Origin of the sequence: Kitasatospora sp. MAP5-34, assembly GCF_029894335.1 — a bacterium.
Taxonomy (GTDB): domain Bacteria; phylum Actinomycetota; class Actinomycetes; order Streptomycetales; family Streptomycetaceae; genus Kitasatospora.
In genome coordinates, this window is sequence record NZ_JARXZC010000003.1 from 114553 (window position 1) to 171500 (window position 56948).

General features: G+C 71.4%; 50 protein-coding genes (1 of these 50 running past the window's edge). 23 read left to right on the forward strand and 27 right to left on the reverse strand.

Annotated features, from left to right (window positions below):
• Positions 1-47: 47 nt before the first annotated feature.
• Both P3T29_RS04150 and P3T29_RS04155 read left to right on the forward strand, forming a co-directional pair.
• Positions 48-1007, forward strand: coding sequence for a chlorophyllase (locus P3T29_RS04150; RefSeq protein WP_280714873.1), 960 nt, complete (start codon positions 48-50; stop codon positions 1005-1007).
• Positions 1008-1286: 279 nt separating this feature from the next.
• Entirely contained in the window at positions 1287-1880 is a 594-nt protein-coding gene (locus tag P3T29_RS04155) for a DinB family protein (protein WP_280714874.1), read from the forward strand.
• Between the two features lie 141 nt (positions 1881-2021).
• Here P3T29_RS04155 and P3T29_RS04160 read toward each other — a convergent pair whose 3' ends face one another.
• The 6 genes from P3T29_RS04160 to P3T29_RS04185 form a co-directional block, all read right to left on the reverse strand.
• Complete coding sequence (locus tag P3T29_RS04160) at positions 2022-3482, reverse strand: catalase (RefSeq protein WP_280714875.1); 1461 nt, start codon at positions 3480-3482, stop codon at positions 2022-2024.
• A gap of 226 nt (positions 3483-3708) precedes the next feature.
• The gene (alc, locus tag P3T29_RS04165) at positions 3709-4974 is read right to left on the reverse strand and encodes an allantoicase (RefSeq protein WP_280714876.1); all 1266 of its coding nucleotides are present in this window, start codon (positions 4972-4974) and stop codon (positions 3709-3711) included.
• 16 nt (positions 4975-4990) lie between these two features.
• Positions 4991-6358: an allantoinase AllB gene (allB, locus tag P3T29_RS04170; protein ID WP_280714877.1), complete on the reverse strand. Its 1368-nt coding sequence runs from the start codon at positions 6356-6358 to the stop codon at positions 4991-4993.
• 172 nt (positions 6359-6530) lie between these two features.
• Complete coding sequence (locus P3T29_RS04175) at positions 6531-7673, reverse strand: glycerate kinase (protein ID WP_280714878.1); 1143 nt, start codon at positions 7671-7673, stop codon at positions 6531-6533.
• Positions 7674-8079: 406 nt separating this feature from the next.
• A complete protein-coding gene (locus tag P3T29_RS04180) occupies positions 8080-8976 on the reverse strand; it encodes a 2-hydroxy-3-oxopropionate reductase (RefSeq protein WP_280714879.1) in 897 nt (298 codons plus the stop codon).
• A 59-nt stretch (positions 8977-9035) separates the two neighbouring features.
• On the reverse strand, positions 9036-9881 hold the full coding sequence (locus P3T29_RS04185; RefSeq protein ID WP_280714880.1) for a TIM barrel protein: 846 nt from the start codon (positions 9879-9881) through the stop codon (positions 9036-9038).
• A gap of 179 nt (positions 9882-10060) precedes the next feature.
• Here P3T29_RS04185 and P3T29_RS04190 point away from each other — a divergent pair, with 179 nt between their 5' ends.
• From P3T29_RS04190 to P3T29_RS04225, 8 genes are all read left to right on the forward strand, one after another.
• Positions 10061-10342, forward strand: coding sequence for a thiamine-binding protein (locus tag P3T29_RS04190; protein ID WP_280714881.1), 282 nt, complete (start codon positions 10061-10063; stop codon positions 10340-10342).
• A complete protein-coding gene (locus P3T29_RS04195) occupies positions 10339-10719 on the forward strand; it encodes a helix-turn-helix domain-containing protein (RefSeq protein WP_280714882.1) in 381 nt (126 codons plus the stop codon). The genes P3T29_RS04190 and P3T29_RS04195 overlap by 4 nt, the downstream gene beginning before the upstream one ends.
• Before the next feature lie 237 nt (positions 10720-10956).
• Positions 10957-11481 carry a 2-oxo-4-hydroxy-4-carboxy-5-ureidoimidazoline decarboxylase gene (gene uraD / locus P3T29_RS04200; protein ID WP_280714883.1) on the forward strand — a complete coding sequence of 175 codons (525 nt, stop codon included), beginning with the start codon at positions 10957-10959 and terminating at the stop codon, positions 11479-11481.
• Between the two features lie 87 nt (positions 11482-11568).
• Positions 11569-11904 (forward strand): hydroxyisourate hydrolase, encoded by a 336-nt coding sequence (gene uraH / locus P3T29_RS04205; protein WP_280714884.1) that lies wholly within the window; start codon positions 11569-11571, stop codon positions 11902-11904.
• A 35-nt stretch (positions 11905-11939) separates the two neighbouring features.
• Positions 11940-12854 carry a factor-independent urate hydroxylase gene (pucL, locus tag P3T29_RS04210; protein WP_280714885.1) on the forward strand — a complete coding sequence of 305 codons (915 nt, stop codon included), beginning with the start codon at positions 11940-11942 and terminating at the stop codon, positions 12852-12854.
• 282 nt (positions 12855-13136) lie between these two features.
• Positions 13137-14621 carry a nucleobase:cation symporter-2 family protein gene (locus P3T29_RS04215; RefSeq protein WP_280714886.1) on the forward strand — a complete coding sequence of 495 codons (1485 nt, stop codon included), beginning with the start codon at positions 13137-13139 and terminating at the stop codon, positions 14619-14621.
• Positions 14622-14685: 64 nt separating this feature from the next.
• Positions 14686-16068: an 8-oxoguanine deaminase gene (locus P3T29_RS04220; protein ID WP_280714887.1), complete on the forward strand. Its 1383-nt coding sequence runs from the start codon at positions 14686-14688 to the stop codon at positions 16066-16068.
• Between the two features lie 240 nt (positions 16069-16308).
• Entirely contained in the window at positions 16309-17727 is a 1419-nt protein-coding gene (locus P3T29_RS04225; RefSeq protein ID WP_280714888.1) for an amino acid permease, read from the forward strand.
• A 121-nt stretch (positions 17728-17848) separates the two neighbouring features.
• Here the strand turns inward: P3T29_RS04225 and P3T29_RS04230 are convergent, their stop codons facing one another.
• The gene (locus P3T29_RS04230) at positions 17849-18235 is read right to left on the reverse strand and encodes a gamma-glutamylcyclotransferase (protein ID WP_280714889.1); all 387 of its coding nucleotides are present in this window, start codon (positions 18233-18235) and stop codon (positions 17849-17851) included.
• A gap of 136 nt (positions 18236-18371) precedes the next feature.
• Entirely contained in the window at positions 18372-20024 is a 1653-nt protein-coding gene (gene aceB / locus P3T29_RS04235; RefSeq protein ID WP_280714890.1) for a malate synthase A, read from the reverse strand.
• Positions 20025-20215: 191 nt separating this feature from the next.
• Between aceB and P3T29_RS04240 the strand changes: the two genes are divergently transcribed.
• Positions 20216-21010 (forward strand): IclR family transcriptional regulator, encoded by a 795-nt coding sequence (locus P3T29_RS04240; protein WP_280714891.1) that lies wholly within the window; start codon positions 20216-20218, stop codon positions 21008-21010.
• Positions 21011-21131: 121 nt separating this feature from the next.
• Here the strand turns inward: P3T29_RS04240 and P3T29_RS04245 are convergent, their stop codons facing one another.
• Positions 21132-21443, reverse strand: coding sequence for an antibiotic biosynthesis monooxygenase (locus P3T29_RS04245; RefSeq protein WP_280714892.1), 312 nt, complete (start codon positions 21441-21443; stop codon positions 21132-21134).
• An 87-nt stretch (positions 21444-21530) separates the two neighbouring features.
• Here P3T29_RS04245 and P3T29_RS04250 point away from each other — a divergent pair, with 87 nt between their 5' ends.
• Positions 21531-21983, forward strand: coding sequence for a hypothetical protein (locus tag P3T29_RS04250; RefSeq protein ID WP_280714893.1), 453 nt, complete (start codon positions 21531-21533; stop codon positions 21981-21983).
• A 16-nt stretch (positions 21984-21999) separates the two neighbouring features.
• Here P3T29_RS04250 and P3T29_RS04255 read toward each other — a convergent pair whose 3' ends face one another.
• Positions 22000-23229 (reverse strand): glycoside hydrolase family 16 protein, encoded by a 1230-nt coding sequence (locus P3T29_RS04255; RefSeq protein ID WP_280714894.1) that lies wholly within the window; start codon positions 23227-23229, stop codon positions 22000-22002.
• A gap of 643 nt (positions 23230-23872) precedes the next feature.
• Between P3T29_RS04255 and P3T29_RS04260 the strand changes: the two genes are divergently transcribed.
• Entirely contained in the window at positions 23873-24268 is a 396-nt protein-coding gene (locus tag P3T29_RS04260; protein WP_280714895.1) for a ribonuclease, read from the forward strand.
• A gap of 267 nt (positions 24269-24535) precedes the next feature.
• On the forward strand, positions 24536-24865 hold the full coding sequence (locus P3T29_RS04265) for a hypothetical protein (RefSeq protein WP_280714896.1): 330 nt from the start codon (positions 24536-24538) through the stop codon (positions 24863-24865).
• 31 nt (positions 24866-24896) lie between these two features.
• Here the strand turns inward: P3T29_RS04265 and P3T29_RS04270 are convergent, their stop codons facing one another.
• Both P3T29_RS04270 and P3T29_RS04275 read right to left on the reverse strand, forming a co-directional pair.
• Positions 24897-26078, reverse strand: coding sequence for an alpha/beta hydrolase-fold protein (locus P3T29_RS04270; RefSeq protein WP_280714897.1), 1182 nt, complete (start codon positions 26076-26078; stop codon positions 24897-24899).
• A 160-nt stretch (positions 26079-26238) separates the two neighbouring features.
• The gene (locus tag P3T29_RS04275) at positions 26239-26904 is read right to left on the reverse strand and encodes a Pr6Pr family membrane protein (RefSeq protein ID WP_280714898.1); all 666 of its coding nucleotides are present in this window, start codon (positions 26902-26904) and stop codon (positions 26239-26241) included.
• Positions 26905-27345: 441 nt separating this feature from the next.
• Here P3T29_RS04275 and P3T29_RS04280 point away from each other — a divergent pair, with 441 nt between their 5' ends.
• Complete coding sequence (locus P3T29_RS04280) at positions 27346-28086, forward strand: class I SAM-dependent methyltransferase (RefSeq protein WP_280714899.1); 741 nt, start codon at positions 27346-27348, stop codon at positions 28084-28086.
• A 111-nt stretch (positions 28087-28197) separates the two neighbouring features.
• On the opposite strand, the gene P3T29_RS04285 is transcribed toward P3T29_RS04280, so the two are convergent.
• Positions 28198-29061 carry a universal stress protein gene (locus tag P3T29_RS04285; protein WP_280714900.1) on the reverse strand — a complete coding sequence of 288 codons (864 nt, stop codon included), beginning with the start codon at positions 29059-29061 and terminating at the stop codon, positions 28198-28200.
• 307 nt (positions 29062-29368) lie between these two features.
• Here P3T29_RS04285 and P3T29_RS04290 point away from each other — a divergent pair, with 307 nt between their 5' ends.
• The gene (locus P3T29_RS04290; RefSeq protein ID WP_280714901.1) at positions 29369-29659 is read left to right on the forward strand and encodes a hypothetical protein; all 291 of its coding nucleotides are present in this window, start codon (positions 29369-29371) and stop codon (positions 29657-29659) included.
• A 54-nt stretch (positions 29660-29713) separates the two neighbouring features.
• On the opposite strand, the gene P3T29_RS04295 is transcribed toward P3T29_RS04290, so the two are convergent.
• Entirely contained in the window at positions 29714-30286 is a 573-nt protein-coding gene (locus P3T29_RS04295; protein ID WP_280714902.1) for a TetR/AcrR family transcriptional regulator, read from the reverse strand.
• A 135-nt stretch (positions 30287-30421) separates the two neighbouring features.
• On the opposite strand from P3T29_RS04295, the gene P3T29_RS04300 reads away from it, so the two are divergent.
• Positions 30422-31414 carry an aldo/keto reductase gene (locus tag P3T29_RS04300; protein WP_280714903.1) on the forward strand — a complete coding sequence of 331 codons (993 nt, stop codon included), beginning with the start codon at positions 30422-30424 and terminating at the stop codon, positions 31412-31414.
• Between the two features lie 57 nt (positions 31415-31471).
• On the opposite strand, the gene P3T29_RS04305 is transcribed toward P3T29_RS04300, so the two are convergent.
• The 5 genes from P3T29_RS04305 to P3T29_RS04325 form a co-directional block, all read right to left on the reverse strand.
• On the reverse strand, positions 31472-32236 hold the full coding sequence (locus P3T29_RS04305; RefSeq protein ID WP_280714904.1) for a winged helix-turn-helix domain-containing protein: 765 nt from the start codon (positions 32234-32236) through the stop codon (positions 31472-31474).
• A 271-nt stretch (positions 32237-32507) separates the two neighbouring features.
• Positions 32508-33113, reverse strand: a complete 606-nt coding sequence (locus P3T29_RS04310) for an ATP/GTP-binding protein (RefSeq protein ID WP_280714905.1) — start codon at positions 33111-33113, stop codon at positions 32508-32510.
• Entirely contained in the window at positions 33094-33597 is a 504-nt protein-coding gene (locus tag P3T29_RS04315; protein ID WP_280714906.1) for a DUF742 domain-containing protein, read from the reverse strand. Before P3T29_RS04315 ends, P3T29_RS04310 begins: the two co-directional genes overlap by 20 nt.
• A gap of 8 nt (positions 33598-33605) precedes the next feature.
• The gene (locus P3T29_RS04320; protein ID WP_280714907.1) at positions 33606-34028 is read right to left on the reverse strand and encodes a roadblock/LC7 domain-containing protein; all 423 of its coding nucleotides are present in this window, start codon (positions 34026-34028) and stop codon (positions 33606-33608) included.
• Entirely contained in the window at positions 34025-36721 is a 2697-nt protein-coding gene (locus P3T29_RS04325; RefSeq protein WP_280714908.1) for a nitrate- and nitrite sensing domain-containing protein, read from the reverse strand. The genes P3T29_RS04320 and P3T29_RS04325 overlap by 4 nt, the downstream gene beginning before the upstream one ends.
• Positions 36722-37110: 389 nt before the next feature.
• Between P3T29_RS04325 and P3T29_RS04330 the strand changes: the two genes are divergently transcribed.
• A complete protein-coding gene (locus tag P3T29_RS04330) occupies positions 37111-38931 on the forward strand; it encodes a long-chain fatty acid--CoA ligase (protein ID WP_280714909.1) in 1821 nt (606 codons plus the stop codon).
• A gap of 156 nt (positions 38932-39087) precedes the next feature.
• Positions 39088-40377, forward strand: coding sequence for a carbohydrate-binding protein (locus P3T29_RS04335; protein WP_280714910.1), 1290 nt, complete (start codon positions 39088-39090; stop codon positions 40375-40377).
• Between the two features lie 77 nt (positions 40378-40454).
• Here P3T29_RS04335 and P3T29_RS04340 read toward each other — a convergent pair whose 3' ends face one another.
• The 3 genes from P3T29_RS04340 to P3T29_RS04350 all read right to left on the reverse strand — a co-directional run bounded on the left by P3T29_RS04340 (position 40455) and on the right by P3T29_RS04350 (position 43256).
• A complete protein-coding gene (locus P3T29_RS04340; RefSeq protein ID WP_280715084.1) occupies positions 40455-41258 on the reverse strand; it encodes an SGNH/GDSL hydrolase family protein in 804 nt (267 codons plus the stop codon).
• 166 nt (positions 41259-41424) lie between these two features.
• Positions 41425-42024 carry a hypothetical protein gene (locus P3T29_RS04345; RefSeq protein ID WP_280714911.1) on the reverse strand — a complete coding sequence of 200 codons (600 nt, stop codon included), beginning with the start codon at positions 42022-42024 and terminating at the stop codon, positions 41425-41427.
• Between the two features lie 308 nt (positions 42025-42332).
• Positions 42333-43256, reverse strand: coding sequence for a hypothetical protein (locus tag P3T29_RS04350; RefSeq protein WP_280714912.1), 924 nt, complete (start codon positions 43254-43256; stop codon positions 42333-42335).
• Between the two features lie 156 nt (positions 43257-43412).
• On the opposite strand from P3T29_RS04350, the gene P3T29_RS04355 reads away from it, so the two are divergent.
• Both P3T29_RS04355 and P3T29_RS04360 read left to right on the forward strand, forming a co-directional pair.
• Positions 43413-44627: an exonuclease SbcCD subunit D gene (locus P3T29_RS04355; protein ID WP_280714913.1), complete on the forward strand. Its 1215-nt coding sequence runs from the start codon at positions 43413-43415 to the stop codon at positions 44625-44627.
• A complete protein-coding gene (locus P3T29_RS04360; RefSeq protein ID WP_280714914.1) occupies positions 44624-47641 on the forward strand; it encodes an SMC family ATPase in 3018 nt (1005 codons plus the stop codon). The genes P3T29_RS04355 and P3T29_RS04360 overlap by 4 nt, the downstream gene beginning before the upstream one ends.
• Positions 47642-47810: 169 nt before the next feature.
• Here the strand turns inward: P3T29_RS04360 and P3T29_RS04365 are convergent, their stop codons facing one another.
• Both P3T29_RS04365 and P3T29_RS04370 read right to left on the reverse strand, forming a co-directional pair.
• Positions 47811-48233 (reverse strand): YjbQ family protein, encoded by a 423-nt coding sequence (locus P3T29_RS04365; protein WP_280714915.1) that lies wholly within the window; start codon positions 48231-48233, stop codon positions 47811-47813.
• Positions 48234-48427: 194 nt separating this feature from the next.
• Positions 48428-48694: a hypothetical protein gene (locus P3T29_RS04370; RefSeq protein ID WP_280714916.1), complete on the reverse strand. Its 267-nt coding sequence runs from the start codon at positions 48692-48694 to the stop codon at positions 48428-48430.
• A gap of 766 nt (positions 48695-49460) precedes the next feature.
• Between P3T29_RS04370 and P3T29_RS04375 the strand changes: the two genes are divergently transcribed.
• A complete protein-coding gene (locus P3T29_RS04375; protein ID WP_280714917.1) occupies positions 49461-51740 on the forward strand; it encodes a bifunctional glycosyltransferase/CDP-glycerol:glycerophosphate glycerophosphotransferase in 2280 nt (759 codons plus the stop codon).
• 19 nt (positions 51741-51759) lie between these two features.
• Here P3T29_RS04375 and P3T29_RS04380 read toward each other — a convergent pair whose 3' ends face one another.
• Complete coding sequence (locus P3T29_RS04380) at positions 51760-53340, reverse strand: Na+/H+ antiporter (protein ID WP_280714918.1); 1581 nt, start codon at positions 53338-53340, stop codon at positions 51760-51762.
• Between the two features lie 292 nt (positions 53341-53632).
• Here P3T29_RS04380 and P3T29_RS04385 point away from each other — a divergent pair, with 292 nt between their 5' ends.
• Positions 53633-54301: a lysophospholipid acyltransferase family protein gene (locus tag P3T29_RS04385; protein ID WP_280714919.1), complete on the forward strand. Its 669-nt coding sequence runs from the start codon at positions 53633-53635 to the stop codon at positions 54299-54301.
• Here the strand turns inward: P3T29_RS04385 and P3T29_RS04390 are convergent.
• Positions 54274-56166: an ABC transporter ATP-binding protein gene (locus tag P3T29_RS04390; protein ID WP_280714920.1), complete on the reverse strand. Its 1893-nt coding sequence runs from the start codon at positions 56164-56166 to the stop codon at positions 54274-54276. The two genes, P3T29_RS04385 and P3T29_RS04390, sit on opposite strands and share 28 nt — an antisense overlap.
• A gap of 125 nt (positions 56167-56291) precedes the next feature.
• A protein-coding gene (locus P3T29_RS04395) for an SDR family oxidoreductase (protein WP_280714921.1) crosses the window boundary here: on the reverse strand, positions 56292-56948 show its 3' portion. Its footprint extends 117 nt past the window's final position; only the last 657 of its 774 coding nucleotides appear in the window; its start codon lies beyond the right edge, outside the window; the stop codon is at positions 56292-56294.

Here is a 56948-nt window from a genome sequence, read left to right on the forward strand (position 1 = left end):
GGCCGAATGAGACCGGCAGCAGAGGCCGTTGAAGGGACATCCGCATCATGAGTGAATCGACCTACCGAGCCGGCACCTTCGGCCCGCCCACCCCCGTCCTCTCGGTCAGTCCGGTGGTGCTGCCGGCTCCGGGCCGAGCCGTGGACCTGGAGGTGCGGGTCTCCGCGCCCGTGACCGGGAGCGACCTGCCGGTCATCCTGCTCTCGCACGGCCAGGGCTACTCGAACAACCTCTCCTCGCTGAACGGCTACGCCCCCCTCGCCAACTTCTGGGCAGCGCACGGCTTCGTCGTGATCCAGCCCACTCACCTGAGCTCGAGGACGCTGAGCCTGGATCCCAACACCCCTGGGGCGCCGCTGTACTGGCGATCGCGAGCCGAGGACATACTGCGCATCCTCGACCGGTTCGACGCGATCGAGGCCGCCGTCCCGCAGCTCCTCGGGCGCCTGGACCGAAGCCGGGTCGCCGTAGCCGGGCACTCGATGGGCGGGCACACCGCGAGCCTGCTGCTGGGCGCCCGGCTCACCGATCCGCACGACGGAACGGAGGTGAACCTGGCCGATCCCCGGATCAAGGCGGGTGTACTGCTCGCCGCGCCCGGCCGAGGCGGCGACGCCCTCACCGAGTCCGTGGCCGAGAGTCTCCCCTTCCTCCGGACCACGGACTTCTCCGGGATGACGACGCCCACGCTCGTGGTCGCCGGTGACAAGGACGCCTCCACCCACCTGACGGTCCGTGGCACGGACTGGCACGCCGATCCGTACGTCCTCTCCCCGGGCCCCAAGTCGCTGCTCACCCTGTTCGACGCGGAACACGGGCTCGGCGGCATCTCCGGCTACGACGTCGCCGAGACCACGGACGAGAACCCCGAGCGGGTCGCGGCGGTCCAGCGGCTCACCTGGGCCTACCTCCGCACCGAGCTCTACCCCGGGGATCCCGCCTGGCAGGCGGCATGTGACGCGCTGACGGCCGGACCCGACCCGCTCGGACGGGTCGAATCCAAGTAAGACCGACCGGCAGGGTCCGCCACTCGTCGGGCTGCGCCGCAGTCTCCTCGTACGTCCCGACTCCGACGAACGCGATGGGCGCGGCCTCGGCCGGCAGGGCGGTCGGCCACAGCTCCCTCGGCCTGGGGCCGGACCGCTCTGGTGATCGTGTCCAGGTACTGATCACTCGGCAAGCCCCGCCGCTTCGCGGCGTGGACGGCCCAGTCGCCGACTGATGCCTTCTGAGCCACCGGGAAACCCACGCGACCGCTGTCGGCAGGCGATGCGAGACTCGGCCCCATGAAGCCCAATGATCCTAAGGACGACCTGCACCGCTACCTCAAGGCGGCCCGCGAAGCCATCGTCTGGAAGCTGGACGGATTGTCCGAGTACGACAGCCGCCGCCCCCTGACGCCGACCGGCACCAACCTCCTCGGCCTCGTCAAGCACCTCGCCAGCGTCGAGCTCGGGTACTTCGGCCCGACTTTCGGCCGCCCGCACAACGAATCCCTCCCCTGGCACGAGGAGGACTCCGAGCCCAACTCGGACATGTGGGCACCCGCCGACGAGTCGCGCGAGGACATCCTCGGCCTCTACTACCGCGCCTGGGCGCACGCGGACGCGACGATCGAGGCGCTGCCGCTCGATGCGATGGGCCACGTCGCGTGGTGGGGCGACAACGGCGGCGTGACGCTTCAGCGGATCATGCTGCATGTGACGGCCGAGACGAACCGTCACGCCGGCCACGCCGACATCGTCCGCGAGCTGATCGACGGCAAGGCCGGCATGCGGGAGACCAACAGCAACATGGATGGCGGCGACGAGGCCTGGTACCAGGAGTACTGGAACAGGCTGGAGGCGTCCGCCAAGGAGGCCCAGGCCAAGCCGAGCTGAGTTCGTTCGGGTCGACGATCTCGCCCGGTGATCGTGAAACGAACGGGCCTCTCCCCCCGCTGCCCTGGGGGGAGAGGCCCGGACCGGTCACCCCGGGGGTGGGCCGGGGAGATCGGTGAGGGTTGGTCAGGTGGTTCGGTCTCAGCCCTCGTCGCCGGCACGGAGCTTGGCGACGGCGGCTTCCAGACGGGCGCCGTAGTTCTCGTCGGCCGCGTGGAAGTGGGCGAGGTTCTTCTCGACGATGTCGTCGCGGGTGACCTGGGCGAGGAAGCCCGCGATGTTGTTGATCAGGCGCTCCTGCTCACCGGCCGACATCAGGCGGAACAGCTCGCCCGCCTGGAAGAAATCGTCGTCCTTGGTGTGGGCCGGGGTGGTGTACGTGCCGGTGTGGCCGTTCAGGGCCACCGGCGCGGCCAGGGCGCTGTCGGTCTGGGCGGGGCCGTCGTACGAGTTGGGCTCGTAGTTCTTGCCACGGCCGGACTTGTTGATCGCCGAGAGGCCGTCGCGGCCGTAGTTGTTCGCCTCGGTCGCCTTGGGGGCGTTGACGGCGAGCAGGGTGTGGTTGACACCGAGGCGGTAGCGCTGGGCGTCCGCGTAGGCGAACAGGCGGCCCTGGAGCATCTTGTCCGGGGACGGGCCGATGCCGGGCACGAAGTTGTTCGGCGAGAAGGCGGACTGCTCGACCTCGGCGAAGACGTTCTCCGGGTTCTTGTTCAGAACCAGGCGGCCGACCTTCTGCAGCGGGTAGTCCGCGTGCGGCCACACCTTGGTGAGGTCGAACGGGTTGAAGCGGTAGTCCGCCGCCTCGGCGACCGGCATCAGCTGGACGTACAGCGTCCAGGACGGGAACACCCCCCGCTCGATGGCCTGGTGCAGGTCACGCTGGTGGCTGTCGGCGTCGCCGCCGACCACCTCGGCGGCCTGGTCGCCGTCGAGCGAGCGGATGCCCTGGTTGGTCTTGAAGTGGTACTTCACCCAGAACGCGTCGCCGGACTCGTTGACCCACTGGTAGGTGTGCGAGCCGTAGCCGTTCATGTGCCGGTACGAGGCCGGGATGCCACGGTCGCCGAACAGCCAGGTGATCTGGTGGGTCGACGCGGGCGAGTGCGCCCAGAAGTCCCACACGTTGTCGGCTTCCTGGATGCCGGTGTACGGGTCGCGCTTCTGCGAGTGGATGAAGTCGGGGAACTTGATCGGGTCCTTGATGAAGAACACCGGGGTGTTGTTGCCGACGAGGTCGTAGTTGCCCTCTTCGGTGTAGAACTTCAGCGCGAAGCCGCGGGGGTCACGCACCGCGTCGCTCGAGCCCAGGTTGCCCGCCACAGTCGAGAAGCGGAGGAAGACCTCGGTCCGCTTGCCCACGGAGGACAGGAAGTCGGCCCGGCTGAACTGCGAGACCTCGTCGGTGACCTCGAAGTAGCCGTACGCGCCGGAGCCACGGGCGTGCACGACGCGCTCCGGGATGCGCTCGCGGTTGAAGCGGGCGAGCTTCTCGAGGAGCTGCTGGTCCTGGATGAGCAGCGGACCGTACTCGCCGGCCGAGGCCGAGTTCTGGTTGTCGGCGATCGGGGCGCCGGACTCCGTGGTCAGGATCTTGGACATTGGGGGTCCTTCTTGGATCGGTGCGGGAGAAGTGGTTCAGAGCGACCGGCAATCGGGGGGCGGATGAAGGAGCGGCGTCCGGGCCGAGTCTGGGCGGTGCCGACGATGGGGGCACCTCCCGGCCGAAGGCTGGGGGAGAGTCCATGCGGAGCATCGGCGACTGAGGAGAAGCCGTCCAGGCGAGAGTCCGGGCGTCGCGACGCCGCCCCCCGATTGCCGGTCGCTCTCAGACGCCCAGCAGGCGCCAGATCGCCGAGCGGCGGCGGGAGGACTGCTCGCCGTCGGGGCCGTCGGCCGGCTGCAGGGCAGCGACTGCGGCGGTGGTCGCGGCGGCGTCCGCGAGCGGGCGGGCGGCGGTGAGGCCGGTGGCCTCCGCCGGGTTCAGGCCGGCCTCGGTGAGCGCGGTCTCGGCCTCGGCGGCCGGGAGGGCGTTGAACCAGCGGAGCGCGAGGGCGGCGCGGCCGGCCTCGGTGAGCTTGCCGGTGAGCCGCAGGCGGGCCAGGCCGCCGTCCGGGTAGACGTTGATCCGGACGTGGGTGACGGCCCGCCCGCCGGGCAGCCGGAGGCGGTGGCGGGTGTCGGGCTGCAGCCGCGTACGGGGAAGGATCTCGAACCAGCCGTCAGCATCGTCCGACGGGTTGCCACCGTTCGAGGCGTCGTAACCCACCAGGTCGGCCCAGCCGGGGGCGTTGGCGACGAAGTGGGTGGTGTCCACCTCGGCGGCCAGGACCTCGCCGCCCCCGGCCAGGGCGATCTGTACCCAGTCGTTGGCCTTGTCGCGCCGACGCCGGGTCTCCCAGCCCTCGCCCATGACGGTGGCTCGGCCGGGAGAGTTCAGGTTGTGCGGGGAGGAGAAGTAGCGGTCGGAGGCAGCCTCGGCGACGCCGCCGAACTCCTGCGCGGCGAGGTCGAAGGTCAGACCGTCGAGGTCGCGCGGGTCGGGCAGCACCTCGCCGTACACGCGCAGGCGGGCCACGCCGCCGTCCGGCCAGATGTTGAGGCGGACGTGGGTGTAGCGGGTGTCGTCCGAGACCGCGAACTCGTGGGCGGTGTCGCCCTGGAGCGCGGTGCGCGGTACCAGGTCGACCCACTCGGCGGCCTCGAGCTCCTCGACCGAGGGGATGCCCGGGACGGACGCGGCCTGGACGGAACCCGACTCCGGGTAGTTGCCGGTGAAGTGGGCGGTGTCCACGATCACGCCACGGATCAGGCCGGCGGCACCGAGGCGGACGATCGTCCAGTCGTGGTCCTCGTCGGTCGGGTGCGGCTGCTCGGCGGAGACCCCGCGCCGGCGCTTGCTCTCCCAGCCGTCCATGATCTGGCCCTTGTGGCCGAAGGTGTGCGCGCGGAACTCGGCGGGCTTGGTCACCAGCAGGTTCTCCGCCTCGGCGAAGGTGTCCTCGTTGGTGGCCACCACACCGGCGCCGAGCAACCGGGACGCCAGGTTGACCAGCTCGGTGAAGGGAGTGCTCGGGGTCTGACTGGTACTCACTTTTTGAGTCTCCAATTTATCGAGTGGTCGGACGGGCGATCTGACGACCGAACGGCTCGGCGGTCACGTCGACGACCCGGCCGCGCAGCCAGGTGGTCCGGACGGCACCGGTCAGCGTCTTGCCCGCGTACGGGGTGACGGGGTTGCGGTGGTGCAGCTCCTCGGCGATCACGGCGAAGGTGCCGTCCGCGTCGAAGGCGACCAGGTCGGCATCGTGCCCGACGGCGATGGCGCCCTTGGTGCCGGTCAGGCCGACCAGCGAGGCGGGGCCGCTCGACATCCAGCGGACCACGTCGGACAGGCTGTGGCCGCGCCTGCGGGCCTCCGTCCAGATGGCCGGCAGGCCGAGCTGCAGCGAGGCGATGCCGCCCCAGGCGGCGGCGAAGTCACCGCTGCCGCCGTACTTCGCGAGCAGCTTCAGGTCCAGGGTGGACGGCGAGTGGTCGGAGACGACGGCGATGAACTCGCCGTTCGCGAGCGCCGCCCAGAGCTGGTCGCGGTTGGACTCGTCGCGGATCGGCGGGCAGCACTTGAAGGCGGTGTCGCCGTCCGGCACCTCCTCGGCCGCGAGGGTCAGGTAGTGCGGGCAGGTCTCGGCCGTCACCCGGACGCCGTCCGCGCGGGCCTGCCGCAGCAGCGGCAGCACGGCGGCGGAGGAGACGTGCAGGATGTGGACGCGGGCGCCCGTCCGGCGGGCGGTGTCCAGCAGCCGGGCGACTGCGGCGGCCTCGGCGTCGTCGGGGCGGGAGGCGAGGAAGTCGCGGTAGTGCACACCGGGCTGCTGCGGAGCGGCCTCCAGCACGGCCGGGTCCTCGGCGTGGATGATCGCCAGCGCGCCGATCCGGGCCTGCTCGGCGAGGGCGGTCTCCAGGTCGGCCTGTTCGACGTGCGGAAACTCGTCCACGCCGGAGGGGGCGAGGAAGCTCTTGAAGCCGAAGACGCCGGCGTCGTGCAGCGGTTCGAGGTCGGCGGCGTTGCCGGGGATCGCACCGCCCCAGAAGCCGAGGTCGACCCAGGCCTGCCCCTCGGCGATCTTGCGCTTGGCGTCCAGCCCGTCGACCGTGGTGGTCGGGGGTATGGAGTTGAGCGGCATGTCGATGACGGTGGTGACACCGCCGGCGGCGGCGGCGCGGGTCGCGGTGGCGAAGCCCTCCCACTCGGTGCGGCCGGGCTCGTTCACGTGCACGTGGGTGTCGACCAGGCCGGGCAGCAGGGCGATCTCTCCGAGGTCGGTGACGGTCTCGGCGGTGAGCGAACCGTGCTCGGCGACGGCGGCGATCCTGCCGTCCCGGACCAGTACGTCAGCGGGGCGCTCGCCGTCCGGCAGGACCACGCGACGGGAGCGGATCACCACCGGGCCGGAAGGCGTCTCGCTGAGGGGCATCTGGGACCTCCGAGGTGAATTACGGATGGGGGTCGCTGAAGGCGGGTAGGCAGTGCCGAGACGGCAGTTGGAAGATCCGATCATCAGACCTCGGCTGCGAATGCTCGGAGCCTAGGCCCGCCTTCAACAAAACGTCAATGTAGGAACGTACGAGTCGGTCAGCTCGCCTCGGTCAGCCCGCCAGCAGCTCGGCCGCCAGCCGCTCCCCCGCGACCTCGGCCAGCTCCGCCGCCTTGGTCATGCTGTCGCCGGGCTCCTCGGCCAGATCGGTGAGCGCGTACGCGGCCACGAAGCCCGCCGCCCGCCACTGATCCTCCGACAGCTCCAAGCGGCCTGCCACTGCGGCTACCCGAACCCCCGCCCGGGTAGCCGCCGCGGCAACACCGGCGGGGGCCTTGCCATGGAGCGTCTGTGCATCCAGGCAGCCCTCGCCGGTCACGACGAGGCGTGCCCCACGCACGGCCTCGTCGAAGCCCAGCAGTTCGAGCAGCAGCTCGATGCCGGGTCGCATGGTGGCGCCGAGCAGGGCGAGGGCCGCGAAGCCCACTCCGCCCGCTGCCCCGGCGCCGGGGGCGTCCCGGAAGTCCTGGCCGGTCGCCTCGCGGACGACGTCCGCGAACCGGGTCAGGCCCTCCTCCAGAATCACCAGGTCGTCGGCGTCCGCGCCCTTCTGCGGGCCGTAGACGGCCGTCGCGCCGCGCGCGCCCAGCAGCGGGTTGTCGACGTCGCAGGCGACCACGACCTCCACCCCGGCCAGACCGTCGGCGAGCGAACCGAGGTCGATCCGGTCCAGCCTGCGCAGCGCGGCGCCGCCCGGCGGCAGCTCGGTGCCGTCGGCGTCGTACAGGCCGACGCCCAGCGCCTGGACCATGCCCGCGCCGCCGTCGGTGCAGGCGCTGCCGCCGAGACCGAGCACGATCCGCTTGGCGCCCAACCCGGCCGCCCGCGCGATCAGCTGGCCGACCCCGTAGGAACCGGCCCCGAGCGGCGCGGTACGGCCGCCGGGGAGCCGGGCCAGCCCGGAGGACTGCGCCAGCTCGACCACGGCGATGTCACCCCGCAACGCGATCGCGGCGTCCACCGGGAGGCCGGTCGGACCGGCCACCTTGGCGGCGACGCGGGTGAAGCCGGCCGCGAGCGCGGCGGCCAGGGTGCCTTCGCCACCGTCGGCGACCGGCAGCTCGCGGATCTCGACGCCGGGAGCTGCGCGGCGGATGCCGGCTGCGAGGTGGGCGGCGACCTCGGCGCCCTCCAGCGTGCCCTTGAACTTGTCGGGGGCGACGACGACATGACCCTGAGCGGGGGTGGCGGGCATGGCGTGGGCCTCACTTCCGGGACGGGCTTACGAACTGGGCTTGGGGGTCTGTGTGCACAACCGTGCACCTTCATGGTGGGTTGGCAGCGCACGCAGTTGATTGAGCAGGGCCCCGCGCCCCTACGGGTAACCGATTCTGCAAAAGGGGTGCGACCCCCTCCCCGCCGTTCCTCTCGTCCCGCTTCCGACGTACGAGAGGCTCCCCTCGGCGAGGGAGGGGGCCGGGCGATGCGCGCACGGACACGACCGAAGTGTCCCCGGGAGGCATGGCGCGCGCGTCGCCGGCTTGGAACGACCAGCAGATGGGCGGATGAGCACCAAACCCATCTGCCGGTCGAATCTGACCTCCTGGTGACGCGGGCACGACCGGACAGGTACACGCCACCAGGAGGGGTCTATTGGGTGGTCAGGCGACCGGGCGGCCGGAGAGGCGCTCGACGCCGCGCAGCAGCGCGGAGTGGTCCAGCGAGCCGTCACCGTTGGCACGGGCCGAGGCGACCAGCTGGGCGACGACCGCGCCGACCGGGAGAGCGGCTCCGACAGCACGGGCGGCGTCGGTGACGATGCCCATGTCCTTGTGGTGCAGGTCGATGCGGAAGCCGGGGGCGAACTCGCGGTTCAGCATGTTGGCCTTCTTGCGGTTCAGCACGGTCGAGCCGGCCAGGCCGCCGCCGAGTACGTCCAGCGCGGCGGCGAGGTCGACGCCCGCGTTCTCGAGGAAGACCACGGCCTCGGCGAGGACCTGGATGTTGACGGCCACGATGAGCTGGTTGGCGGCCTTCACGGTCTGGCCGGCACCGGCCGGGCCGACGTGGACGACCGTGGTGCCCAGCGCGTCGAAGAGCGGCTTGGCCTCGGCGAAGTCAGCGGCGTCGTCGCCACCGACCATGATCGAGAGGACGGCCTCGACGGCACCGGCCTCGCCACCGGAGACCGGGGCGTCCAGGGTGCGGACGCCCTTCTCCTTCGCGGCGGCCGCGACCTTGATCGAGGTCTGCGGGGTGATGCTGGACATGTCGATCACGAGGGTGCCGGGCTGCACGTTCTCCAGCACACCGCCCTCACCGAGGATGACCTGCAGCACGTGCGGGTCGGCGGGGACCATCGTGATGACGACCTCGGCGTCCTTCACCGCGTCGGCGATGCTGGTCGCGCCCTTGCCACCGGCCGCCACCAGGGCGTCGATCGCGGACTGCTCCAGGTTGAAACCGGTGACGGTGTGCCCGGCCTTGACCAGGTTGGCGGCCATCGGGCTGCCCATGATGCCGAGGCCGATAAAGGCGATCTTGCGGGAGGCGCTCATCGCGTCGAGTTCCTTCGTACGGGGGAAAGGGTGGGAGTGGTGACTACTTCGCGGCGTGCTCAGTCGGCGGAACGCAGCTCGCGCGGGAGCCACTCGAAGCTGTCGGCGCTGACGCCCTTGGCCGGGCGGTACTCCAGGCCGATCCGGCCCTGGTAGCCGGCGGCGGTCAGTCGGGCGAACAGGTCCTCGAAGTCGAGGCTGCCGGTGCCGGGCTCGTTGCGGCCCGGGTTGTCGGCGATCTGCACGTGGCCGAACTTGTCGGCGTACGTGTCGATGACGGCGGCCAGGTCCTCGCCGTTCATCGCCAGGTGGTAGAGGTCGCAGAGGAACTTCGCGTTGCCGAGGCCGGTCGCGGCGTTCACCTTGTCGACGATCTCGACGGCGGTGGCGGCGGTGACCAGCGGGTAGTCCGGCGACTCGGGCTTGTTCAGGGCCTCGATCAGCAGGACGGCGCCGATCTCGTGGGCGGCCTTGGCGGCCAGTACGAGGTTCTCCAGCGCCAGCGCGTCCTGCTCGGCCGGGTCCACGCCCTCGACGCGGTTGCCGTAGAGCGCGTTGAGCGCCTTCGTCCCGAGCGACTCGGCGAGTCCGGCCGTCACCGCGATGTTCTCGCGGAAGCGGTCCTTCTCGGCCGGTACGGAGACGGTGCCACGGGCGCCCTTGGTGAGGTCGTCCAGGAAGTTGAGGCCGGTGAGCTGCACACCCGCGTCGGTGAAGGCCTTGCGGAGCTCGTCCTGCTCGGCCTGCGAGGGGCTGGGGTTCTCGCCGAAGGGCCACCACAGCTCGGCGGCGGTGAAGCCGGCGGCCGCTGCGGCGGCGGGGCGCTCCAGGAGCGGGAGCTCGCCGAACAGGATCGACAGGTTGACCGTGTAGCTCTGCTTGGAAGCGGCAGTCACGTCAATCACCTTTCACACTCTGAGGTCACACTTTAAAGAGCCTCAACTTCCACAATCCGGAAGAAGGATTCTGCTTGGTGGAAGCATGCTCGGGAGTCCGCAGGGTGTCAACCCCGCCGCAACATTTTGTTGAAGATCCCGATCCGCCGAGCCCTTCCCTCCCCCGACCTGCTCGCTAAAGTGAGCGGGTGCGATTGATGGTGGAGTTCACGACAGAACCGTTCGAGCTGGACACGTTCCCCGAGCATGCGGCGGCCGCACAGCGGGTCGTCGACGAGGCCGGCCTGGCCGTCGCCGTCGGCCCGTTCGGGACCGGCGCCGAGGGCGAGGCCGACCAGATCCTCGACGCGGTGAGCAAGCTGCTGCGCGAGACGCTGGCCGCCGGGGCGACCCGGATCTCGGTCCAGGTCAGCGTCCTCGGCGAGGACGAGAACCAGAACAAGAACCCGGAAGGAGTGGGTACGCAGTGAGCGACGCCCTGGAACACCCGCTCGCCACAGCGATAAAGCCGCTGCTCGACGCAGTGGGCGCGACACCGGTCGCGGTGGCCGAGGCCCGCCCCGAGGACGTGGTCCTGGAGTGGGACGGCGCTCCGGCGATCGCCGTACGCCTGCCGCACCTCAGCAGTGCGCTGGACCGCCTGCTGGCAGAAATGACCCGCCAGTTCGACGGACGCCCGCTGGCCGAGCTGGACCGCTGGGAGAAGCAGCGCGTGGTCGCCCTGCTGGAGGAACGCGGTGCCTTCACCGTCCGCCACGGGGTGGAGACGGTCGCGTCGGCGCTCGGCGTGAGCCGGTTCACGGTGTACAACTATCTGAACCGCCAGGACGGTACGAAGACCGGCTGACGGTTCGACCAGCTGACAACCGGGGTCGGGTGCGCCGGCCGACCGGTCGCGTCCCGTGCCGACGAGGCCAGTCTGTCCCACCGGACACATCGGGCACACTTGGCGAATCGCACACGAAAAGCGCTGGTTACCGGCCCTGTCTCAAAACGTAACCACCAACCGTTCAACAAAGTGTTGACGACCGGGGGTGGTGGATCTAGCTTTTGCGGGTGGCACCACTCTTCAGGAGGTCCACCCGTGACCAACCACCCCCAACCGTCTCCTGACGCGGCCGGCGCACTCAAGGCGCTGGCGGCGGCTCCCGCCGCCGAGCTGACGGAGACCCTGCTGGAGATCTGCTCCAGCCCCAGCTGGGCCGCCGCCGTCGCGGCCACCCGGCCCTGGGCCGACCGCGACGCGCTGCTGGCTGCCAACGCGGCCGCGATGGCCGCGCTCACCACCGGCGACCTGGCCGACGCGATGGCCGGCCACGCCCGGATCGGCAAGCCCAAGTCGGGCGACGCCACCTCCGAGCGCGAGCAGGCCGGCATCCAGGGAGTGGACTCCGCTCTCCTCGATGAACTGCACGAGGCGAACGCCGCCTACGAGGCGAAGTTCGGCCACGTGTTCCTGATCTGCGCGACGGGCCGCACTGCGGACACCATGCTCGCGTCGCTCCGAGAACGCTTCCCCCATGACGCCGCCACCGAGGCGGAGATCGTCCGGGGCGAGCTGCGCAAGATCAACGACATCCGCATCAACCGCCTCCTGGACGAAGCCTGAGCTTCTGAACCGGGCTCCCCGACAGGTCCCCCTGACAAGGCTTCTGACAGAGCGTCACATCCTGCCATCAGTAAGGTCACTCAACCCATGACTGGCATCTCCACGCACGTGCTCGACACCAGCCTCGGCCGCCCGGCCGAGGGTGTCCCGGTCGAGCTCGCACTGCACACCGAGGGTGGTTGGCAGGTGCTCGGCACCTCCGCCACGGACTCCGACGGCCGGGCCAAGGACCTGCCGGCCGTGGAGGCGGGCTCGGTCGTCCGGCTCCTGTTCGACACCGACTCGTACTTCGCGAAGAAGTCGGACGAGACGCCGTTCTTCCCCGAGGTCTCGATCGTCTTCACGGTCGCGCCCGCGCAGCACCACTACCACGTGCCGTTGCTGCTCAACCCGTTCGGATACTCGGTCTACCGCGGAAGCTAGACCGCCAGACCGCTTGATTGCTTAGGAGCCACGCCATGGCCCACGTGCTCGGACAGAACCAGTACGGCAAGGCGGAGAACCGCATCGTCCGCGTCTACCGTGACAGCACCCGTCACGAGATCAAGGACCTGAACGTCTCGGTCGCCCTCTCCGGCGACCTCGACGACGTCCACCTCACCGGCTCCAACGCCAACTGCCTGCCCACCGACACCACGAAGAACACCGTGTACGCCTTCGCGAAGGAGTACGGGATCGAGTCGGCGGAGGCCTTCGGCATCACGCTGGCGAAGCACTTCGTGGACAACAACGAGCCGATCCACCGCGCCCGGATCCGGATCGAGGAGTACACCTGGGACCGGATCAAGACCCCGGACAACTCCTCCCGCTTCATCGGCTCGGAGGAGGTCGGCCACTCCTTCTCGCGCAACGGCAGTGAGGTACGCACCACCGAGATCACGTACGACGGCACCACCGTCCAGGTGATCTCGGGCCTGAAGGACCTGGTCGTGATGAACACGACCAACTCGGAGTTCTGGGGCTACATCAAGGACCAGTACACCACCCTGAAGGAGGCCTACGACCGCATCCTGGCCACCCAGGTGACGGCTCGTTGGAAGTACTCGTATCGCGGCCAGGAGGGCGAGGCCCAGCCGAACTGGAACCGGTCCTACGCGCACGTCCGCCGGCACATGCTGGAGGCGTTCGCCGAGACCTACTCCTACTCGCTGCAGCAGACCCTGCACGCGATGGGCACCCGGGTGCTCAACAACCGGGCCGAGGTGGACGAAGTCCGCCTGGAGCTGCCGAACAAGCACCACTTCCTGGTCGACCTGGAGCCGTTCGGCCTCAAGAACGACAACGAGGTGTACTTCGCCGCCGACCGGATGTACGGCCTGATCGAGGGCACCGTGCACCGCGAGGGCGTCGTCCCGGTCATCCCGGTCGCCTGACAGCGCGGCACCACCGTGAACCCCGTCCAGTACCACCGCACCAACCGGCTTCGCCAGGCCGGACGGTACCGGACGGGCCTCTGCACCACCCGCTCCTGCACCACCTGTTTCTCCTCCCCCACCAACCGGAGATCGTGCTCGCCTCACGGCGGCCGGCCCGGGGCACCGGAGAAGCCGGCCGAGGGATTCCTGCACCGCCGTCCCGCCCTCGGCCAAGGCGAGTTCAGCCACTCTCCAGCGCCACGGGCGCGCCGGGAGCCACGAGCGCAAGAGGGGCTCGACATGGCACTCCGTTCCACCCGAACCACTGACGGCGGTTCCACTCCTGACGGTCCTTCGCGACCGGACGGTGTGTCACCAGGTTCGCCCGATACACCGTCCGGAAGCGAAGCCGTCGTCCACCCCGTGGACGAGCTGCTGCCTCCGGTCAAGCTCATCAGCACCGGTCTGCAGCATGTCGCCGCGATGTACGCGGGCGTCGTGGCGCCCCCGCTCATCGTCGGCGCCGGCGTGGGCCTCTCCCCCGCCGAGCTCGCCCTCCTCATCTCGGCCAGCCTGTTCACCGCAGGTCTGGCCACCCTGCTCCAGACCCTCGGAGTATGGCGCATTGAAAGTTGGCGGGTCGGCGCACGGCTGCCGTTCGTGAACGGCGTCTCGTTCGCCGGCGTGGCGCCCATGCTCGCCATCGCCAAGGAGCACGGCCCGAAGGGCGCCCTACCGGTGATCTTCGGAGCGGTGATCGTCGCGGGGGTCCTGTGCTTCCTCGCGGCACCGTACTTCTCCAAGCTCATCCGGTTCTTCCCGCCGGTCGTCCAGGGCACCGTGATCACCCTCATCGGGGTGTCCCTGCTACCGGTCGCGGTCGACTGGGCCCGTGGCGGCTCGCCCGGCGCCCCCGGTTACGGCTCCATGCGGGCCATCGGACTCGCCGCGTTCACCCTCGCCGCGGTGGTCCTCTGCAACAAGCTGCTCCGAGGCTTCTGGCAGCAACTCTCGCTGCTCGTCGGCCTGGCCGCAGGCACCCTGCTGGCCTTCCCGCTCGGGCTCGCCGACTTCGGCGCGGTCCGGCAGGCGAAGATCTTCGCGCTGCCGTCCCCGTTCCACTTCGGCGCGCCGGCCTTCGACGCGGCGGCGATCGTCTCGTTCTGCATCGTCATGGTGGTCTCGATGACCGAGTCCACCGCCGACATGCTGGCGCTGGGTCGGATCGTCGAACGCGAGGCGGACGAGCGGACGCTGACCGCCGGTCTGCGGGCCGACGGGCTGGCCACCGCGCTCAGCCCGGTCTTCAACGGGTTCGCCTGCAGCGCCTTCGCCCAGAACATCGGGCTGGTGGCGCTGACGAAGATCCGCAGCCGGTTCGTGGTCGCGGCGGGCGGCGGAATCCTGATCCTGCTGGGTCTCTTCCCGGTGCTCGGCTCGTTGGTCTCGCTGGTGCCGCAGCCCGTCCTCGGCGGCGCCGGGATCGTGCTCTTCGGCACGGTCGCGGCGAGCGGCATCCGCACCCTCGCGGAGGCCGGCCTGGAGTCGGGCGGCAACACCATCCTGGTGTCCGTCGCGCTCGGGGTCGGCATCGTCCCGATCGCCGCGCCCGACTTCTACGACGCCTTCCCGGAGGCCGTCCGCACCCTGCTGCACTCCGGGATCTCGGCCGGCTGCGTGATGGCCGTCCTGCTCAACCTGCTCTTCCACCACGTCGGTGTCGGCCGCCGGTCCCAGGCCGGCGAGACACCCGGCGCGACGGTGTCAACGGCGACACCGTCCTGACCGGCCGGGGGGGTGTACACCGCTCACGTACATCCCCCCGCCCTCCCCCCATAGGAGAACCACCATGGCAGTCCAGCCCCCGCCCGCCGACCAGCGGATCGTCATCGAGAACGTCGCGATCGCGACGGTCGACGCCAACGACACCGAGTACGCCCGTGGTCACGTGGTCGTCCTCGGCAACAAGATCGAGTCGGTCGGCAACGGCCCCGCCCCGCAGTGGCTGGACAACGTGGTGCGCCGCATCAACGGCGAGGGCCATCTGATCACCCCGGGCCTGGTCAACACCCACCACCACTTCTACCAGTGGATCACCCGGGGCCTGGCCCAGGACAACATCCTGTTCGACTGGCTGGTCGCGCTCTACCCGACCTGGGCCCGGATCGACGACAAGCTGGTGCACGCCGCCGCCCAGGGCTCGACCGCCGCGCTGCTCAAGTCGGGTTGTACGACCGCAAGCGACCACCACTACGTCTTCCCGAAGGACGGCGGCGACATCCTCGGCGCCGAGATCGAGGCCGTCCAGGAGCTCGGCATGCGCTTCACCGCGCTGCGCGGCTCGATGGACCGCAGCAAGAAGGACGGCGGCCTGCCGCCGGACCACGCGGTCGAGAAGACCGAGGACATCCTGATCGCCTCCGAGGCCGCCGTGGACAAGTACCACGACGCCTCCTTCGACTCGATGCTGCAGATCGCCATCGCGCCCTGCTCCCCCTTCTCGGTCTCCACCGAGCTGATGCGCGAGGCCGCGCTGCTCGCCCGCCGCAAGGGCGTCCGGCTGCACACCCACGGCTCGGAGACGGCCGAGGAGGAGCAGTTCTGCAAGGAGCTGTTCGGCATGGGCCCGACGGACTACTTCGAGTCGACCGGCTGGCTGGGCGAGGACGTCTGGATGGCGCACTGCGTCCACATGAACGACTCGGACATCGCCAAGTTCGCCGAGACCGGCACCGGTGTCGCGCACTGCCCGTCCTCCAACGCCCGCCTGGCGGCCGGGATCGCGCGGGTCCCCGACATGCTGAGGGCGGGTGTCCCGGTCGGCCTCGGCGTCGACGGCACCGCCTCGAACGAGTCGGGCGAGCTGGGCACCGAGCTGCGCAACGCACTGCTGATCAACCGGCTGCACGGCAGCCCCAAGGCGCTGACGGCCCGTTCGTCGCTGCGCCTGGGCACCATGGGCGGCGCCCGGGTGCTCGGCCGGCACAACGAGATCGGCTCGATCGAGGTCGGCAAGCTCGCCGACCTGGCGCTCTGGAAGATCGACGGCATCATGCACTCCTCGATCGCCGACCCGGTCGCCGCCCTCACCCTCGGCGCGCTCCCGCCGCTGGCCCTGCTGCTCGTCAACGGCAACGCCGTGGTCGAGCAGGGTCACCTGACCACCGTCAACGAGGACAAGATCGCCCAGGACTGCGCCCGGGCCGCCAAGGTGCTCGCCGCACGCGGCTGACACCCCCTCGAACTCCGGGTGACGCGCCAGGGACGGCGCGCCACCCGGACTCCACCCCCTCGCGGGGGAGCGGAGAGCAGCCCCGGACTCACGGCGAGAGTCCGGGGCTGTCACCTTTTCGGCGTATTGCAGGGAAACGCACGAGTAACCCTCAAATAATCCTCAAATTAAGTGACAGAAAAACGGTAGACATTCATTCCGGGGTTACCCGGGCCCGAATAGCGGGGTTAAGTTCCCCCAATGAATACCGACACCACGCCCCCCAGCGGGCAACTCCAAGCAGGTCTGAAGAACCGCCACCTCTCGATGATCGCCATCGGTGGCGTGATCGGCGCCGGGCTCTTCGTCGGCTCCGGCGCCGGGATCGCGGCGACCGGCCCCGGCATTCTGCTCTCGTACGCCCTGGCCGGGGTACTGGTCGTGATGGTGATGCGGATGCTCGGCGAGATGGCCGCCGCCGATCCGCAGAGCGGGTCCTTCTCCGCCTACGCCGACCGCGCGCTCGGCAAGTGGGCCGGCTTCACCATCGGGTGGCTTTACTGGTTCTTCTGGGTGGTCGTGCTGGCAGTCGAGGCCACCGCCGGTGCGAAGATCCTCAACAACTGGATCCCCGGCGTGCCGCAGTGGGCCTTCGCGCTGATCGTGATGGCCGTACTGACGGCGACCAACCTGTTCTCGGTCGCCTCCTACGGCGAGTTCGAGTTCTGGTTCGCCGGGATCAAGGTGGTGGCCATCGCCGCCTTCATCGTGATCGGCGTGCTGGCCGTTCTCGGCGTCCTGCCGGGCACCCACGCCGTCGGCGCCGCCAACCTGACGGGCAACGGCGGCTTCCTGCCGCACGGCGTCGGCGCGGTGTTCACCGGCATGCTCACGGTCGTCTTCGCCTTCATGGGCAGCGAGATCGTGACCCTCGCGGCCGGCGAGTCGGCCGACCCGGAGAAGGCCGTCAGCAAGGCCACCAACAGCGTGATCTGGCGGATCGGCATCTTCTACCTGGGCTCGATCGCGATCGTGGTGACGCTGCTCCCGTGGAACTCGGCTTCGGTCAAGGGCAGCCCGTACGTCGCCGTACTGGAGCACGTCGGCATCCCGGGCGCCGCCCAGGTCATGAACGTGATCGTGCTGACGGCGGTGCTGTCCTGCCTCAACTCCGGCCTCTACACGGCCTCCCGGATGGCGTTCTCGCTCGGGCAGCGCGGCGACGCGCCCCGCGCCTTCGCCAAGGTGAGCGGACGCGGCGTGCCCCGGACGGCGATCCTGGTCTCCGTGGTCTTCGGCTTCGTCGCGGTCTTCTTCAACTACACCTCGCCGGACACCGTCTTCCAGTTCCTGCTGAACTCCTCCGGCGCGGTGGCGCTCTTCGTCTGGCTGGTGATCTGCTTCTCGCAGCTGCGGATGCGCAAGATCATCGAACGCGAGTCCCCCGAGCGCCTCACCGTCCGGATGTGGCTCTACCCCTACCTCACCTGGGCCACCATCGGCCTGATCGGCTTCGTCGTCGCCTACATGTTCACCGACCACGACGGACGCATCCAGATGATCCTCTCCCTGGTCGCGGCTGCGGTCGTGCTCACCGCCGCAGCGATCGTCAGCCGCCGCCGCACCCGCACGGCGACCGCCCCGGACGCGACCCCCGCCCTGGCCACCGAAGCGGCCTGACCCACCGGCCCGGGAGGAGGGCGGAGCGCGTCACCGCCCTCCTCCGGCCGTCAAGGAAGCGGCCGGCTCCAGCGCCGGCCCCGACCTCGACCTTGCCCCTGTCTGTGACTGATCGGTTGCCTCAGGCCGTGCGGCCGAGGGTGGCCAGGTAGCTGCGCCAGCCGCCGAACTCGGTGATCTCCTTGTGCACACCGCGCTCCAGCTCGCCCCGGGCGAGCAGCATGGAGAAGCAGGCGCTGCCGTCGGCCAGTTCGATGATGCCGAGCTCCAACTCGCGCGGCTCACCGGGCAGGATGACGTCGCGCAGGTGCTCCAGGCCGACCTCGTAGAGCTCGCCCTCGATGGCGGTGTCCACGCCCGGGTCGGGGAGCAGCCCCGGGCAGACGTCGCCGATGGAGAAGAAGCGGTAGCCGGGCGCGGTGCGGACGGGGCCGATCAGCATCTCGGCGACCGAGTGGTGGAACGGGCCGCCGACCATGGCCTGGCCGTTGAAGAAGATGCGTGCCATCGGATGGATCTCCTCGGGATGTGGCTGTGGCCGGGGGCAGAAGTCCCCGGCCACAGCCGTACGGATCGGAGCAATCGGTCCGGCCAGTGCTACAGCCTGGCAGGCGGCAGGCCGATTGCCGGTGGATAGATTGGGATCAGCCCAGCAGGGGCAGCGCGGGCAGGGTGAGGAAGTCCGCGAAGTCCTCGGCGAGCGCGACCTGCTCGAACAGCTCGGCGGCCTCCGTCCAGCGCCCACCGGCGTAGACATCGTCGCCCAACTCGGTGCGCAGCTCGGCGAGTTCCTCGGTCACGAGCCGGTGGGCCAGCTCGGCGGTGGCCTTCTCGCCGGTGTCGGAGAGGACCACGTCGTTGTGGATCCACTGCCAGATCTGCGAGCGCGAGATCTCGGCGGTGGCGGCGTCCTCCATCATGTTGAAGATACCGACGGCACCCAGACCACGCAGCCATGCCTCGATGTAGCGGATGCCGACCTGGACGGCGTTGTGCAGGCCCGCCTCGGTGCAGGTGCCGCCGGAACCCGCGATGTCGAGCAGCTGCGCGGGCGTCACGACCTCGGGGGAACCGGGGTTCTCCTTCTGGTTCGGGCGGTCGCCGAGCACCGCGTCGAAGGAGGCCCGGGCCACCGGGACGAGGTCCGGGTGGGCGACCCAGGAGCCGTCGAAGCCGCGCGCGGCCTCGCGGTCCTTGTCGGCCTTGACCTTCTCCAGCGCGGCGGCGTTGACGGCGGCGTCGCGGCGGGACGGGATGAAGGCGGCCATGCCGCCGATGGCGTGGGCGCCGCGCTTGTGGCAGGTCTGCACCAGCAGGGTGGCGTACGCGGCCATGAACGGCGAGGTCATGCCGACGCTGTTGCGGTCCGGCAGGATGTAGTGCTCGCCGGCGTCGCGGAAGTTCTTGACGATCGAGAACAGGTAGTCCCAGCGGCCCGCATTGAGGCCGGCGGCGTGGTCGCGCAGCTCGTAGAGGATCTCGTCCATCTCGAAGGCGGCGGTGATGGTCTCGATCAGCACCGTGGCGCGGATGGTGCCGTGCGGGATGCCGAGGGCGGCCTGCGCGTGCGTGAAGATGTCGTTCCAGAGCCGGGCCTCGAGGTGGCTCTCGGTCTTCGGGAGGTAGAAGTACGGGCCCGAGTTCGGGTCCTCGGCGCCCTTGGCGATGAGCCGGGCGGCGTTGTGGAAGAAGTACAGGCCGAAGTCGAACAGCGCGCCGGCGACGGGGGTGCCGTCCACCAGTAGGTGGTTCTCGTCCAGGTGCCAACCGCGCGGGCGGACCACGACGGTCGCGAGTTCGGCGGCGGGCTTGAGTTCGTACGCCTTGCCGGCCGGGGTGCTGAAGTCGATCCGGCCCTCGAAGGCGTCGATCAGGTTGACCTGGCCGCTGACCACGTTCTCCCAGGTCGGCGAGGTGGCGTCCTCGAAGTCGGCGAGCCAGATCTTCGCGCCGGAGTTGAGGGCGTTGATGACCATCTTGCGGTCGGTGGGACCGGTGATCTCGACCCGGCGGTCCTGCAGGGCACGGGGAGCCCCGGCGACCTTCCAGTCGCCGGCGCGCACGTCGGCGGTCTCCGGGAGGAAGTCCAGGGTGCCGGCCGCGGCGACCTCCGCGCGGCGGGACTTTCGTCGGGTCAGGAGCTCCTGGCGTCGACCTTCGAATGCGCGGTGGAGAGCGACGACGAAGGCAACCGCCGCCGGCGTGAGCACCTCCTCGGCTCGGGCGACGCGCGGACCGGCGACAGTGACGACCGGAGCGGCGGGAGTAGCGCCGACGGGTCCCTGATCTGCAGCCATGGGCAGGACACTCCTTGCACGGTTGAGCCAGCAAAGGAAGCTCCGGTGGGAACTTCCTTGATCTGAAACCCACCTACCGGTGGGTTTAGTTCTGTAAGGTGGAGACTAGTTTCCGCGATACAGAATTTCAACGCTTTGTTGAGATAGATCGCTGGGACTCTACTCCTCCCCCGACAGCGAAGGGAACGCCGGTGGCCAGCACCCCCGACACAGCACCCACCGGGACCGACCGTGCCACCGGCGGCGTGCAGTCCGTCGAACGCGCCTTCCAGCTCCTGGAGGCGCTGGCCGACTCCGGCGGCGTGGCGACCCTGAGCGAGCTCTCCGGCACCTCGGGCCTGCCCATGCCGACCATCCACCGCCTGATTCGTACCCTCGTACAGCAGGGGTATGTCCGCCAGGACACCGCCCGCCGCTACACCCTGGGCCCCCGCCTGATCCGCCTCGGCGAGACCTCGGGGCGCCTGCTCGGCAGCTGGGCCCGCCCCTTCCTCGCCGAGCTGATGGAGGCCACCGGCGAGACCGCCAACCTGGCCGTCCTGGAGGGCGGCGAGGTGGTGTACGTCGGGCAGGTCCAGTCGCGACGCTCGATGCGGATGTTCACCGAGGTGGGCCGCCGGGTCCAGCCGCACTGCACCGGCGTCGGCAAGGCCCTGCTCGCGCAGCTGCCGGAGGACGAGGCCCGCGCGGTGCTCGGCAACCAGCCGCTGCAGGCGCACACCCCGCACACCGTCACCGACCTGGGCCGGCTGTTCACCCAGCTGGCCCAGGCCCGCGAATCCGGTTACGTGGTGGACGACCAGGAGCAGGAGATCGGCGTACGCTGCATCGCCGTCGCCGTGCCGGGCGCCCCGACCCCGACCGCCCTCTCGGTCTCCGGCCCCGAGGCCCGGATCCGGGCGCTGGAGGAGCAGGCCGGCAGCGCGGGCCTGGTACCGGTGATGCGGAACATCTCCGCCCGCCTCGGCCAGGTCCTGGCGCCGTAAGCGCACTCGCTCAGCCACAGACAGGGGCGCGGGGCTCTGCTTGATCAACTGCGTGCGCGAAACCGCAAGACGACGACCCGCACTCTTCCGCTTCGCGCACCCCCGCGTGTGGCCGGTGCCGTCAGCCGAGCGCCAGTGCGCCGACCTGCGCGGCCGTCACCTGGAAGACCGTGAGCTCGGGCTCCGCGCCCACATCCCGGAACAGCCGGGGCGCGGCGGTCAGCTTCGGGTCCGCCCTGACTGCCTCCAGGGCGGCCCGGTCCCGCCACAGGCTCTGCACCCGCCAGCGCCCGCCGGGGCCTCTGAGCAGCTCCGTCCTGATCAGCCCGTCGGGCAGCGGACCTGCCACCAGCTCCCGGTAGGACGTCACCAACTCGGCCTGACGTTCGGCCGCCACCACCGCACTGACCTCGCTCAACACCTGTCCGGACATCGTCCTCACCTCCGAGATTCCAGGCTACGCCGCTACATTGGGTATTCGCACCAGTACCGAACGTGGAGGGTGAGGACATTGCTCCGAGTGACGATCGCCGTGGTTCTGGCAGTGGGCGCCACGCTGGGCGCCGCACCGGCGAAGGTGCCGTCCGACTCGGATCTGGCGGTGGTCCGGCTGGATCCGGCCCCGGCCGCGCCAGGCGGCACCACCACCGTGCACGGTTTCGTCGCCAATCTCGGCCCCGACCGGACGGCCTCGCCGTTCACGGTGCTGATCGAGCTCCCCGCCGGGTTCACCTTCCAGGGCCCGTACTTCCCCACCGGCTGCACCGCCTCGGGCGGCGGCCATCTGGTGCACTGCACCTTCCCCGCCGGGCTGCCGCCGCTGCGGTCGGCCGCCGTGCTCGCGCCCGTGCTGGTGGGACGCGACGTGCCCCCCGGCACGAAGGCCGAGGGGCACGTCAGGGTGTTCGGGCTCGACGACCGTCACCCGGAGAACGACAGCACGCCGATCACGCTCGCCGTGAGCGCGAAGTGAGGATCAGAAGGGCGGATCAGCGGTAGACCCGCACGTAGTCGGCCTGCATGGTGATCGGGGCATTGCCGGCCGGGCCCGGGTGGTACTGGCCCGCGCCCACGGACAGGTTGAGGATCAGGTACGCGGACCAGTTGGCGCCGACGCCGTGGCCGTCCGAGTACACCTTGGCGCCGTTGACGTACCAGTCGACCGAGTTGGCGCCGTAGTACGTGCCGATGGTCACCCACTGGTCGGGAGCGACGGCGCTCGCGTTGGTGTAGTAGTTCGAGCCGGAGGTGACGTGGTTGGTCAGCTCGAGGAGGTTCGGGTTGTCGGGGTGGTACTCGAAGGAGTCGATCTCCCCGTTGCCGTTCTTCCAGGTCCACAGCGCGGGCCAGGCGCCGGAGCCGGCGGGCAGCTTGACCCGGGTCTCGGCGTAGTCGCCGGTCTTCACCTGGAAGCCCTCCTTGGAGCCCTCGGTGGTGAGGAAGCCGGTGTCCCAGGCCTGCTTGCCGTTCTCCAGGGTGTGGCTGGACGGCGTCGCGGTGAAGGTGGCCACGCCATTGGCGACGGTCACGTTGTTCTTGTTGAGCCAGTCGAGCTTGTTGTCGTCCGGGTTGTGGTTCCCGTACTTGTACGCCGTGCTCTGGTCGCCGACCCAGCGGTCGCCCCAGTTGATGCCGCTGCTGAACTCGTCGGACCAGGTCAGCGACTTGCCCGGGACGGGCGAGCCGGTGGTCGGGCCGGGCGCGGGCGCCGGAGCGGGGGTCGGGGTCGGTGCCGGGGCGGGGCCGGGCGTCGGGGTGGGCTTCGGCGCGGGGGCCGGGGTGGGCGTCGGCTTCGGCGCGGGGGCCGGGGCCGGGGTGCCGGAGACCGTCAGCTGGCGGGCGGCGAGGTTGTGCCAGTGGCCCGCCGTGTCCTGCCAGAAGCCGAACTGGGTGTACGTCCCGGCCGGGAGGGCGCGGGCGCCGGTGGTGATCGAGACGCCGGTCGGGCAGATCCGGACGTTGGAGTGGCTGCCCGGGAAGTCGAGGTTGTGACCCGCCGCGTCCCGGATGCCGACGCCGAGCGTCTTGGCGGTGAAGCAGGAGGTCGAGTGCACGGTGAGACCCGCCGTGGTGGCGGCACCCGCGGTCATCGAGGCCGGGGTCAGGCGGTCCTCGGTGACGCCGGTGGCGGCCTGCGCCTGGCCGACCAGCGGGACGGTGACCAGGGCGGCGACGCCGGCTATCGCACTGAGGCGAGCAGGGGAGGCAGGAATGCGCATGGAGGTCCTCTGCGACGCCTACGAGGTGAGCTGTCGGGTTCGGGCCCTGAGAACCTGTGTCTGAACCTGCGCCGGGCGCGGCCCGCCTGGCACGCACGCTCGCTGTGTTGCCGAAACGCCCAAGTAGCTCCGCTACGAGGGCGCCCCGGCGCCTTGCGATCGCACGCACCAGACGACCCGCGCTGATCCGGCGCAGGTTCAGACACAGGCTCTGAGGAAGCCCGGCCGGCCGGAGAGCGGCTTCACCCCAAGCCGTGGCCCCCACGCCCGGCGAGCGGACATGGGGGCCGCGGCAACTGACCTGGTTCCCCCGCTCCTGTCCGATTTCGGTCTCGAGTGCCCGCCGGCGGGTGGACAGGACTCGGCGTCCCGACGGCGGGGTCCGCACAAAACGGACATCTCGTGCAGGCTAGACAGCCCGACCACGATCAAACAACGAGATGTCCCTCACACGGACAGCGCCCACACACCCTCCGGAGTGGGGCGGCCGCGCCCGGTCAGCAGCCGTCGGAGCTCCCGGAATGACCGAATCGGGCGGATCGCTCGTACGGCACGAGGCACCTGATCAACGTCGCAGTTACGTGTACATGAAGTGTTTTCTCAACGCTTCCGTAACGCCCTGACGCACCCTCAGACTGTTGCCATGCGAAACACTCTACGCGCGTTGAAGACCCGCGCTGCCTCTGTTGCAGTCGTCGGCCTGCTCACGCTGGCCCCCACCGTCGTGTTCGCTGCCGACGCCCACGCAGACGTGAGCGGCAGCATCTGCCAGACCGCCCTGCCGAGCCAGGCGGACGACACCCTGAGCCTGATCGACAACGGCGGCCCGTTCCCGTACTCGCAGGACGGCGTCGTCTTCCAGAACCGGGAGGGCGTACTGCCCTCGCAGAGCTACGGCTACTACCACGAGTACACCGTCGTCACCCCGGGCTCGCCGACGCGCGGCGCCCGACGGATCATCACCGGTGACACGCCCCAGGAGGACTACTACACCTCCGACCACTACGCGACGTTCTACAGCATCGACTTCACCTGCTGACCCGCTGACAAGTCGACCTGCCGACCGGCCGACCGGCTGACCTGCCGACCAGTCACCCCGAGTCGCCCGCACCCGACTTCCCCGGGGTGCGGGCGGCTCGGCTTTTCGGGAGGCCAACCCGGGCCGGGCGGCACGGGGGCCGCCGCCCGAAAGGAGCGGGTCGGCGGCACGACGTTCGGATAGGTTGGTGGCCGTGGCCGGAAGCTCCGGCCGCTCCCGCCGCATACCCCGGACGGGCCGGACGAGCCAGACGAGGAAGCCCCGAAGATGACCGCGCCCCTGCCAGGTTTCGCCGGCCGCACCTACCTGTTCCAGGTCGACAACGGCGCGGCCTTCCGCAACGCCTACTCCGCCGACGGGACGCGGCTGCGCTGGGAGGGCCTCGGCGAGTCGGCCGGCCAGTGGGAGGACGTCTCGCTGCACGTCGCCCACGTGGGCCCGGAGCTCTACTTCGTCAGCTGGACGGAGGCGAGCGGCATCACCGTCAGCCACGTGATGGACCTGGCCAACCTGACCGTCCGCGTCTTCTGGACCTACGAGGGCGAAGGCGGCCGGGTCGGCGAGCTCCACACCGGCAAGCTGCAGCCCGTGGCCTGAGACCGCAGGTGACGACCCGGCGGAGCCGCCGCTACGCGCCCGCCGGGGCAGCCGGGCCGGCCGGGACGGTCAGGTGCTGGGAGAGCCACTCCAGCGACGGGGGCAGTAGGCGGTTCCAGGTCTGGAAGTTGTGGCCGCCGGTCGGGACGGTGGCGGTGCTGACGTTCATCGGCTTCTGGATGACGGCCTCGAAAGCGTCGGTCTCCTTCTTGTAGTCGCCGTCGCCCTCCTCGCTGCCGGCCAGCATCACCGAGATCCCGGGCTGGGGCAGGTTCTTCAGCCGCCACGTCAGATCGGCTTCGTTACGGCGCTGCTGACTGCCCTTGAAGAGGTCGCCGGTGGTCTCGTCCTCGGCGGCCTTGTAGTAGCCGGAGATCGAGACGGCGCTCCGGAAGACGTCGGGGTGGCGCATCGCCAGCTTCAGTGCGCAGTAGCCGCCGGTGGAGTCGCCGACCACGCCCCAGGCGTGCGGGTCGGCGGAGACCCGGTAGGACGCCTCGATCACCGGGGGGACGTCCTTGGTGAAGTACGAGTCGGCCTGCGTGCCGCCCGGGATGTCCTCGCACTCACTGTCCGCCGGCATCGCCGGGGAGGGGCGCATCAGGACCAGGACGGTGGGCTGCATCTGGCCGGTCTGCAGCAACTGGAGTGCCGTACCGGGGTAGTTGAGCCTGGTGACCAGGTTCTTGGCGTCACCGGGGAAGCCGGTCATCACTACTGCGGCGGGGAACTGACGGTTCGCGAACTCGCGCTGGAAGTACTGCGGGGGCAGGTAGACGTAGGCGTCGGTGCTGAGCCCGGTCGTCGGGCCCGCGATCCGGACCTGGTGGATCTCGCCGGCCTGCTTCGGATCCCGGCCGATCGCGCCACCGCCCTGGACGGCCACCTTGCCGAGGTTCTGCACGGTGGCGATCCGGGCCTTCGGCTCGCCCGCCGCGCCCTTGCCCAGGTTCTTGGTCTTGACGGTGACCGTGCCGGGGTTGCCCGTGCCGAGCAGGTCGTCCCAGCTGCTGTAGAAGGCGAAGTAGTTGTTGGCGACCAGGCCCAGCGCGCAGATCACGGCGAGCTGGGTACCCAGCAGCGTGCCGATCCGGCCGAGCACCGCACGCCAGTTGTTCCCCGCCAGCCGTGGCCACACCCAGACCGTCGCCGCCATCACCAGGACGGCGGCCAGCACTGCCAGTGCCAGCACCTTGTGGCTCGTCAGGCCCATGTACCCGTAGCTCCCGTACTCGACCGGGCCCCGGGCCCGTCCCTCCGACCGACGGGACACCCCGGGTCGCTCACAGGTACGAACGCCGGGAACAGGGCGCCTGGTTGCACTGAACCTCGGATCGACGCCCAGGGGGCTCCCAGCTCGCACCCACCGGGGGTCAAGTATGCACGCCCCCGCTTGCCCGCCGATCCCCCAGGTGGCCGCTCGGGCGGCTGCCCAGCCGGCTGCCCAGCTGATTGCCCGTCCACCGGATCACGGCACCGATCAGCACGAAGGCACCGGCGATCAAGGTGCAGGCTCCCGAGACCCGGCCGTAGCCGCCGGGGATCCTCGGATCGAGGAAGGGGTACGGGTACCAGTCGACGGCCGCGCCCCGGCTCAGGCTGTACACCAGGTAGAGCAGCGGGAAGGCCAACCAGCCCAGGGCCGTGCGGTAGGAGACCGGCCGCAGCGGCGGGTCGACCAGCCAGTCCAGGACGAACACCAGCGGCATGATCCCGTGGACCACGGCGTTCACCCACGGGATCTGCAGCGGCACGTCCTCGCTGGAGAGCAGCAGGACGTAGACCAGCCCGGTGATGGCCAGGTAGAGCACCACCGCGCCCCGGAGGCCGTCCGGCACCCCCGGACGCCCGAGCAACCCGAGCGCTCCCCCGGCCAGCAGCACCACGATGCCCGCGAGGTTGCTGAGGATGGTGAAGTAACTGAAGAAGTTGACCAGCGAGGCACCCTGGGTGCTCGTGTGGTACGCCTGCACGCCCACGGCCACCGCCGCGAGCAGACCGAGAGCCAGGCGCAGGACGTCCACCACGCGGTCTCGCATCGACCGTGCCTCCGTACCGTCAGATGATCATTCCTGACGCTCATCATCATGCGGCCCACCCGTGCCGACCGGCGGGCCGCCCCGGGCGACGGCCGACACTCACCCGTCCGGCGTACGTACCCGCCAGGGGCTCCACGGGCGGACAGGTACCGGGGTGACCCGCCCGGTGGCGGCCCGGGCAGCGCTGGTCGGTTCTGCCGGCCGCCGGCGTTCTGCGCCGGGTCTGCCCGGGCGTCGGTGGTGATCGGGCGTCAGCGGCGATCGGACGTCAGTGGTGATCGAGCGTCGTCCGATACGAACACCAAGACCGCACGGCAGGCAGCCACGGCATATTTGTGGCTTCCGCCAGTACGAGGCCCCGGCCGACGAGAGGAAGACTTCCCGCCAGGGGCTGCGGCCTGTCCCGAAGGCCGACGCCAAGGACAGAGGGGGAACAGCACGATGAGCGGTCAGGTGTACGACGAGATCGGCGAGGCGTTCGAGGGCTTCAAGACCCTCCCTCTCGCGCGCTACGCGGAGGTGCCCGGCTTCCTCGCCCTCGTCGGCGACGTGAACGGCAGGTCGATCCTCGACCTGGCCTCCGGAACCGGGTTTTACAGCCGGGAGTTCAAGCGCTGCGGCGCATCCCATGTCCTCGGCGTCGACATCTCCCCCGCGATGGTCGACGCGGCCCGGGCCCTGGAGGACAGCGACGGGCCAGGCGTGCACTACGAGGTCGGCGACGTCGGCGAGCTGCGCACCTTCGACCAACGCTTCGATATCGCGGTCGCGGTCCAGCTGTTCAACTACGCCGAGGACGTCGCCACCATCGAACGGATGTGCCGCAACATCCACCGCAGCCTCGTGGACGGGGCCGAGTTCTTCGTCTTCACGCAGAGCCCCGATCTCCGTTTCGACGGGCCGTCCCTGGCCAAGTACGGCTTCCTGTGCGAATTGCTCGGCGAGGAGACCGAGATCGGGCCGCGCGTGCGGATCACCGCGCTCCTCGACCCGCCGATCTCGTTCGTCGCGAACCCGCCCAGCCGCGAGGTCTTCGAGAAGTGCCTGCGGGCGGCCGGATTCAACGAGGTCACCTGGGTGCCCCTGGAGGTCTCCGCCGCCGGCGTGCGCGAGTACGGCAAGGACTTCTGGGACGACTACGCCGCGAACCCCCCGCTGACGATGCTGCGCTGCCGCGCCTGACCCCCGTTCGGGCACGACATCGACCCGACGGGCGGACCGCCCGTCGGGTCTTCTTGTCCACGCGTACGAGGCCCCTGCGGTCCGCGCGTACGAAGCCCCCGCGCCGGACCGTCAGAGCGGTACGACCGCCACCGGGCAGTGGGCGTGGTGCAGGACGGCGTGCACGGCGGTGCCAAGGCGCAGGCCGAAGTGCTGAGTCGGCTCATGCCGGGCCATCACCAGGAGGGCGGCCTCCTTCGACTCCTCGACCAGGACGGCCGCCGTGGCACCGGTGAGCTGCCTGGCCTCCACGATGACGTCCGGGAACTCCGGCTGAACGGCGTCGACGACCCGGCGCAGCAACTGCTCGTGCAGCAGGGCCTCCTCGCCGCGATCGTCGGCCCCCGGGGCCAGGTGGCTGAGACCCGGCACGATCGTGGACCAGGTGTGGACGGCGTGCACGGGGAGGCCGAGCAGTTCGGCCTCGCGGAGCGCGAACCGCAGGATGACGCCGTCCCGCTCGTCGCGGATCGCGACCAGGATGTGGCCGCCGGACTCCGGCGCGGGCCGCACCACGACCGCCGGGCAGAGCGAGTGCGCCACGACGGTCAGGCTGACCGAGCCGAGCAGCAGGGAGGCGAATCCGCCGTGCCCCCGGGTGCCGACGACGGCCAGTTCGGCGTGCTCGGCGGCGTTGAGGACGGCCGCTGCGGCGTCCCTGGGGACGACGTCCCCGGTCAGGCGCACCGTGGGGTGGGCGGCCTGCAGCTTGCCGAGCGCCTCGTCCAGGACGGCCTGCGCGTTCTGCAGGATCAGGTCGGTGACTGCGGCGCTGGCCCGTGGGGAGAGCGTGACAGTACCGGTGTTGACCGCGTGGACCAGGTGCAGCGCGCAGTCCCGCCGCTCCGCCTCGCGGGCGGCCCAGTCGGCGGCGATCGCCGCGTGCGGCGAACCGTCCACCCCGGCCACCACGCCTGCGGGGGATCTACCGATCATGATCAACTCCCGAAGCGCTCGATGCCCGCCGCACGGATCGGCCCGGTCCGGTCCGGCTCGGTACGCTCCGGCCGTCCGGCCCGTCACACGGCAAGGCCCTCCTCACCAGCATGCCCCTCCGGGGGCCGGACGGCGGCCGGGCGGTGGGTCGGGCCGTGGGTCGGGCCGTGGGTCGGACGCCGGCCGGGGTGGCCAAATTCTCCTGGCCGGGGCCGGAGCACGACTATGGTGAGCAGAGGTGCACCACCAGCTGTGCGTCACCGAACGAGTGCGTCACTTGCGGCGGCAGATCGGCATAGGAGCTGACTTGAGTACGGTTGTATGCCAGATCTGCGCCGGTACGGGCCGCCTCGGCGGCTTGCAGGGCGCCCTCAAGGGCGGGCTCCAGTGCACGCTGTGCGGCGGCATCGGGACCCGCACCGTCGATTCGCACGGCAACTGCGGGCTCTGCGACGGCACCGGCATGTACAAGCGCTACAGCGTCGACGCCATCGGCAACAAAACCCTCCTCCGGGAGGAGATCTGCCGCACCTGCGACGGCACCGGCTTCCGCCCCACCGAGGCCGATCCGCCGCTGACCACCTTCACCACCCCGTAGCGCTACCTCGTAGCACCACCTCGTAGCGCTACCTCGTAGCACTACCGCCCGGCACTACCCCTTGGTCGCAGAGCAGGCCCGGAGCATGGCCAGGACGCCGTGGACGGCCCGCTGGAACGGCTCCGGCGAGTCGGCGGCCCGGGCCAGCACGTAGCCGCCCTGGACGACGGCGGCGACCGCAGCCGCGAGGTCCGCCGGATCGGTGTCCGCCGGGAACTCACCGGCGGCCCGGCCCTCGGCGACGATCTCGGCGAGCCTGCCGCACAGCCACTCGAAAGTCTCGTGGACCGGGGCCCGCAGCTCCGGGTCGGCGATCACCTCGGCGTCCTGCGCCATCCGGCCGACCGGGCAGCCGCGCAGCGACTCGCGCTCGGCCAGCAGGTACCCCTCGATCCGCTCGTACGCCGTGCCGGGGCCGGCCATCCGCTGCTCGGCCCGGGTGCGCAGCTGCTCCGCGCTGCGGCGCAGCGCGGCGGCGGCGAGGTCGGGCTTGCCGGTGAAGTGGTGGTACATGCTCCCCTGGCCGACCCCGGCGCGCTGCTGGACGGCCTTCGGGCTGGTACCCGTGTAGCCGCGCTCCCGGAGGAGTTCCTGCATGGTCTCGATCAGCCTGTCCTGGGTCGCCATACGGCCACTGTACCTAGCGGTAGGTATGGCGGGCCAGAGGATGCCGACGCCACGGACGCACCCCGGCGTCGCGACCGGGTGAATCACCCCTGACCCCGGCCCTCGGACGGGCGATGAGCTGACAGGATACTGGCCATGACGTACCTCGCCGCCGATGACCGCTACTCCTCGATGACCTTCCGCCGCGCCGGCCGCAGCGGCGTGCAGTTGCCCGCCGTCTCGCTCGGGCTGTGGCACAACTTCGGTGACACCCAGCCGTTGGAGGTGCAGCGCGCAGTGCTGCGCCGGGCCTTCGACCGGGGCGTCACCCACTTCGACCTGGCCAACAACTACGGCCCGCCGTACGGCAGTGCCGAGAAGAACTTCGGCACCCTGTTCGCCCAGGATTTCCGCCCCTACCGGGACGAGCTGTTCATCGCCTCCAAGGCCGGCTACGACATGTGGCCCGGCCCGTACGGGGACGGCGGCTCGCGCAAGTACCTGCTGGCCAGCCTGGACCAGTCGCTCGGCCGGATGGGCCTGGACTACGTCGACGTCTTCTACTCGCACCGCTACGACCCGGACACCCCGCTGGAGGAGACCGTCGGCGCCCTGGCCTCGGCCGTCCGGTCGGGCAAGGCGCTGTACGCGGGCATCTCCAACTACCCGGCAGAGCAGCACCGGGAGGCCGTGGCGCTGCTTCGCGAGTTGGGCACGCCTGTGCTGCTGAACCAGGCGCGGTACTCGATCCTGGACCGGAGGGTGGAGGAGGACGGCGTGCTGGAGGCGGTCGGCGAGACGCAGACCAGCCTGATCGCCTACTCCCCGCTGGCCCAGGGGTTGCTGACGGATCGTTACCTGAGTGGTGAGGTCCCGGCGGGTTCGCGGATGTCGGTCGGCCACTTCCTCAAGGAGGAGGCGCTCACCGGGGCGAAGCTCGAGCAGCTGCGAGCGCTGGCCAAGGTCGCCGAGCAGCGCGGGCAGAGCCTCGCGCAGCTGGCGCTCTCCTGGGTGCTGCGGGACTCGCGGGTGGTCTCGGTCATCATCGGCGCCAGCAGCGTCGCGCAGCTCGACCAGAACCTCGACGCGCTGAACGGCGCGCCGCTGACGACCCTCGAGCTGGCCGAGATCGACCGCCTCAGCCGCTGAACCGGCGCTCGTGCGGGCCGCTCCAGCACATGGCTGGAGCGGCCCGAACGACGTCAACTAGGCAGCAGGGGTGTACTTGTAGCCCACCCGACGGACCGTCACGATGGTGTTCCGATAGGTGCTGCCGAGCTTGCGGCGCAGTCGCGCCACGTGCACGTCCACGGTGCGACCGTCGCCGATGTGACCGTAGCCCCAGACGGCGGAGACCAGGTGGTCACGGGTGTGCACCCGCTGCGGGTGCCCGGTGAGGTGGGCGAGCAGCTCGAACTCCAGGTAGGTCAGGTCGAGCAACTCGCCGTCCACCCAGGCGTTTCGGCGCTCCAGGTCGATGCTGATGCCACGCGCGGACGGCTGCCCGGAGGGCTGTGCGGGCGACTGTCCGGATCGCGCGGCCGGGAACTGAGCCTGGGGCTGGGCCGGGAACTGGGCCGGGACGCTGCGGGCACCGGGGGCCGGCGCCTCGGCCGGGAGGAGGATCAGGTACCCGACCAGCGGCTGGCCCGCTGCGGCGGACGCGCCGAACTGGTCACCGTACTGCGCCAACAGCCCCTGTGGGATGGCAGCTTGCGGAAGCGTGGCGACGACGGTGGCACCTGCGGGCAGTGCGGTGAGCAGTGCGGCCGGAACGGCCTGCGGATAGGACTGCGACTGGGACTGCGTCAGCGGCAGCGTGGTGGGGAGCTGAGCGGGCTGGGCCTGGGCCGGCACTGGATGCTGGGCACCGCCGGAGTGCCATCGCTCGGCGGTCGAAGGGACCGACCGGACCGCGCGCAGGTGCGGGGTCGCGGAGGGCAGGGCAAGGGTGGCCGTGGAGGAAGACATGGTGCCGCTCTTTCGCGCGTGACGGAGTGTGGATTCGTCTGCGCGTCGACCGGGCCGAGCTGCCGGGGCTGACCTGAGGTCAGCGGGCGGAGAGCCGGGACGCGCTGGGCGAACCCGGACACGTCTGGTCGAACAGGTGCGGCTGTCGGGACGGCCAGAAAGGCTCAAGGTCGAATCGACCCTGGGCGCTGTCCGCGACGTTGTTCATGCGCTCATTGAACCAGATGAACGGGTGGCCGCGCCTCATCCGTCCACCGATTGCCGGTCCAGCTCAGTTGGCGGCTGCCCGGTTCGCCGCACGGCGGGTGGCTGCCGCGTGCTCCACCAGCCGGATCAGCAGTTCCTTGCCGTCCTCGCGGCGGCGGGCGTCGCAGAGCAGCACCGGCACCGTCCGGTCGAGGTCCAGCGCCGCCCGGACGTCGTCGGGGGCGAACACCTCGGTGCCCTCGAAGCAGTTCACCGCGACGACGAACGGGATGCCGCGCTGCTCGAAGAAGTCCACCGAGGGGAAGCAGTCCGCCAGCCGCCGGGTGTCGGCGAGCACCAGGGCGCCGAGCGAGCCTTGGGCCAACTCGTCCCAGACGAACCAGAACCGGTCCTGGCCCGGGGTGCCGAACAGGTAGAGCGCGAGGCCCGGCCGGAGGTCGATCCGGCCGAAGTCCATCGCCACGGTGGTGGTGCGCTTGCCCTCCACGCCGGCGATGTCGTCCACCGGGCGACCGAGCTCGCTGAGTTGCTCCTCGGTGCGCAGCGGCCGGATCTCGCTGACGGCACCGACCAGGGTGGTCTTGCCGGCGCCGAAGCCGCCGGCCACCAGGATCTTGATCGCGGTCACGCCCCAGGGCGAGGGGGTGAGGTCAGAGCGCACGGAGGCCATTGATCACGTCTCGTAGCAGGCGCTCGTCCGGAAGTTGGGCGAGCGCAACGGGTCGGGTGACGCTGATCAGCTCGGCGTCGTGCAGATCGCCGAGGAGGACGCGCACCACACTGACCGGCAGGTCGGTGTAGGAGCCGAGCTCGGCGACGCTCAGCGGCTCGTGCCGGCAGAGCGCCAGGATGGCGTGGTGTTCGTGGTCCAACGCGGGCAGCGCGCCGTCCCGTTGGGCCTGCGTGGGCAGCGTGACGGCCTGTTCGGCCGGTCCACCGTCCGCTTCTTCCCCCAGGCCCTCCGGGCCGGTCCGGTCGACGGCGATGATCAGTGAGATCAGGTCGAACAGGCCGTCGTCGGACGGCCTGGCCCGCCCCCTGGTCATCGAGAACAGCCGAACCACCGGGCCCGCGTCGTCGTCGAACCAACGGTCGTCCACGGGTGTGCGCGGCGCGAACAGGTCGGTCCCGGACGCGGCTTCCTCGGTACTCATCGCCTCACTCATCTCCCCGGCGGCGGTGTGGACTCGGTGCGCGGCTCGGCGGACAGGTGCTCACCGACCCGCTTGACCAACAGTGCCATCTCGTAGGCGATCTGGCCCACGTCCGACTCGGCCTCGCTGAGCACCGCGAGGCAACTGCCGTCCCCAGCTGCGGTGATGAAGAGAAATGCCTCGTCCAGCTCGACCATCGTCTGCCGGACCCCGCCAACCTGGAAGTGCCGGCCGGCGCCCTTGGCCAGGCTGTGGAAGCCGGCCGCGACCGCCGCCAGGTGTTCGGCGTCCTCGCGGGCGAGACCGCTGGACGTGCCGGTGGCCAGGCCGTCGCTGGACAGGATCACCGCGTGCCTCAGGGCCGCGACGCGTCCCACCAAGTCGTCCAGGAGCCAGTTGAGGTCTCCGGACGGCTGCGTCGTTGCGGTCATGATTCGGTTCCTTCCGCTGAAACAGGCTGAGCTTTTGGTACTGGTGCTGCGGGCAGCGCGTGCTGAGCCGGGGCTGCGGCGAGCGCCTGCGGCACGGGGGACGGCGTCAGCGCGGCACGCGGCCGGGGCGGCTCGGGCGTCGGCTGAACCGCCGGAGCCACCGGAGCTGTCGGAACTGCCGGAGCCGCCGGGGTGGCGGCCGGGCTGTCCGGGCTGTCCGGGCTGTCCGGGACGACGGTGAGCGAGGCGGGCTGCAGCCGGTCGCCCCGGCCGCGCTTGTAGCCGCGCTGGAAGGAGGCGAAGGTCGACCTGGCCTCCTCGGGCGACCGCTCCCGGCCGGGGTCCGCAGACTCCTCCGGGGTGGCCGCCTTGAGCTGGGGAGCGAGGTTGGCCTGCCGTACCCGGCGGGGCAGCAGCCCGCCCGCCGGGATCGGCGCGGCGTGCGCGGGGGCCGGGGCGGCCGGGGCCGGACCGGCCTGGCCCTGGGGCTCGGCGGCGGCCTCCTCGCCCGCCCGGCGGTGGCGCCCGGTGCCACCGGAGGAGGCGCGGCGGCGGGGCAGGCCGCCCGGCGTACGGGCCGGCTCGGCGACCGCCGGGCGTGGTCCGCCGATCGGGCGCGGGGAGGACCGTACCGGCTCGTCGGCCGTGACGGGCGCCCCGGCGCTGTGCCGGTGCCCGCTGTCCTCGGCCAGCGCCGGTACGGCGACCAGCTCGCGGCGGCCGCGCCGCACGGCGGGCTTCGCACCCGCCGCCGGGACGGGCGGCGCGGCCGCCGCCGACGGGTCGAGGCCCTGGTCGACGGCCTCGGCGAGGAGTTCGCGCGGGATCAGCACCACGGCGGCCGTACCGCCGTACGGCGAGGGCCGCAGGTGCACCCTGATGCCGTGCCGGCGGGCCAGCCGGCTGACCACGAAGAGGCCCAGCCGGTCGGTGTCCGCGAGGTCGAACTCCTGCTCCACCGCGAGCCGTTGGTTGATCTCGGCGAGCGCCTGCTCGCTGAGCCCGAGCCCCCGGTCGTCGATCTCCAGGCAGAAGCCGTGCGCGACCACCTCGCCCTGCACGGTCACCTGGGTCTGCGGCGGGGAGTAGACGGCGGCGTTCTCGACCAGCTCGGCGATCAGGTGGGTCACGTCGGCGACCGCGCTGCCCATCAGCCCGGTGCCGGGGAACGGACGGACGATCACCCGGGCGTAGTCCTCGACCTCGCCGACGGCGGCGCGGACCACGTCGACCATCCGGACGGGCTTGCGCCAGGCCCGGCCCGGCGATCCGCCGGACAGGATGATCAGGCCCTCGGCGTGCCTGCGCATCCGGGTGGTCAGGTGGTCCAGCCGGAACAGGTCCTCCAGCTCGGTCGCGTTCTCGGTGCGTCGCTCCATGGTGTCGAGCAGGGTCAGCTGGCGGTGCAGCAGCACCTGGCTGCGCCGCGCGAGGTTGACGAAGACCGCCGACACGCCCCGGCGGAGCTCGGCCTGCTCCACGGCCGCCTGGAAGGCGGCCCGCTGCACCTCGTTGAAGGCCTGCCCGACCTGCCCGATCTCGGCCCCGCCGAATTCCAGGGCGGGCGCTTCGGCCTCGACGTCCACGGCCTCGCCCCGGCGCAGCCTGAGCATCACGGCGGGCAGCCGGGTGCCGGAGATCTCCAGCGCGGCGTTCCGCAGCCCGATCAGTTCGCGGGCCAGGCCACGGCCGATCCGGTACGAGACGACGATCGAGAGCACCACCCCGATCAGCCCGACCAGACCGGCGACGCCACCGCGGACCAGCGCGTTGTCCGTGTACGCCGTCGCCCGGGCCGCGATGGTGTCGCCCAGCCGGGTGTTCAGGTCGGCGAGGTCGTGCAGGGCCGAGGAGGCGAGGTCGTGGTAGCTGGTCTGGGACGGGTCCTTGGCGGCCTGGGCCCGGTCGCCGGAAGCCTCGAAGAACGCCTCGTCATTGGACAGGTAGGTCCAGTTGCTGCTGATCTGCAGGTCCCGGTAGTCGGCCTGGTCCTGCGGGTCGAGTTCGCTGATGTAGATGGCGAACAGCGCGCGCTGGTTGTGCAGCCCGTCCAGGGCCGCCTGGACCATCCGCTCGTCCGGCGAGCCGGTCACCCGCAGGCCCTCGATCGCGGCGTCCTCCTGGGAGAGGTACTCGCGGGCCCGCATCAGCTCGATCAGGATCATGCCCTGCCGGGGCAGCTGACCGCTCTGCCTGCTGACGAACGAGGAGCGGAAGCCGAACACGGGCTCGATCAGGTCGCCGTACTGGCCGATCACGTAGCCCCAGCTGTTGGCCGCCCGGTTGACCTGGCCCCGGAGGGCGGCCAGCTGGTCGGCGGCGTTCAGGATGCTCTGGAACCTGGCCCGCTGGCTCCGGTCGAGCTTCGAGTCCGCCGAGCCGCTCGCCTGGTAGCGCAGCAGCTGGAGGTCACGGTCGGTGACCGCCTGCGCCTGCAGGTAGGTGTCCTTGGCCGGCTGGGAGGCGGGGTCGGCGAGCGTGAGGACGGCCGCCCGGCGTTCGTCCTGGAGGTCCCGGGCGTATTCGTCGGTGGGCGCGCTGAAGCTGCGGTAGGCCGCGCTGACGTCCAGTTGGGTCCAGGCGTCGCCGGTGGTCACGAGGGTCGCGTAGACCCAGAGGCCGGTGAGCGCGACGATGGGCACCATCAGCAGCGCGATGATCTTCGCGCGGATCGAGCGGCTGCGCAGACGCATGGAGTCCTCGGTGGGGAAGGGCCAGGCGCGGACGGGGGTGCGGTCGTGGGGCGCTGCCCTGGGCAGCCGGAACCGGCCGGAGCGATGACGACCCGGCCGGTGGATCTGCGCGAGCTTACTACTCCCTGACCACTCGTTCGAAGGGTCGAACTCATTGTTCCGAGCCGGACCTGGACCGCACGTCATGATCATAGTCATTTGTCCGTAAAGCGGGTAATGCCCCCTGGTCGATCGGTGACATCGGGAGACTTGGCACGTGCCGATCGGGCGGAACGCACCGGCAGCCCCTGGGCAGCGGTGCGGTGATCCGGTAGCTTCGCAGCAGTCCCTCACCCGGCCGGTGCCCGGACCGGTGAGCGGCCCGGGGTCACGAGAGGATCGGGGGCGGTGTGCGCGAGTCCAGCAGCCCCGCCCTGCCCGCCCGGGCGGTCGGCGGCCTGGCCGACTCGGTGTACGACACCGCCGAACGCGAACCGGCCCTGGTCCAGCTCTCCCGCCGCCGGGGTGACCGGTGGCTGGATGTGACGGCCCGTCAGTTCAGGGACGAGGTCATGGCGTTGGCCAAGGGCCTGCTCGTCCGGGGCGTGCGGTACGGCGACCGGGTCGCGGTGATGTCGGGCACCCGATACGAGTGGACGCTCTTCGACTACGCGCTCTGGTCGATCGGCGCGATCCCCGTCCCCGTCTACCCCACCTCCTCGGCCGAGCAGGTGCGTTGGATCCTGGCCGAGACCCAGGCGATGGCCTGCGTGGTCGAGCACGAGGACCACGCGATGACGGTCGGTGCCGTCTGCGACGCGCTCCCCGACCTGACCGGTATCTGGCAGCTCGACCGGGGCTGCGTGGCCACCCTCACCGAGGACGGCCACGGCGTGCCCGACAGCCTGGTGCACCGCCAGCGCCTCGGCGTCACCCCGGACTCCGTCGCCACCGTCATCTACACCTCGGGCACCACCGGCCGCCCCAAGGGCTGCCTGCTGACCCACGGCAACTTCGCCGCCGAGGCGGACGCGCTGCTCGCCCAGTGGGGGCCGGTCTTCCGGGACAGCGGCCCGGTACCGCCCGCCACCCTGATGTTCCTGCCGCTGGCCCATGTCTACGGGCGGGTGGTGCAGATCGCGGCGGTACGCGGCGGCGTCCGGCTGGGCCACCACGGACAGCTCACCACCGACTCGCTGCTGCCCGCCCTCGCCTCGTACCGGCCCACCTTCCTGCACGTGGTGCCGTACATCCTCGAGAAGATCCACCAGCGCGCCCGGGAGGCCGCCGAGCAGGCCGGGCGCGGCGAACTCTTCACCCAGGCCGCCGAGACGGCCGTGGAGTGGGCCGCCGCACGCGAGCAGCGCGCCTTCGGCCACGGCCCCGGCCCCGGCCCGGCGCTGCGCCTGCGGCACCGCGCGTACGACCGCGTGGTCTACCAACGGCTGCGCGCGGTGTTCGGCGGCCGGGTGCGCAACGTGATGTGCGGCGGCTCCACCCTCACCCGCGAACTCGGCCTGTTCTTCGCCGGCGCGGGCATGACGGTGTACGAGGGGTACGGGCTGACCGAGACCACCGCCGCCGTCACCGCCAACCCGCCCGGCAAGCCCAAGTTCGGCACGGTCGGCCTGCCCGTCCCCGGCGCCTCGGTGACGATCGGCGACGACGGCGAGGTCTGGGTCAGCGGTCCCACCATCTTCACCGGCTACCTCAACAACCCGCGCGAGACCGAGGAGAGCCGGTACGACGGCTGGTTCGCCACCGGCGACCTCGGCGCGCTGGACGAGGACGGCTACCTCACCATCACCGGCCGCAAGAAGGAGCTGATCGTCACCAGCAGCGGCAAGAACCTGGCCCCGGCCGCCCTGGAGGACCGGGTCCGGGCCCATCCGCTGGTCGCCCAGTGCCTGGTGGTCGGGGACGACCGCCCGTACGTGGCCGCGCTGATCACCCTGGACGCGCAGGCCCTGGCGCACTGGCTGAAGGCCCGGGGTCGCGAACAGCTGGACCCCTGGGGGGCGTTGGCGGACGTGGAGCTGCACGCCGAGGTCCAGCGGGCGGTGGCGGCGGCCAACACCACCGTCTCCCGGGCCGAGTCGATCCGCGCCTTCCGCCTGCTGCCGAAGGAGTTCAGCCTCGAACAGGGGCTGCTGACCCCTTCTTTGAAGCTGCGCCGGCAGGCGATCGTCGAGCGGTACGCGGACGACATCGCCGAGCTCTACGCGACCTGACCCCTGCCGTTCATCCGGTGCCGCCCATCTGGTCCAGACCTCTTGACGGGCCGCTTGGTCCAGTCCATTGTGTGGCTCGGCCTGCGTGCGGCAGGCTGACTCCTCCCGTCCCTCCGGGAGCACTCCAGCCTTCCCCCACACCCTGGAGATTCCGTCATGGAACGTGCCCGCATCACCCCACCCACCCCCAGCAGGCGCCGGCCGCGCGCCCGGGGACCGCTCGCCGCCCTGCTCGGGCTCGGCCTGCTGGCCGGCGGCAGCCTCACCGCACTCACGCTCGGCAGCAGCGCAACCGCCGCCACCACGGCTGCCGGTACTGCTCTCGGCAGCAACTGGTACGCCAGCGCCCCCTACCTGATGCCCGAGGACAACAGCCCGCCGGATGCTGCGGCCGTCATGGACGCCACCGGCCAGAAGGCGTTCCAGCTGGCCTTCATCCTGGACGGCGGCAGCTGCCGGCCCGCCTGGGGCGGTACGTCCGCCATCACCACCGACACCACCATGCCCGCCGTGATCCAGACCATCCGGAGCAAGGGCGGCGACGTCTCGGTCTCCTTCGGCGGATACGGCGGCACCAAGCTGGGCCAGACCTGCGGCACCCCGGAGGCCACCGCCGCCGGGTACCAGAAGGTCGTCGACAAGTACCAGTTGAAGGCGGTCGACTTCGATCTGGAGGAGCCCGAGTACGAGAACACGGCCGCCATCCACAACGAGATCGGCGCGGCCCGGCTGCTCCAGCAGAACAACCCCGGCCTGTACGTCTCGATCACCACGGCGGGCACCACCTCGGGCACCGGCTGGTTCGGGCAGCAGATGCTGGACGAGGCCAAGTCGCAGGGCTTCACGCCGAACAACTACTCGATCATGCCCTTCGACGGTGGCTTCAGCGGCGGGGCCGCGCAGACCGACGCGCTCGTCAAGTTCAACGCGCTGCTCCAGTCCACCTTCGGCTGGAACGAGGCCACCGCGTACGCCCACGAGGGCGTCTCGATGATGAACGGGCGCACCGACTCCGCCGAGTACTTCCGGCAGGCCGACTTCCAGACCGTGCTGGACTTCGCCACCGCCCACGGGCTGGCCCGCTACACCTTCTGGTCCGTCAACCGGGACCGGCAGTGCACGGGCGCGGTGGACCCGGGGCTCTCCGGCTCCTGCTCCAGCGTGGCGCAGAGCGACTGGGACTTCACCAAGTACACCGTCCGCTTCGCCGGGGCCACCCCGCCCACCACCGCGCCTCCGACCAGCCCGCCCCCGACCTCGTCCTCGCCGTCACCGTCGTCCTCGGGCAGCTGCACGGCGGCGCCGTGGGACAGCACCAAGGTCTACACGGCGGGCAACACGGTCTCCTACGGCGGCCACCAGTGGCACGCCAAGTGGTGGACCCTGAACGAGAACCCGAGCGCGAGCGGCCAGTGGGGCGTCTGGGCCGACGACGGTCCCTGCTGAGCAGCGCGGGTAGGTACTGACAGCGAGTCGGCCGCACCCCTGGCGGGGTGCGGCCGACCGTTCCTGACGGTGGGGCGTCAGGCTCCGGCAGTCATGGCGGGCAGGTAGCCGCCCGCCTGGCCGGAGGCGTTGGGGTGGTAGCTCTCGTCGATCGGGAAGGTGGTGCTGTTCAGCCAGGTGCTGCTGTCGCCGCAGATCTCGTGGCTCGCGAACAGGCCGCGGACGTCCTCGAAGGTGAAGCCCGCGTTGGCGACTCTCTTGGCGATCACGCCGTCGAGGGTGTCCGCCGCGCCGTTGATCGCGTTCCGCTTGGTGTCGCTGATGCCGAACCAGCAGTTACCGGGGACCTGGTAGAGGTGCGGGTAACCGAGCACCACCACGTGCGCGTTGGGGGCCGCGCTGTGGATCGCCGAGTAGACCTGGTCGAGCTTGCCGGGCAGGGTGTTGGTCGCGTACGCCTCGGCGTTGCTGACGGCGTTGAGGCAGGAGCTGTCGGAACTCAGCACACAGGTCTCCATCGTGCTGGCGAACCCGGCGTCGTTGCCGCCGATGGTGAGGCTCACCAGGGTGGTGGAGGAGTCGAGGGCGGAGATCTGGCTGTTCAGCACGTCGCCGGTGACGGCCCCCGAACAGGCGACGAAGGCGAAGGCCGACGGGCTGTTGGCGTTCTTCCAGAGGTAGGGGTAGGAGTTGTAACTCCGCTTACAGCTACCACTCTCGCTGGTGTAGTTGCCGGCTCCGACGCCGGAGGAGTAGGAGTCCCCCAGTGCGGCGTAGTGAACCGACGCGGCGTTCGCGGTGGTCGCGGCGGCGATGGTGGAGAGGGAGAGCAGGGCTGCCAGGCTGGCGGCGAACACAACACGGGCTGAGCGCACGGGCACCTCCATGGAGTGATGCGGGTCACATTTTTGTACCAGTCAGTAGCTACCCGCGATAGTGCCCATGCCAAAGTTGTTGCGGAGCGCTGCTTTTATCGCCGCGTCAGACCTGAAATGTGTCAAGTTGACTGTCGGACAAGCAGGTTGTCCCGTTGTCCGACACCCGACATCAGTGGAAGAAGGTCATCCCGGTGTGCGGCAGTTCCTCGATCGTCTCGTTGGCGGCGGCCGGTACCCCGAGCTCGAGGACGGCGGCGCTGACGGCTACCCGCGCCTGCCGCAGACCTGGAGCGCCCCAACCGAGCAACTCGACCGCGAGCCCGGGGGCGACCAGCAGCCGCCGGTAGTGACGGCCCGAGGCCGGGTCGGGAGCGGTCGGCCCCACCGCGCGCAGCGGGGCCGCCATCCGGACCCGCGCACACTCGTGCCCGCCGTTCGCGGAACCGACCCGGTCGTAGAGGTAGCCGAGGTAGTACGGCCGACCGATCAGCGCCTGGGCCTCCTCCGCCGCCTCGCGGGCGAGCGCGGCCCCCGGGTCGCCGTCGTCCTCCGGCTCCAGCGAGCCGCCCGGCAGGCTGACCACGCCGTCCTTGGGGTTCACCAGCGTCAGCACCCGCCCGTCCGGCACGAAGAGCCACCCCCAGGACTGCTTGACCGGCAGGTCACCGGGCACCGTCTCACCGGGACGCCACGGCCACCCGGCGATGGGCCGCCGCCGAACGCGGCCGAGCAGCTCGGCAATCTCCGCGCTGTACTCGATGCGGCTCATTCGTCCCCCTCCGGTGTCCGGCCGTCAAGGCGTGCGGTGATCTCGGTGTGCAGTGGTCTCGGTGTGTGCAGTGGTCTCGGCGCGTGCCCCGTGAACCTGCGCCGTGGTCCGGTGCCGGGGGCGCGACTGTACCGCCGCGCGCCCTGCCTGTTGATCTTCCCCGAACATCCGGTCGATGAACAGCCCTGACCGCCGCCCGGGGCATGCCGGACCGGCACGCCCCGGGCGGCCGTATCCCGGCCCGGTCGCGGCCCTGCCCCGGCCCTGCCCCGGACGTGCTCGGTCGGCGACTCGTCAGCTCTCCCCCGTCAGCCCTCCCCCTCCTGGAGCGGCAGCGGGAAGCCCGGCCGGGCCACCGCGTCCCCGCGCTCGTCCGGCGGGACGGCCGCCAGCACCGCCTCGGTCTCCAGCGCCGACATCGGGCACAGCCACCCGTCCACCAGGGCCCAGCCGTGCGCCTCCCCGTCGCGCCGCAGCAGCAGCTCCCCCGTCCCGTACCCGGCGACGGCCGCCGCCAGCGTGACGCAGAACGCCTCCATCCCGCGCCCGCCGGCCGACAGCTGCCCGGACCCCACGCAGAGGTCGGTGGCGGCCGCCAGCTCCTCGCCCTCGGCCAGGCCGACCGAACGCAGCGTGAGCCCGTGGCACCCGTCCCCCGCGCCGGCGGCGAGCGCGAGGCAGACCTCGGAGACGTACTGCAGCACGGCGGTCAGCCGCGCCTCGGGCCGGTCGTCCCAGCCGATCGCCGCCAGCAGCGCCGCGCAGCCGATCGAGATCCGGACCCTGGCCAGGTGGTCCTCGCGCAGGGCGGGCAGCAGCTCGGCCAGCCGCTGCCCGGTGTAGCGGAACGGCTCCCCGGCGAGCTCCGGGTCGGCGGCGTACGCGACCCGGGCCACCGGGTCGCCCGGGTCGAGCAGGTGCTCCTCGCAGAACTCCTCGAAGTCGGCCGGTTCGAGGACCCGCAGGTGGACGTCCAGCCCCTGCCCGTGCAGCACCCGCAGCCGGCCCTCCGTCCACCGCAGGTAGGACGCGTAGTCGGCCCCGCCGAACAGCCCGTACCGCTCCAGGCCCGCGAAGTCGGCGGCGTCGGCCGCCACCGCGAGCGCCACCGGCTGCGCGGGCGGCGCCGCCCGGGAACGGCCCCGGCGGCCGAAACCGGGCGGACGGGTGGACTCGCGGTTCGGCCGGGATTCGCGGTTCGGACGGCTCTCGGAGGCGTGCTTCTTCGACATAAACCCTCCTTCGGGAACAACCGTCGGAGCACCCGCTGCAGTCGGGTCACCGATTGCGGCCGAACATACACACCGTCACCGACAATCCACTCGCTGCGACCGGGCGACCACCGGCACCGCCCGCGTTGTCGGTGCCTGCCGCTAGGGTCGGGGACCATGCGACTCCTGCATACCTCCGACTGGCATCTCGGGCGCTCCTTCCACCGGGAGAGCCTGCACGACGCCCAGCGCGCGTTCCTCGACCATCTGGTGACGGTGGTCCGGGAGCGGGGCGTCGATGCCGTGCTGGTCGCGGGGGACGTCTACGACCGTGCCCTGCCCGGGCTGGACGCGGTCGCGCTCTTCGACGACGTACTTCACCGGCTCGGCGATCTCGGGGTGCCGACGGTCTTCATCAGCGGCAACCATGACTCGGCCCGCCGCCTCGGGGTCGGCGCCGGGCTGATCGGCCGGGCCGGCATCCACCTGCGGACGGACCCGGACGGCTGCGCCGTGCCCGTCATGCTCGCCGACGAGCACGGCCCGGTCGCCGTCTACGGCCTGCCGTACCTGGAGCCCGCGCTGACCAGGGAGCGCTTCGGGCTGGAGCGCGGCGGCCACGACCAGGTGCTCGGCGCCGCGATGGAGCAGGTCCGGGCGGACCTCGCCGCGCGGCCCGCCGGGACACGGGCGGTGGTGCTGGCACACGCCTTCGTGACGGGCGGCGAGCCGAGCGACAGTGAGCGCGACATCACGGTCGGCGGCGTGGCGGCCGTCCCCACCACCGTCTTCGACGGCGTGCACTACGCCGCCCTGGGCCACCTGCACGGCTGCCAGACGCTCGCCCCGCACCTGCGCTACAGCGGCTCACCGCTCGCGTACTCCTTCTCCGAGGTGCACCACCGCAAGAGCATGTGGCTGGTCGACCTCGCCGGTGACGGCTCGGTCGACGCCGAGCGCGTGTACTGCCCGGTGCCCCGCCCACTGGCCCGGCTGCGCGGGCCGCTCGCCGGCCTGCTCGCCCGTCCGGAGTACGCGCAGCACGAGGAGTCCTGGGTCCAGGCCACCCTCACCGACGCGGCCCGCCCCGCCAACCCGATGGACGAGCTGCGCAAACGCTTCCCGCACACCCTCCAGCTGCTCTTCGACCCCGAACACACCCCGGGCGAGGCACACCCCTCGTACGCGGCCCGGGTCAGCGGCCGCCCCGATCTGGAGGTCGCCGAGGGCTTCGTACGGCACGTCCGCCCGGGCAGTGAGGTGGACGAGCTGGAGCGCGGCTGGCTGCGGGAGGCGTTCGAGCACGTCCGGCAGGGCAGCGACCGCGCCGGGGAGCTAACCGGGCCAGAGCTGCCAGGGCGAGCGCTACCGGGACAGGAGGCGGTCCGATGAGGCTGCACCAGCTGACCGTCACGGCCTTCGGCCCGTTCGCCGGGACGGAGCGGGTCGACTTCGACCAGCTCGCCTCGGCGGGCCTGTTCCTGCTGCGCGGCGCCACCGGCGCGGGCAAGAGCAGCGTGCTGGACGCGGTCTGCTTCGCCCTCTACGGCGAGGTGCCCGGCGCCCGGAAGGGCAACCCGCTGCGCAGCGACCACGCCGACCCCCTGCTGCTCACCGAGGTGCGGCTGGACGTCACCCTCGGCGGGCGGCGGCTGGAGATCACCCGCAGCCCCGAGCAGAAGCGCCCCAAACGGCGCGGCACCGGTCTGACCACCGAGAAGCCGCAGACCCTGCTGCGCGAGTGGTGCGCGGAGCTGGCCGACGGCAGCGCCGGCTGGCGGGCCGTCAGCAAGTCGCACCAGGAGGCGGGCGAGGAGATCCGCCGGCTGATCGGGATGAGCCGGGACCAGTTCTGCCAGGTGGTGCTGCTCCCCCAGGGCGACTTCGCCCGCTTCCTGCGCGCCGACGCGAACGACCGGGCCGCGCTGCTCCGCCAGCTCTTCGACACCGGCCGCTTCGACCAGGTCGAACGGTGGCTCGGTGAGCAGCGGCGCGGGCACGAGGCGAAGGTCCAGGCCGGGCTCCGGGGGCTGCGCGACCTGGCCGGCCGGGCGCACGAGGTAGCGGGCCCGGCGGCGGAGCCCGCCGGGGGCTGGGTGCCCGGCGAGGACGGCCCTCCGGCCGAGCTCGCCGACGGGCTGCTGGCCTGGGCGGCGATCCTGCGCGGCGGCGCCGCCGAACAGCTCGCGGTCGCGCACTCCGCGCTGGCCGCCGCGGAGTCCGCGCAGGAGGCCGCCCAGCGGCACCACGAACGGGCCGGGGAGCTGGCCGACCGCCAGCGCCGCCACCGGGCGGCCGTCCTGGAGGCGGCCCGGCTGGCCGACTCCTCGGCAGACCTCGCCCGCGACCAGCAGCGGCTGACGGCCGCTCAGGCCGCCGTCGGGGTCGAGTCCCTGCTGCGTCTGCGCGACGGCGCCGCCACCGCCCACCGGTCCGCCGAGCGGACGGAGCGCGAGCGCCGGGCCGAGGCCGGCGCCGACCCGGCGGTGGACGCCGACGGGCTGGCCGCCACCGAACGGCAGCTGCGGGAGCAGCTCGGGCGGCTGGCGGCGGCCAGGTCCGACGAACAGCGTCACGCCGAGCTCGGCCGCGAGCAGGAGCAGCTCACCCACGAGCGCGGCCGGGCCGAGGAGGCCGCCGAGGACGCCCAGGAGTGGCTGGTCGGGTTCGACGCCCGGCTGAAGACCCTGCAGGACGACCAGACCGAGGCCCGCGCCGCCGAGGCCCGGGTCGAACAGCTGGACACCCGCCGCACCGAGCTGGCCGGCCGGCTCGACGCCGCCGCCCGCCGGGACGCGCTGCGCGGCCGGATCACCCAGGCCGAGGGCGAGCTGCTGACCCTGCGCGAACGGGCCTTGGACGCCCGCGGCCACAGCCAGGACCTGCGCGAACGACGGCTCACCGGGATGGCCGCCGAGCTGGCCGGGCAGCTGGCCGACGGCGAGCCCTGCCGGGTCTGCGGATCGGCCGTCCACCCGGCCCCCGCGCGGCCCAGCGGCGCCCAGGTGAGCGCCGAGGACGAGGAACGGGCGCGCGCGGTCCAGCTGCGCGCCGAACAGGAGGCCGGCGACGCCGAGTCCGCCCTGACGGCGCTCCGGGTCGACGAGGCGTCGGCTGCGGGCGCCGCCGGTACGCAGAGTGTCGCGGAGCTTCGCGAGGCGCTCGGCTCCGTCGAGCAGCATCGGCGGGAGGCGCTGCGGGCCGCCGACGGCCTCGGTCTGACGACCCAGCGGATCGCCGAGTTGACGGCGGAACAGCACAAGCAGCAGTCCGAGCTCCGCCAGGCCGGGGAGCACAGCGCCGCGCTGGCCGCCAAGGTGCAGACGCTGGCCGCCGAGCGGGCGGAGCTGGGCCTGCGGGTCGCCGCCGCGCGCGGTGACGCCCCGTCGGTCGCCGCGCGGTCGGTCGCACTGACGTCCCTCGCCGACGCGCTGGCCGCCGCAGCGGGCGCGGCCCGGACCGGCGCCGAGACGGCGGCCCGGCTGGGCGGGGCGGAGCACGAGCTGCGCCAGGCCGCGCGGGCGGCGGGTTTCGCCGATCCGGAGGCGGCCCGCGCCGCGCTGCTGTCCAGCACCGAGCTGTCGGCGCTGAAGACCCGGCTGGAGAGCCGACGCGCGGCCCGGGACGCGGCCGAGGCCAGGCTCGCCGAGCCGGAGCTGGTGGCCGCCGCCGCACTGCCGGCCGTCGATCTGCCGATGGTCCAGGCGGAGTTGCAGGCCGCCACGACCCGGCTGCGGACGGCCTCGGCCGAGGAGAACACGGCCCGGGAGCGCCTCGCCGCCCTGGCCAGGATCGGCCGGGAACTCACCATCCTCGCCGCCGAGCTGGCCCCGGCACTGGAGCGGTTCGGACGGATCAACCGCCTCGCCGGGCTCGCCGCCGGCACCTCGGGCGAGAACGTGCTGCGGATGCGGCTGGAGTCGTACGTGCTGGCGGCCCGCCTGGAACAGGTCGCGGCGGCGGCCAGCGACCGGCTGGTCCGGATGTCCGGCGGCCGCTACACGCTGGTCCACAGCGACGACCGGGTGTCCGGCAACCGCCGGTCCGGCCTGGCCCTGCGGGTGGTCGACGCCTGGACGGGCATCGACCGCGACACAGCCACCCTCTCGGGCGGTGAGAGCTTCTTCGCCTCGCTGGCACTGGCCCTCGGCCTGGCGGACGTGGTCACCGACGAGGCCGGCGGGATGCCGCTGGACACCCTCTTCATCGACGAGGGCTTCGGCAGCCTGGACGAACAGACCCTGGAGGAGGTGATGGACGTACTCGACGGCCTGCGCGAACGGGACCGCGCCGTCGGCATCGTCAGCCACGTCCCCGACCTGCGCTCCCGCATCCCGGCCCAGCTCCTGGTCAAGAAGGGCCGCCACGGCTCCACCCTCCGCCTCGCCGACCGCGAGAGCGCCTGACGGCGCAGGTAACCGTACGCACATGGCTGACCACCGCAGGGGCGCGGGGGACTGCGCGACCAGGCACAACGTACGTGCACGCGCGCACGCAGTTGATCCAGCCGAGCCCCGCGCCCCTGATGGTGTTGCTCGGAGTACGAACAGTTCCCGCGCCCAGGCCGCAACCTCCTCATCCCAGGAAGGAGAGCCGTACCGTCCGCCTGGGGTTGTCCCCGTTGGTGTCCACCAGGACCACCGACTGCCAGACGCCCAGCGCCAGCTTCCCGCCGATCACCGGCAGGGTGGCGTGCGGGGCGACCAGCCCGGGGAGGACGTGGTCGCGGCCGTGCCCGGGGGTGCCGTGCCGGTGCCGCCACCTGCTGTCGGCCGGCAGCAGCTCGCGCAGGATGTCGAGCAGGTCCTCGTCGCTCCCGGCGCCGGTCTCGATCACGGCGATGCCCGCCGTGGCGTGCGGCACGAAGACGTTCAGCAACCCGTCCCGCCCCGCCGCCGCACTGTCGAGGAACGTGGCGCAGCGATCGGTGATGTCGAGGGCGACCTCGCCGGTGCCGGTGGTGAGGTCGAAGGTGATGGAGTGAAAGGTGTCCGCCATGGTGCCATCCTCACCCAGGGCCGACGCACAACGCGTGCGACATCCGTACCGCGAGATCCGCAGCGGCAGGCCGATGGCCGTGGCCCGGGCCTTGAGCAGCCGTGGCCCCGGCCTTGAACCGGCTGCGGACATGCCGCTGACCCGATGGACCTGACGGTCCATCGGGCCGGTGGGGCGGGCCTTGGTCGGAGACCTCAGCCACGCCCGCCGAACAGGCTCCGCCGCAGCCGCCGCAGGGGCGCCAGCAACGACACCCGCGCCATACGGCGCGGGGCGGCCGGGGTACTGACGCCACGTGGCGTCAGCTCCCTTATCAGGCCCAGTGCCTCGGCGGTGTCACCCACCGAGAGAGCCGGTGCACCCAGCACTGACAGGTGACGATCGATCCGACGGCCGGTCGCGCCGATACCGCACTGGATCGCCGGCACCCGGGGCCGACTCCGCACTTGCATGTGTTCCATCAGTTTTTCCCACCCCTACGAGGCGCCAGGGCCGTGAGGCGAAGACTATCCGTGAGAGACGGCCTTCGCGCAACCGTCCTGGTGTTCTGCCACCGTATCGTGCGAAGCGAACTGACGCTTCACCAGAATCCCGTGGCCTCGGTCACGACTGCGCATCGACGGTGTCGGAACGGTGGCGAAACGAGCAGGCCGAAAGGTTGTGCAGCACTCGGGGAGGCGCGTTGATCAAGCCGCACGCGCCGGGCGCACTGCCGAGCCACCCGACGGCTGCGACCACGACGACGGTCGTGACGCTGAGCAACATCGCCAACACAGCCCGACCCCAGGGGCAACCTCAGCGACATGATTCAGGAATTGAACACATACGGGGGATTGACGCCACCGAAACCTACAAGCAATATCTCTAACGACGGGCGAATCCGACAGCTTCCGGACTCATCCCGTCCGATGTTTTCGACAGATGAACAGAACTTCCGACACCAGAAGCGAGTCACTGTCCGGTCGTCCCGATGTCGCGACGACCCGGCTCCCCCTGGTGTACGGACCGGCGGCCGACCGTTGAGGGTCGGTCCGGCTGCCGAACCAGACTGCCGGTGCCGCCGCTCGCACGGCGCGGCACCGGCGGTCACCTTTTCCGGAGCCACCGGCAAGGTCACGACCGGCCTCGGCACCACCCGCTCCGGCAGTCCTCTCATCCAGGGTCGGTAGAGTATGGGTACCGGGCGACCCCGCCGAAGCCCAGCCCCCCTCCGCGGAGTGAACGAGCGTGAGTCCCCTCCTCAGCATTGTGCTGCCAGTCCACGGGGTGGAGCGCTTCCTGCCGCGCTGCCTCGATTCGCTCGGCCCGGGCCCCTCGCCCGCGTCCGCCGACGAGATCGGGAGCGGGGTCGACGCCGAGATCGAGATCATCGCGGTCGACGACCTCTCCCCGGACGGCTGCGGCGCCATCCTGGACGAGTACGCCGCCCGCGACCCCCGGTTGCGCGTCCTGCACCTCACCGAGAACCAGGGCCTCGGCGGCGCCCGTACCGTCGGCCTGGCCGAGGCGCGCGGCAGGTACGTCTGGTTCGTCGACAGCGACGACTGGCTGCCCGAAGGCACGCTGGCCGCCCTGACGGCCGAGCTGCGCCGCGAGGAGTCCGCCGACACCCCCTCGGACGTGCTGCTCACCGACTTCAGCCACGTCTACCCGGACGGCAGCACCGAGCCCAACCCGTGGCGCCACCTGCTGCGCGGCTCGCCCCTCGTCGACGGCTGCACGGCCGCCGACCACCCGGCACTGATGCAGACCGTGATGGCCGTCTGGAACAAGATCTTCCGACGCGAGTTCCTGGCGGGCCTCGACGTCTCCTTCGGGCGCGGCTTCTACGAGGACATCTCGGTCACCTACCCGGCCCTGCTGGCCGCCGGCCGGCTGCGCTACCTCGACCGGTCCTGCTACAACTACCGGCGCGGCCGCCCCGGCGCGATCACCAACACGGCCTCGCCGAAGCACGCGGACGTCTTCGCCCAGTACGACGCGATCTTCGCGTTTTTGGACAAGCACAGCCTGGACAAGCACGACCTGAGCGGGAACGGCCTGGACACCAGGAGCCTGGTCTTCGACCGCACCGTCAAGCAGGCCCTGACCGTCTACGACACCCCCGGGCTCGTCCCGACCAGCCTCCGCCCGGAGTTCTTCGCGCAGATCACCGCGCACTTCGCCCGGCACCGCCCGGCCGGCTACTCCTTCCCGGCCGGCCTGCGCGGTATCCAGTACCGGCTGGTCGCGCTGGGCTCCCGGCGCGCGTACGACGAGCTGCGGCGCACCGGACGGATCCCGCGCGGCCTGCGGCGGCGGGTGAAGGCCGTCGCGCCCGCCGTCCGGCGGGGCGTCCGGGGCGGGGCACGGTTCACGGCGTACAACGCGTTCCGGCAGCTGCCGCTGGACGAGCACCTGGCCGTCTACGCGGCGTACTGGCACCGGGGTTACGCCTGCAACCCGGCGGCGATCTACGAGAAGGCCCGCGAACTCGCGCCCGAGGTGCGCGGGGTGTGGGTGGTGGAGACCGCCGCGCAGGCGGCCACGCTCCCGGCCGGTGTGCCGTACGTGATCGTCAACACCCCCGGCTACCTGCGGGCGATGGCGACCGCGAAGTACTTCGTCAACAACGTCAACTTCCCGCACACCATGGTCAAGCGCCCGGGCACGGTGCACGTGCAGACCCAGCACGGCACGCCGCTCAAGACGATGGGCATGGACCTGCGGGACCACCCCGACGCCGCCGACGGCATGGACTTCGACCGCCTGCGCGAGGCCGTCGACCGCTGGGACTACCTGGTCTCCCCCAATCCGCACACCAGCGAGCACTTCAGCCGGGCCTTCCCCGGCCGCTACGAGATGCTGGAGACCGGCTACCCGCGCAACGACCGGCTGGCCGTCGCCACCCCCGCCGGGACGGCCGACGTGCGGGAGCGGCTCGGGCTCCCGGCCGGGCAGCGGACCGTCCTGTTCGCGCCCACCCACCGCGAGGGGCAGGGCGGGTACGTACCGCTGGTGGACATCCGCGAGCTGGCCGAACGGCTCGGCCCAGGCTTCACGTTGCTCGTCCGCACCCACTACTTCCACACCGGCGGGCCCGGCGATCTGACGGCCGGTGAGGGCGCCGCCGCGATCGTGGACGTCTCCGCGCACCCGACCGTCGAGGACCTCTACCTCGCCGCCGACGTGCTGGTCACGGACTACTCCTCGATGATGTTCGACTACGCCGTGCTGGACCGCCCGGTGGTGATCTTCGCCCCGGACTGGGCCGAGTACTGCCGAGTGCGCGGCGTCTACTTCGACCTGATGGCGATGCCCCCGGGCGCGGTCACCACCGACGTCGGCGGGCTGGCCGAGGCCCTGCTCGCCGGCGACCCGGAGCCCGCCGCCCGGGCGGCCTTCCGTGAGCGCTTCTGCCCTTGGGACGACGGCCGGGCCGCCGAACGCGTCGTCCGCCGGGTCTTCCCCGTCCACGGCGGCCCGGCCGCGCCGTCACCTGCCACCCCCGTGCAGGCGGCGACCTGAGCCAGCACGGGGGCCCGCCTCAGCACTCGCCGAGCCCGGCCTCCTCCAGATCCAGGGCCCGTTGCAGGTTGCCGCGTACGGCGGCGCTGACCCGGTGCTCGGCGTAGAGGCGCTGGAGGGCGGTGGTCTCCACCGTGATCAGGTCGCGGCGCAGCCTGCGGTAGGAGGCGAGGGTCGCCTGGTCGGCGTCGGTCTCCGGTCGGCCGGAGAGGCGGGCCTGGTCGATCCGGGCGCGCAGGTCGCGTCGCATCCGGTCCGCGACCACGGGTGACACCGCCTCGGTCTCCTCCATCTCCTCCAGCCGGGCCAGCGCGGCGTTCAGGATGTGGTCGGCGGCGTCGGCCTCCTCCCGGGCGGTGTCCTCGGGCTCCAGCGCGATGCCGGAGGCCCGTACCACCGAGGCCAGGCTGAAGCCCTGGACGATCAGGGTGAAGGCGACCACGGAGGTGGTCAGCACCAGCACCAACTCCCGGTACGGGAGCGGCAGTCCGTCGCCGCCGGTGAGCGGGACGGTGAGTGCGGCGGCGAGCGGCATCACCCCTCGGGTGCCGGCCCACGTCATCACGGCGGGCACCCGCCAGGAGAGCGGGGGCTGCCCGGGGTGCTGCTGCGCGCGCTGCCGGTGCATGAACCAGGAGGTCGGGCCGACCCAGAGCAGCCGGAGCACGATCAGCGCGAGCGCGAGCAGCATCGCCGGCCACAGCCAGCCCCAGTGCTCGCCCGGCAGATCGCGGATCATGCCGGGAAGTTCGAGGCCGATGAGCGCGAAGACCACGCTCTCCAGCATGAACACCACCGTGCCGTAGACGGCGTGCACCTGGAGCCTGATCCTGGCGTTGGTCAGCCGGTGGCTCTGGGCGCCGAGCGCGACCCCGGCGACCACCACGGCGGTGACGCCGGAGGTGTGCAGGTCCTCGGCGACGACGTAGGCGGCGTACGGGGTCACCAGGGCGGTGACGGTCTCGAGTACCGGGTCCTCGGTACGTCTGCGGATGAACGCGACCACGGTCGCCACCGCCCCGCCGACCAGCGCGCCGCCACCGGCCAGTACGACGAACTGCCCGGCGGCGGCCGGGGCCGAGACCGAACCGGCTGTCACCGCGCCGGTCACCGCGATCTTGAACAGCACCAGGCTGGTCGCGTCGTTGAAGAGGCTCTCGGACTGCACCAGGGTCTGGATCCGGGGCGGCAGCGCCAGCCTGCGCCCGAGCGCGGTGACGGCGACCGGATCGGTGCTGGCCAGGACGGCGCCGAGCACGAAGGCCATCGCCGGGGGCAGCGGGGTGACGGCGGTCGCGATCGCGCCGACGGCGAACGCGGAGGCCAGCACCAGGCCCAGCGCCAGGACGGTGACAGGCCGCCAGACCGCGCGCAGCTCGCGCCAGGAGATCTCCTCGGCCGAGGCGTACAGCAGCGGTGGCAGCACGGCCAGGCTGATCGCCTCGGGCGGCACCTCGACCCTCGGGACGAACGGGAGTATCCCGACCAGCACCCCGGCCACCACGAGCAGCGACGGCGCGGGAACGCTCCACCGCCGTGCGCCCGTGGCGACCGCGGCGGCCAGCACCACCAGCAGCAGGACGGTCGTGACGCCACTCACTCTCGCGGGCCTCCGATCTCGGGTCGTAGGCGCCTCCGCGCCCGGCGCGCGTCGACGATCCGGCGGTTTCCCGCCGGTTGTGTGCCGATTGGGTACGGTTCGCGTGCCGACGAAGTGTCACCCCGGCCCGTCGGCGAAACGGTTCCGCGTGCAACCATACGCATGGCGTGACGAGGCCCGCAGCCGTCGCCCGGCGGTCGCGGTGGACGGGCCGCCGGGTGGATGTCGTACTCTGCGGTCTGACCTCGGCCCCGTTGTGAGTCCGGGGACGTCAGCCGGCCAGGGAGGGTCCATGATCAACCTCATCACGAAACTCGTGCTCAAGCCGCTGGCGAGAGCGGTCTACCGACCCGTCATCGAGGGCCTGGAGAACGTGCCGCGCGGCGGCGGGGTGATCCTGGCCAGCAATCACCTGTCGTTCATCGACAGCGTGGTGATCCCGCTGACGGCGCCGCGTCAGGTGTACTTCCTGGCCAAGGCCGAGTACTTCACCGGCACCGGGGTCAAGGGCGCGCTCTCCCGGGCGTTCTTCGGCGCGATCAACGCCGTGCCCGTCGAGCGCGGCACCTACCGATCGGCGCAGGCCTCGCTGGAGTCCGCCCTGGAGATCCTGCGCGCCGGCAAGGCGTTCGGCATCTACCCGGAGGGCACCCGCTCGCTGGACGGGCGGCTGTACCGGGGCAAGACCGGGGTCGCCTGGCTGGCGCTGACCGCCGGGGTGCCGGTGGTGCCGGTGGCGCTCGAGGGCCCGGCCGAGATCCTCCCGGTCGGCAAGCGCATCCCCCGGCTGCGCCAGGTGACGGTCCGTTTCGGCGAACCGCTGGACTTCTCCGCCCTGCACGGCCAGGCCCGCTCCGCCCAGGCCCGCCGTCAGGTGACGGACGAGGTGATGACGGCCATCCAGCAGCTCTCCGGCCAGGAGTTCGCCGAGGTCTACAACGAGCGCCCGATGGCGGCCTGAGCCGTCAACCGGCCGGACGGCCGGCCGGCCCGGGGGCTCGTGGCGCCGGGGCGAGTGTCCTTGGCCGGCTGCTCGCGCCGCAGCAGCGCGGCGTAGCGGCCGCCGAGCGCCAGCAGTTCCTCGTGCGTCCCGAGTTCGGCGACCCGGCCGGCGTCGAGCACGGCGATCTGGTCGGCGCCCCGGACGGTGGAGAGCCGGTGCGCGATGGTGATCGTGGTACGGCCCTCGGCGAGCGCGTCGATGGCCTGCTGGACGGCGCGCTCGGTCTGGTTGTCCAGCGCGCTGGTGGCCTCGTCGAGGATCAGTACGGGCGGGTTGCGCAGGACGGTCCGGGCTATCGCCAGACGCTGCTTCTCACCGCCCGAGAAGCGGTAGCCGCGCTCGCCGACCACGGTGTCGTAGCCGTCCGGCAGCCCGGCGATCACCTGGTGGATCTGGGCGGCCTCGGCGGCGGCGACCAGCTCGGCGTCGGTGGCGTCGGGCTTGGCGAAGCGCAGGTTGTCGGCGATCGAGGCGTGGAACAGGTAGGTCTCCTGGGAGACCACGCCGGTGGCCTCGGCCAGGGTGGCGAAGGAGAGTTCGCGGACGTCCGTGCCGTCGATGGTGACCCGGCCGGCCGTCACGTCGTAGAGCCTGGGCACGAGGTAGCTGAGCGTGGTCTTGCCCGAGCCGGTCTCGCCGACCACGGCGAGTGAGCTGCCCGCCGGGATCTTGAGGTCGATACCGGCCAGGGTGGGCCGGTCCTGCTCGGGGTGGTACGCGAACTGGACGCCCTCGAAGGTGACGTCCCCCCGGATGTCCTCCCGGCGGACGCTGACCGGCTCGGCGGGTTCGGCGATCTCGATCGGCAGGTCGAGGTACTCGAAGATCCGCTGGAACAGGGCGAGCGAGGTCTGCACGTCCACGCCGGTCGAGAGCAGGCTGACGGTCGGGCGGAAGAGGCCCTGCTGCAGCGAGACGAAGGCGACCAGGGTGCCGATCGAGACGATCGGCGCGCCCTCGGTGGAGGCCAGCCCGGCGGCCCAGTAGATCGCGGCGGGCATCGCGGCCATCACGATGCCGATGGTCGACATCCGCCAGCGCCCGGCCATGCTGGACCGGATCTGCAGGTCGGCCAGCTCGTCGGACTGCTCGGTGAACTCCCGGGAGAGCGAGTCGGAGCGGCCCATCGTGCGCCCGAGCAGGATGCCGCTCACCGAGAGCGACTCCTGCACGGCGGTGCTCATCAGGGCGAGCTGCTTCTGCCGCTCGGTGGTGATCCGCTTGCGCTCGCTGCCGACCCGGCGGCTGATCCAGACGAACAGCGGGAGCAGCAGCAGCGAGACGACGGTGAGCCGCCAGTCCAGCGCGACCATCGCGACCACGGTGGCGACGACGCTGGTCAGGTTGGAGACCAGCGAGGTCGCGGTGGAGGTGACGGTCGACTGCATGCCGCCGATGTCGTTGGCGATCCGGGACTGCACCTCGCCGGTGCGGGTACGGGTGAAGAACGCCAGCGACATCCGCTGCAGGTGGGTGTACACGGCGGTGCGCAGGTCGTGCATGACGCGCTGGCCGACGGTGGTGGAGATCAGGGTCTGCAGCACGTTGAAGACGCTGTTGACCACCGCCGCCGCGATCATGCCGAGCGCGAGCAGGCTGAGCAGCCCGGTCCGGCCCTGCGGGATGGCGGTGTCGAGCACGGCGCGCAGCAGGAACGGCGTGACGACCGAGACGACCGCCGAGGCGGCCACCAGCAGCCCGACGACGCCGAGCCGGCCGGCGTACGGGCGGAACAGGGCGAGGATGCGTCTCAGCTCGGCCGGTGGACGCGGTTCGTCACCGGCGCTCTCGGACGGGGTCCAGGTGATGCCTTCGGGCCTCAAGGGCGGCCTCCTGATAGTGCGGATGCGAGCAGGCTGCCAGCATATAGAGAATAGCTCATTGTTAGCAAAGCTAATATTGAGGTAGGTCCTATTCCCTGGTCGGCGGCCTGCCCGCTTCTGCCTGATCAGTCGGTGCGGTACGTCCGCGCCGCCTTCGAGGAGACCCCGCCGAGCTTGCCGGACGGCAGCAGCCTGCTGACGGCGACGATCGCCTTGTACCGCTTTCCCGGGACGGACAGCGAACGGCCGCGCGCCAGGTCGCACAGCGCCTCGTCGACCACCCGCTCGGCGGAGAGCCAGCCCCAGGCCGGAACGTTGGAGGTGCCCATGCCCGCCCGCTCGTGGAACTCGGTACGGGTGAAGCCCGGGCAGAGCGCCAGCAGACGGACCCCGCTGCCACCGAGGTCGCGGGCGATGCCCTGGGTGAAGCTGACCACCCACGCCTTGGTCGCCCCGTAGGTGCCGCGCGGCAGGAAGGCGGCGACCGAGGCGACGTTGACGATGTCGCCGAAGCCCCGCTCACGCATGCCCGGCAGCGCGGCGGTGGTGGTCCGCAGGACCGCCTCGACATGCACCTTGAGCATGTCGAGCTCCTGGTCCAGCGGCACGGTCAGGAAGGCGCCCTTGTTCCCGAACCCGGCGTTGTTGATCAGGATGTCGACCGGACGGGCGTCGTCGCGCAGCCGGTCCTCGACGGCGGTGATCCCGGCGTCCGTGGCCAGGTCGGCGGACAGGGTCTCCACCTGCACGCCGTACTTCTTGCCGAGTTCGGCGGCCGAGGC

Bases quoted from the DNA above. Each gene is read 5' to 3' on its own strand.
- P3T29_RS04270 (WP_280714897.1), bottom strand. From the start codon at position 26,078: ATGGGCCTGACGAGCCACAAGGTGCTGGCACTGGCAGTGCTGGCCGCC.
- pucL (WP_280714885.1), top strand. From the start codon at position 11,940: ATGGCCCACGTGCTCGGACAGAACCAGTACGGCAAGGCGGAGAACCGC.
- P3T29_RS04260 (WP_280714895.1), top strand. From the start codon at position 23,873: ATGCGAAACACTCTACGCGCGTTGAAGACCCGCGCTGCCTCTGTTGCA.
- P3T29_RS04345 (WP_280714911.1), bottom strand. From the start codon at position 42,024: ATGAGCCGCATCGAGTACAGCGCGGAGATTGCCGAGCTGCTCGGCCGC.
- P3T29_RS04325 (WP_280714908.1), bottom strand. From the start codon at position 36,721: ATGCGTCTGCGCAGCCGCTCGATCCGCGCGAAGATCATCGCGCTGCTG.
- aceB (WP_280714890.1), bottom strand. From the start codon at position 20,024: ATGGCTGCAGATCAGGGACCCGTCGGCGCTACTCCCGCCGCTCCGGTC.
- P3T29_RS04180 (WP_280714879.1), bottom strand. From the start codon at position 8,976: ATGAGCGCCTCCCGCAAGATCGCCTTTATCGGCCTCGGCATCATGGGC.
- P3T29_RS04160 (WP_280714875.1), bottom strand. From the start codon at position 3,482: ATGTCCAAGATCCTGACCACGGAGTCCGGCGCCCCGATCGCCGACAAC.
- P3T29_RS04220 (WP_280714887.1), top strand. From the start codon at position 14,686: ATGGCAGTCCAGCCCCCGCCCGCCGACCAGCGGATCGTCATCGAGAAC.
- P3T29_RS04175 (WP_280714878.1), bottom strand. From the start codon at position 7,673: ATGCCCGCCACCCCCGCTCAGGGTCATGTCGTCGTCGCCCCCGACAAG.
- P3T29_RS04275 (WP_280714898.1), bottom strand. From the start codon at position 26,904: ATGCGAGACCGCGTGGTGGACGTCCTGCGCCTGGCTCTCGGTCTGCTC.
- P3T29_RS04370 (WP_280714916.1), bottom strand. From the start codon at position 48,694: ATGGAACACATGCAAGTGCGGAGTCGGCCCCGGGTGCCGGCGATCCAG.
- P3T29_RS04305 (WP_280714904.1), bottom strand. From the start codon at position 32,236: ATGTCTTCCTCCACGGCCACCCTTGCCCTGCCCTCCGCGACCCCGCAC.
- P3T29_RS04355 (WP_280714913.1), top strand. From the start codon at position 43,413: ATGCGACTCCTGCATACCTCCGACTGGCATCTCGGGCGCTCCTTCCAC.
- P3T29_RS04300 (WP_280714903.1), top strand. From the start codon at position 30,422: ATGACGTACCTCGCCGCCGATGACCGCTACTCCTCGATGACCTTCCGC.
- P3T29_RS04285 (WP_280714900.1), bottom strand. From the start codon at position 29,061: ATGATCGGTAGATCCCCCGCAGGCGTGGTGGCCGGGGTGGACGGTTCG.
- P3T29_RS04265 (WP_280714896.1), top strand. From the start codon at position 24,536: ATGACCGCGCCCCTGCCAGGTTTCGCCGGCCGCACCTACCTGTTCCAG.
- P3T29_RS04310 (WP_280714905.1), bottom strand. From the start codon at position 33,113: ATGGCCTCCGTGCGCTCTGACCTCACCCCCTCGCCCTGGGGCGTGACC.
- P3T29_RS04215 (WP_280714886.1), top strand. From the start codon at position 13,137: ATGGCACTCCGTTCCACCCGAACCACTGACGGCGGTTCCACTCCTGAC.
- P3T29_RS04245 (WP_280714892.1), bottom strand. From the start codon at position 21,443: ATGTCCGGACAGGTGTTGAGCGAGGTCAGTGCGGTGGTGGCGGCCGAA.
- P3T29_RS04255 (WP_280714894.1), bottom strand. From the start codon at position 23,229: ATGCGCATTCCTGCCTCCCCTGCTCGCCTCAGTGCGATAGCCGGCGTC.
- P3T29_RS04350 (WP_280714912.1), bottom strand. From the start codon at position 43,256: ATGTCGAAGAAGCACGCCTCCGAGAGCCGTCCGAACCGCGAATCCCGG.
- P3T29_RS04315 (WP_280714906.1), bottom strand. From the start codon at position 33,597: ATGAGTACCGAGGAAGCCGCGTCCGGGACCGACCTGTTCGCGCCGCGC.
- P3T29_RS04335 (WP_280714910.1), top strand. From the start codon at position 39,088: ATGGAACGTGCCCGCATCACCCCACCCACCCCCAGCAGGCGCCGGCCG.
- P3T29_RS04360 (WP_280714914.1), top strand. From the start codon at position 44,624: ATGAGGCTGCACCAGCTGACCGTCACGGCCTTCGGCCCGTTCGCCGGG.
- P3T29_RS04230 (WP_280714889.1), bottom strand. From the start codon at position 18,235: ATGGCACGCATCTTCTTCAACGGCCAGGCCATGGTCGGCGGCCCGTTC.
- P3T29_RS04150 (WP_280714873.1), top strand. From the start codon at position 48: ATGAGTGAATCGACCTACCGAGCCGGCACCTTCGGCCCGCCCACCCCC.
- P3T29_RS04320 (WP_280714907.1), bottom strand. From the start codon at position 34,028: ATGACCGCAACGACGCAGCCGTCCGGAGACCTCAACTGGCTCCTGGAC.
- P3T29_RS04295 (WP_280714902.1), bottom strand. From the start codon at position 30,286: ATGGCGACCCAGGACAGGCTGATCGAGACCATGCAGGAACTCCTCCGG.
- P3T29_RS04280 (WP_280714899.1), top strand. From the start codon at position 27,346: ATGAGCGGTCAGGTGTACGACGAGATCGGCGAGGCGTTCGAGGGCTTC.
- P3T29_RS04385 (WP_280714919.1), top strand. From the start codon at position 53,633: ATGATCAACCTCATCACGAAACTCGTGCTCAAGCCGCTGGCGAGAGCG.
- P3T29_RS04155 (WP_280714874.1), top strand. From the start codon at position 1,287: ATGAAGCCCAATGATCCTAAGGACGACCTGCACCGCTACCTCAAGGCG.
- P3T29_RS04225 (WP_280714888.1), top strand. From the start codon at position 16,309: ATGAATACCGACACCACGCCCCCCAGCGGGCAACTCCAAGCAGGTCTG.
- P3T29_RS04365 (WP_280714915.1), bottom strand. From the start codon at position 48,233: ATGGCGGACACCTTTCACTCCATCACCTTCGACCTCACCACCGGCACC.
- allB (WP_280714877.1), bottom strand. From the start codon at position 6,358: ATGCCCCTCAGCGAGACGCCTTCCGGCCCGGTGGTGATCCGCTCCCGT.
- uraH (WP_280714884.1), top strand. From the start codon at position 11,569: ATGACTGGCATCTCCACGCACGTGCTCGACACCAGCCTCGGCCGCCCG.